The sequence below is a fragment of the Streptomyces sp. NPDC027189 genome, assembly GCF_055566975.1.
Genome location: NZ_JBVHRI010000017.1, coordinates 56,918 through 110,370 on the forward strand (window position 1 = coordinate 56,918; position 53,453 = coordinate 110,370).

65 protein-coding genes (2 of these 65 running past the window's edge) are annotated in these 53,453 nt (G+C 71.6%); 39 read left to right on the forward strand and 26 right to left on the reverse strand.

From position 1 onward, the window contains the following. Positions 1–274, reverse strand: partial view of a SigE family RNA polymerase sigma factor gene (locus ACZ4RZ_RS32980; protein WP_467750205.1) — the 5' portion only. The gene continues 233 nt to the left of window position 1, outside the view; only the first 274 of its 507 coding nucleotides appear in the window; its start codon is at positions 272–274; the stop codon falls past the left edge of the window. Positions 275–770: 496 nt separating this feature from the next. Between ACZ4RZ_RS32980 and ACZ4RZ_RS32985 the strand changes: the two genes are divergently transcribed. Next, the gene (locus tag ACZ4RZ_RS32985) at positions 771–1,766 is read left to right on the forward strand and encodes an NAD-dependent epimerase/dehydratase family protein (protein ID WP_467750207.1); all 996 of its coding nucleotides are present in this window, start codon (positions 771–773) and stop codon (positions 1,764–1,766) included. 177 nt (positions 1,767–1,943) lie between these two features. On the opposite strand, the gene ACZ4RZ_RS32990 is transcribed toward ACZ4RZ_RS32985, so the two are convergent. Beyond that, the gene (locus ACZ4RZ_RS32990) at positions 1,944–3,056 is read right to left on the reverse strand and encodes a sensor histidine kinase (protein ID WP_467750209.1); all 1,113 of its coding nucleotides are present in this window, start codon (positions 3,054–3,056) and stop codon (positions 1,944–1,946) included. Between the two features lie 40 nt (positions 3,057–3,096). Further along, entirely contained in the window at positions 3,097–3,846 is a 750-nt protein-coding gene (locus tag ACZ4RZ_RS32995; RefSeq protein WP_467750211.1) for a response regulator transcription factor, read from the reverse strand. Between the two features lie 153 nt (positions 3,847–3,999). Between ACZ4RZ_RS32995 and ACZ4RZ_RS33000 the strand changes: the two genes are divergently transcribed. From ACZ4RZ_RS33000 to ACZ4RZ_RS33010, 3 genes are all read left to right on the forward strand, one after another. After that, entirely contained in the window at positions 4,000–4,743 is a 744-nt protein-coding gene (locus ACZ4RZ_RS33000; protein WP_467750212.1) for a glycosyltransferase family 2 protein, read from the forward strand. Next, positions 4,740–5,357: a TIGR04282 family arsenosugar biosynthesis glycosyltransferase gene (locus ACZ4RZ_RS33005; protein ID WP_467750214.1), complete on the forward strand. Its 618-nt coding sequence runs from the start codon at positions 4,740–4,742 to the stop codon at positions 5,355–5,357. Before ACZ4RZ_RS33000 ends, ACZ4RZ_RS33005 begins: the two co-directional genes overlap by 4 nt. Positions 5,358–5,512: 155 nt before the next feature. Continuing rightward, complete coding sequence (locus ACZ4RZ_RS33010) at positions 5,513–6,277, forward strand: class I SAM-dependent methyltransferase (RefSeq protein WP_467750216.1); 765 nt, start codon at positions 5,513–5,515, stop codon at positions 6,275–6,277. 322 nt (positions 6,278–6,599) lie between these two features. Here ACZ4RZ_RS33010 and ACZ4RZ_RS33015 read toward each other — a convergent pair whose 3' ends face one another. Beyond that, positions 6,600–7,868 (reverse strand): molybdopterin-dependent oxidoreductase, encoded by a 1,269-nt coding sequence (locus tag ACZ4RZ_RS33015; RefSeq protein WP_467750217.1) that lies wholly within the window; start codon positions 7,866–7,868, stop codon positions 6,600–6,602. Positions 7,869–7,981: 113 nt separating this feature from the next. Between ACZ4RZ_RS33015 and ACZ4RZ_RS33020 the strand changes: the two genes are divergently transcribed. From ACZ4RZ_RS33020 to ACZ4RZ_RS33035, 4 genes are all read left to right on the forward strand, one after another. After that, positions 7,982–9,448, forward strand: coding sequence for a hypothetical protein (locus ACZ4RZ_RS33020; RefSeq protein ID WP_467750219.1), 1,467 nt, complete (start codon positions 7,982–7,984; stop codon positions 9,446–9,448). 628 nt (positions 9,449–10,076) lie between these two features. Then, positions 10,077–10,694: a hypothetical protein gene (locus tag ACZ4RZ_RS33025; RefSeq protein WP_467750221.1), complete on the forward strand. Its 618-nt coding sequence runs from the start codon at positions 10,077–10,079 to the stop codon at positions 10,692–10,694. After that, on the forward strand, positions 10,691–11,452 hold the full coding sequence (locus tag ACZ4RZ_RS33030; RefSeq protein WP_467750223.1) for an ANTAR domain-containing protein: 762 nt from the start codon (positions 10,691–10,693) through the stop codon (positions 11,450–11,452). Before ACZ4RZ_RS33025 ends, ACZ4RZ_RS33030 begins: the two co-directional genes overlap by 4 nt. A gap of 134 nt (positions 11,453–11,586) precedes the next feature. Beyond that, entirely contained in the window at positions 11,587–12,303 is a 717-nt protein-coding gene (locus ACZ4RZ_RS33035; RefSeq protein ID WP_467750225.1) for an ANTAR domain-containing protein, read from the forward strand. Between the two features lie 351 nt (positions 12,304–12,654). On the opposite strand, the gene ACZ4RZ_RS33040 is transcribed toward ACZ4RZ_RS33035, so the two are convergent. Continuing rightward, positions 12,655–12,930, reverse strand: coding sequence for a hypothetical protein (locus ACZ4RZ_RS33040; protein WP_467750226.1), 276 nt, complete (start codon positions 12,928–12,930; stop codon positions 12,655–12,657). A gap of 418 nt (positions 12,931–13,348) precedes the next feature. On the opposite strand from ACZ4RZ_RS33040, the gene ACZ4RZ_RS33045 reads away from it, so the two are divergent. The 7 genes from ACZ4RZ_RS33045 to ACZ4RZ_RS33075 all read left to right on the forward strand — a co-directional run bounded on the left by ACZ4RZ_RS33045 (position 13,349) and on the right by ACZ4RZ_RS33075 (position 16,279). Beyond that, positions 13,349–13,516, forward strand: a complete 168-nt coding sequence (locus ACZ4RZ_RS33045; RefSeq protein ID WP_467750227.1) for a hydrophobic protein — start codon at positions 13,349–13,351, stop codon at positions 13,514–13,516. A gap of 25 nt (positions 13,517–13,541) precedes the next feature. After that, a complete protein-coding gene (locus ACZ4RZ_RS33050; RefSeq protein WP_369247934.1) occupies positions 13,542–13,715 on the forward strand; it encodes a CsbD family protein in 174 nt (57 codons plus the stop codon). 174 nt (positions 13,716–13,889) lie between these two features. After that, entirely contained in the window at positions 13,890–14,237 is a 348-nt protein-coding gene (locus ACZ4RZ_RS33055; RefSeq protein WP_467750229.1) for a hypothetical protein, read from the forward strand. A gap of 429 nt (positions 14,238–14,666) precedes the next feature. Further along, positions 14,667–15,023, forward strand: coding sequence for a PRC-barrel domain-containing protein (locus ACZ4RZ_RS33060; protein ID WP_467750231.1), 357 nt, complete (start codon positions 14,667–14,669; stop codon positions 15,021–15,023). Positions 15,024–15,067: 44 nt separating this feature from the next. After that, positions 15,068–15,238: a hypothetical protein gene (locus tag ACZ4RZ_RS33065; protein ID WP_467750233.1), complete on the forward strand. Its 171-nt coding sequence runs from the start codon at positions 15,068–15,070 to the stop codon at positions 15,236–15,238. Between the two features lie 217 nt (positions 15,239–15,455). After that, positions 15,456–16,058, forward strand: coding sequence for a DUF5994 family protein (locus ACZ4RZ_RS33070; protein WP_467750235.1), 603 nt, complete (start codon positions 15,456–15,458; stop codon positions 16,056–16,058). Between the two features lie 5 nt (positions 16,059–16,063). Next, a complete protein-coding gene (locus ACZ4RZ_RS33075; protein ID WP_467750237.1) occupies positions 16,064–16,279 on the forward strand; it encodes a hypothetical protein in 216 nt (71 codons plus the stop codon). A gap of 48 nt (positions 16,280–16,327) precedes the next feature. Here the strand turns inward: ACZ4RZ_RS33075 and ACZ4RZ_RS33080 are convergent, their stop codons facing one another. Then, positions 16,328–16,855, reverse strand: coding sequence for a DUF5994 family protein (locus tag ACZ4RZ_RS33080; RefSeq protein ID WP_467750239.1), 528 nt, complete (start codon positions 16,853–16,855; stop codon positions 16,328–16,330). A 586-nt stretch (positions 16,856–17,441) separates the two neighbouring features. Between ACZ4RZ_RS33080 and ACZ4RZ_RS33085 the strand changes: the two genes are divergently transcribed. From ACZ4RZ_RS33085 to ACZ4RZ_RS33100, 4 genes are all read left to right on the forward strand, one after another. Next, a complete protein-coding gene (locus ACZ4RZ_RS33085; protein ID WP_467750241.1) occupies positions 17,442–18,017 on the forward strand; it encodes a DUF5994 family protein in 576 nt (191 codons plus the stop codon). Between the two features lie 472 nt (positions 18,018–18,489). Beyond that, complete coding sequence (locus ACZ4RZ_RS33090; protein WP_467750243.1) at positions 18,490–18,654, forward strand: hypothetical protein; 165 nt, start codon at positions 18,490–18,492, stop codon at positions 18,652–18,654. A 27-nt stretch (positions 18,655–18,681) separates the two neighbouring features. Further along, positions 18,682–18,927 carry a hypothetical protein gene (locus ACZ4RZ_RS33095; protein WP_467750244.1) on the forward strand — a complete coding sequence of 82 codons (246 nt, stop codon included), beginning with the start codon at positions 18,682–18,684 and terminating at the stop codon, positions 18,925–18,927. 167 nt (positions 18,928–19,094) lie between these two features. After that, positions 19,095–20,072: an NADPH:quinone reductase gene (locus ACZ4RZ_RS33100; RefSeq protein WP_467750246.1), complete on the forward strand. Its 978-nt coding sequence runs from the start codon at positions 19,095–19,097 to the stop codon at positions 20,070–20,072. Positions 20,073–20,108: 36 nt separating this feature from the next. Here ACZ4RZ_RS33100 and ACZ4RZ_RS33105 read toward each other — a convergent pair whose 3' ends face one another. Further along, on the reverse strand, positions 20,109–20,888 hold the full coding sequence (locus tag ACZ4RZ_RS33105) for a L,D-transpeptidase family protein (protein WP_467750248.1): 780 nt from the start codon (positions 20,886–20,888) through the stop codon (positions 20,109–20,111). Positions 20,889–21,196: 308 nt separating this feature from the next. Here ACZ4RZ_RS33105 and ACZ4RZ_RS33110 point away from each other — a divergent pair, with 308 nt between their 5' ends. Beyond that, positions 21,197–21,565, forward strand: coding sequence for an STAS domain-containing protein (locus tag ACZ4RZ_RS33110; protein ID WP_467750249.1), 369 nt, complete (start codon positions 21,197–21,199; stop codon positions 21,563–21,565). A gap of 249 nt (positions 21,566–21,814) precedes the next feature. On the opposite strand, the gene ACZ4RZ_RS33115 is transcribed toward ACZ4RZ_RS33110, so the two are convergent. Then, positions 21,815–22,270 (reverse strand): (2Fe-2S)-binding protein, encoded by a 456-nt coding sequence (locus ACZ4RZ_RS33115; protein ID WP_467750251.1) that lies wholly within the window; start codon positions 22,268–22,270, stop codon positions 21,815–21,817. Between the two features lie 10 nt (positions 22,271–22,280). Beyond that, complete coding sequence (locus ACZ4RZ_RS33120; RefSeq protein ID WP_467750455.1) at positions 22,281–24,383, reverse strand: xanthine dehydrogenase family protein molybdopterin-binding subunit; 2,103 nt, start codon at positions 24,381–24,383, stop codon at positions 22,281–22,283. A 512-nt stretch (positions 24,384–24,895) separates the two neighbouring features. Here ACZ4RZ_RS33120 and ACZ4RZ_RS33125 point away from each other — a divergent pair. From ACZ4RZ_RS33125 to ACZ4RZ_RS33135, 3 genes are all read left to right on the forward strand, one after another. Then, positions 24,896–25,510 carry a DUF5994 family protein gene (locus ACZ4RZ_RS33125; protein WP_467750253.1) on the forward strand — a complete coding sequence of 205 codons (615 nt, stop codon included), beginning with the start codon at positions 24,896–24,898 and terminating at the stop codon, positions 25,508–25,510. Then, entirely contained in the window at positions 25,507–25,794 is a 288-nt protein-coding gene (locus ACZ4RZ_RS33130; RefSeq protein WP_467750255.1) for a hypothetical protein, read from the forward strand. The genes ACZ4RZ_RS33125 and ACZ4RZ_RS33130 overlap by 4 nt, the downstream gene beginning before the upstream one ends. A gap of 126 nt (positions 25,795–25,920) precedes the next feature. After that, on the forward strand, positions 25,921–26,514 hold the full coding sequence (locus ACZ4RZ_RS33135; protein ID WP_467750257.1) for a GNAT family N-acetyltransferase: 594 nt from the start codon (positions 25,921–25,923) through the stop codon (positions 26,512–26,514). 42 nt (positions 26,515–26,556) lie between these two features. On the opposite strand, the gene ACZ4RZ_RS33140 is transcribed toward ACZ4RZ_RS33135, so the two are convergent. Further along, a complete protein-coding gene (locus ACZ4RZ_RS33140; RefSeq protein ID WP_467750258.1) occupies positions 26,557–26,952 on the reverse strand; it encodes a DUF5994 family protein in 396 nt (131 codons plus the stop codon). 290 nt (positions 26,953–27,242) lie between these two features. Between ACZ4RZ_RS33140 and ACZ4RZ_RS33145 the strand changes: the two genes are divergently transcribed. Next, on the forward strand, positions 27,243–27,635 hold the full coding sequence (locus tag ACZ4RZ_RS33145; RefSeq protein ID WP_467750259.1) for a TOBE domain-containing protein: 393 nt from the start codon (positions 27,243–27,245) through the stop codon (positions 27,633–27,635). A gap of 13 nt (positions 27,636–27,648) precedes the next feature. Here ACZ4RZ_RS33145 and ACZ4RZ_RS33150 read toward each other — a convergent pair whose 3' ends face one another. The 3 genes from ACZ4RZ_RS33150 to ACZ4RZ_RS33160 all read right to left on the reverse strand — a co-directional run bounded on the left by ACZ4RZ_RS33150 (position 27,649) and on the right by ACZ4RZ_RS33160 (position 29,971). Beyond that, positions 27,649–28,362 (reverse strand): NAD(P)-dependent oxidoreductase, encoded by a 714-nt coding sequence (locus tag ACZ4RZ_RS33150; RefSeq protein WP_467750260.1) that lies wholly within the window; start codon positions 28,360–28,362, stop codon positions 27,649–27,651. A 75-nt stretch (positions 28,363–28,437) separates the two neighbouring features. After that, positions 28,438–29,370: a LysR family transcriptional regulator gene (locus tag ACZ4RZ_RS33155; protein ID WP_467750262.1), complete on the reverse strand. Its 933-nt coding sequence runs from the start codon at positions 29,368–29,370 to the stop codon at positions 28,438–28,440. Between the two features lie 100 nt (positions 29,371–29,470). Then, positions 29,471–29,971: a molybdopterin-dependent oxidoreductase gene (locus ACZ4RZ_RS33160; protein ID WP_467750264.1), complete on the reverse strand. Its 501-nt coding sequence runs from the start codon at positions 29,969–29,971 to the stop codon at positions 29,471–29,473. 175 nt (positions 29,972–30,146) lie between these two features. On the opposite strand from ACZ4RZ_RS33160, the gene modA reads away from it, so the two are divergent. From modA to ACZ4RZ_RS33175, 3 genes are all read left to right on the forward strand, one after another. Further along, positions 30,147–30,977 carry a molybdate ABC transporter substrate-binding protein gene (modA, locus tag ACZ4RZ_RS33165; RefSeq protein ID WP_467750266.1) on the forward strand — a complete coding sequence of 277 codons (831 nt, stop codon included), beginning with the start codon at positions 30,147–30,149 and terminating at the stop codon, positions 30,975–30,977. Between the two features lie 46 nt (positions 30,978–31,023). Then, positions 31,024–31,917 (forward strand): ABC transporter permease, encoded by an 894-nt coding sequence (locus ACZ4RZ_RS33170; protein WP_467750268.1) that lies wholly within the window; start codon positions 31,024–31,026, stop codon positions 31,915–31,917. Between the two features lie 97 nt (positions 31,918–32,014). After that, positions 32,015–33,124, forward strand: coding sequence for an ABC transporter ATP-binding protein (locus ACZ4RZ_RS33175; RefSeq protein ID WP_467750270.1), 1,110 nt, complete (start codon positions 32,015–32,017; stop codon positions 33,122–33,124). A gap of 2 nt (positions 33,125–33,126) precedes the next feature. On the opposite strand, the gene ACZ4RZ_RS33180 is transcribed toward ACZ4RZ_RS33175, so the two are convergent. Further along, the gene (locus tag ACZ4RZ_RS33180) at positions 33,127–33,921 is read right to left on the reverse strand and encodes an FkbM family methyltransferase (protein ID WP_467750271.1); all 795 of its coding nucleotides are present in this window, start codon (positions 33,919–33,921) and stop codon (positions 33,127–33,129) included. 217 nt (positions 33,922–34,138) lie between these two features. Here ACZ4RZ_RS33180 and ACZ4RZ_RS33185 point away from each other — a divergent pair, with 217 nt between their 5' ends. Then, the gene (locus ACZ4RZ_RS33185; RefSeq protein WP_467750273.1) at positions 34,139–34,603 is read left to right on the forward strand and encodes a cupin domain-containing protein; all 465 of its coding nucleotides are present in this window, start codon (positions 34,139–34,141) and stop codon (positions 34,601–34,603) included. Positions 34,604–34,793: 190 nt separating this feature from the next. Further along, positions 34,794–35,213, forward strand: a complete 420-nt coding sequence (locus tag ACZ4RZ_RS33190; protein WP_467750275.1) for an ATP-binding protein — start codon at positions 34,794–34,796, stop codon at positions 35,211–35,213. A gap of 309 nt (positions 35,214–35,522) precedes the next feature. Here the strand turns inward: ACZ4RZ_RS33190 and ACZ4RZ_RS33195 are convergent, their stop codons facing one another. Together ACZ4RZ_RS33195 and ACZ4RZ_RS33200 are read right to left on the reverse strand one after the other, a co-directional pair. Next, positions 35,523–35,726 (reverse strand): cold-shock protein, encoded by a 204-nt coding sequence (locus ACZ4RZ_RS33195; RefSeq protein WP_010986199.1) that lies wholly within the window; start codon positions 35,724–35,726, stop codon positions 35,523–35,525. 279 nt (positions 35,727–36,005) lie between these two features. Beyond that, complete coding sequence (locus ACZ4RZ_RS33200; protein ID WP_467750276.1) at positions 36,006–36,344, reverse strand: helix-turn-helix domain-containing protein; 339 nt, start codon at positions 36,342–36,344, stop codon at positions 36,006–36,008. 152 nt (positions 36,345–36,496) lie between these two features. Between ACZ4RZ_RS33200 and ACZ4RZ_RS33205 the strand changes: the two genes are divergently transcribed. After that, a complete protein-coding gene (locus ACZ4RZ_RS33205) occupies positions 36,497–37,303 on the forward strand; it encodes a hypothetical protein (RefSeq protein WP_467750278.1) in 807 nt (268 codons plus the stop codon). Between the two features lie 152 nt (positions 37,304–37,455). Here the strand turns inward: ACZ4RZ_RS33205 and ACZ4RZ_RS33210 are convergent, their stop codons facing one another. The 3 genes from ACZ4RZ_RS33210 to ACZ4RZ_RS33220 form a co-directional block, all read right to left on the reverse strand. Further along, positions 37,456–37,734: a ribosomal protein L7/L12 gene (locus ACZ4RZ_RS33210; RefSeq protein WP_189187014.1), complete on the reverse strand. Its 279-nt coding sequence runs from the start codon at positions 37,732–37,734 to the stop codon at positions 37,456–37,458. 91 nt (positions 37,735–37,825) lie between these two features. Further along, on the reverse strand, positions 37,826–38,542 hold the full coding sequence (locus ACZ4RZ_RS33215) for a L,D-transpeptidase (RefSeq protein WP_467750280.1): 717 nt from the start codon (positions 38,540–38,542) through the stop codon (positions 37,826–37,828). Then, positions 38,532–39,053, reverse strand: coding sequence for a SigE family RNA polymerase sigma factor (locus ACZ4RZ_RS33220; RefSeq protein ID WP_467750281.1), 522 nt, complete (start codon positions 39,051–39,053; stop codon positions 38,532–38,534). Before ACZ4RZ_RS33220 ends, ACZ4RZ_RS33215 begins: the two co-directional genes overlap by 11 nt. Positions 39,054–39,164: 111 nt before the next feature. Here ACZ4RZ_RS33220 and ACZ4RZ_RS33225 point away from each other — a divergent pair, with 111 nt between their 5' ends. From ACZ4RZ_RS33225 to ACZ4RZ_RS33255, 7 genes are all read left to right on the forward strand, one after another. Further along, positions 39,165–40,145 (forward strand): L,D-transpeptidase, encoded by a 981-nt coding sequence (locus ACZ4RZ_RS33225; protein ID WP_467750282.1) that lies wholly within the window; start codon positions 39,165–39,167, stop codon positions 40,143–40,145. A 130-nt stretch (positions 40,146–40,275) separates the two neighbouring features. Then, entirely contained in the window at positions 40,276–40,872 is a 597-nt protein-coding gene (locus ACZ4RZ_RS33230; protein WP_467750284.1) for a hypothetical protein, read from the forward strand. 143 nt (positions 40,873–41,015) lie between these two features. Further along, the gene (locus tag ACZ4RZ_RS33235; RefSeq protein WP_467750457.1) at positions 41,016–41,558 is read left to right on the forward strand and encodes a SigE family RNA polymerase sigma factor; all 543 of its coding nucleotides are present in this window, start codon (positions 41,016–41,018) and stop codon (positions 41,556–41,558) included. Further along, the gene (locus tag ACZ4RZ_RS33240) at positions 41,555–42,292 is read left to right on the forward strand and encodes a hypothetical protein (RefSeq protein ID WP_467750286.1); all 738 of its coding nucleotides are present in this window, start codon (positions 41,555–41,557) and stop codon (positions 42,290–42,292) included. Before ACZ4RZ_RS33235 ends, ACZ4RZ_RS33240 begins: the two co-directional genes overlap by 4 nt. Next, entirely contained in the window at positions 42,289–44,007 is a 1,719-nt protein-coding gene (locus ACZ4RZ_RS33245; protein WP_467750288.1) for a transglycosylase domain-containing protein, read from the forward strand. Before ACZ4RZ_RS33240 ends, ACZ4RZ_RS33245 begins: the two co-directional genes overlap by 4 nt. 84 nt (positions 44,008–44,091) lie before the next feature. After that, the gene (locus ACZ4RZ_RS33250) at positions 44,092–44,313 is read left to right on the forward strand and encodes a hypothetical protein (protein ID WP_467750290.1); all 222 of its coding nucleotides are present in this window, start codon (positions 44,092–44,094) and stop codon (positions 44,311–44,313) included. A 61-nt stretch (positions 44,314–44,374) separates the two neighbouring features. Then, positions 44,375–46,213: an alkyl/aryl-sulfatase gene (locus ACZ4RZ_RS33255; protein WP_467750291.1), complete on the forward strand. Its 1,839-nt coding sequence runs from the start codon at positions 44,375–44,377 to the stop codon at positions 46,211–46,213. On the opposite strand, the gene ACZ4RZ_RS33260 is transcribed toward ACZ4RZ_RS33255, so the two are convergent. The 3 genes from ACZ4RZ_RS33260 to ACZ4RZ_RS33270 all read right to left on the reverse strand — a co-directional run bounded on the left by ACZ4RZ_RS33260 (position 46,203) and on the right by ACZ4RZ_RS33270 (position 47,462). Continuing rightward, complete coding sequence (locus ACZ4RZ_RS33260) at positions 46,203–46,364, reverse strand: hypothetical protein (protein WP_467750292.1); 162 nt, start codon at positions 46,362–46,364, stop codon at positions 46,203–46,205. The two genes, ACZ4RZ_RS33255 and ACZ4RZ_RS33260, sit on opposite strands and share 11 nt — an antisense overlap. Next, the gene (locus ACZ4RZ_RS33265; RefSeq protein WP_467750293.1) at positions 46,361–46,561 is read right to left on the reverse strand and encodes a TIGR03943 family putative permease subunit; all 201 of its coding nucleotides are present in this window, start codon (positions 46,559–46,561) and stop codon (positions 46,361–46,363) included. The genes ACZ4RZ_RS33260 and ACZ4RZ_RS33265 overlap by 4 nt, the downstream gene beginning before the upstream one ends. Positions 46,562–46,649: 88 nt before the next feature. Next, positions 46,650–47,462 (reverse strand): DUF6597 domain-containing transcriptional factor, encoded by an 813-nt coding sequence (locus tag ACZ4RZ_RS33270; RefSeq protein ID WP_467750294.1) that lies wholly within the window; start codon positions 47,460–47,462, stop codon positions 46,650–46,652. A 91-nt stretch (positions 47,463–47,553) separates the two neighbouring features. On the opposite strand from ACZ4RZ_RS33270, the gene ACZ4RZ_RS33275 reads away from it, so the two are divergent. Beyond that, positions 47,554–48,168 (forward strand): TIGR03086 family metal-binding protein, encoded by a 615-nt coding sequence (locus ACZ4RZ_RS33275; RefSeq protein ID WP_467750295.1) that lies wholly within the window; start codon positions 47,554–47,556, stop codon positions 48,166–48,168. On the opposite strand, the gene ACZ4RZ_RS33280 is transcribed toward ACZ4RZ_RS33275, so the two are convergent. Together ACZ4RZ_RS33280 and ACZ4RZ_RS33285 are read right to left on the reverse strand one after the other, a co-directional pair. Next, entirely contained in the window at positions 48,149–48,283 is a 135-nt protein-coding gene (locus ACZ4RZ_RS33280; protein WP_467750296.1) for a hypothetical protein, read from the reverse strand. The genes ACZ4RZ_RS33275 and ACZ4RZ_RS33280 overlap by 20 nt on opposite strands. Positions 48,284–48,330: 47 nt before the next feature. Further along, entirely contained in the window at positions 48,331–49,674 is a 1,344-nt protein-coding gene (locus ACZ4RZ_RS33285) for a helix-turn-helix domain-containing protein (protein ID WP_467750298.1), read from the reverse strand. Between the two features lie 396 nt (positions 49,675–50,070). On the opposite strand from ACZ4RZ_RS33285, the gene ACZ4RZ_RS33290 reads away from it, so the two are divergent. Beyond that, positions 50,071–51,315: an amidohydrolase gene (locus ACZ4RZ_RS33290; RefSeq protein ID WP_467750300.1), complete on the forward strand. Its 1,245-nt coding sequence runs from the start codon at positions 50,071–50,073 to the stop codon at positions 51,313–51,315. Positions 51,316–51,318: 3 nt separating this feature from the next. Here ACZ4RZ_RS33290 and ACZ4RZ_RS33295 read toward each other — a convergent pair whose 3' ends face one another. Then, on the reverse strand, positions 51,319–52,473 hold the full coding sequence (locus tag ACZ4RZ_RS33295; RefSeq protein WP_467750302.1) for a hypothetical protein: 1,155 nt from the start codon (positions 52,471–52,473) through the stop codon (positions 51,319–51,321). A 154-nt stretch (positions 52,474–52,627) separates the two neighbouring features. After that, a protein-coding gene (locus ACZ4RZ_RS33300) for a PP2C family protein-serine/threonine phosphatase (RefSeq protein WP_467750304.1) crosses the window boundary here: on the reverse strand, positions 52,628–53,453 show its 3' portion. Its footprint extends 341 nt past the window's final position; the window shows 826 of its 1,167 coding nt (coding positions 342–1,167); its start codon lies off the right edge, out of view — the gene reads right to left on this strand; the stop codon is at positions 52,628–52,630.

Below are 53,453 nucleotides of genomic sequence, written 5' to 3' on the forward strand. Positions count from 1 at the left end.
CCGGCAGGTCGGGGAGTTGTTCGACCGGGCGCTCACCCCACCAGCGCCGCCGGGCCGAGCGAGCCGCCGCTCGGGCCAGGACCTTGCGTACGTAAGCCTCCGGTGCCTCCTCGGCGATCTTGGGCCAGACGAACCAGAGTTTGACCAGGGCCTCCTGGAGCAGGTCCTCGGCCCGGTGCCGGTCGCCGCCGGCGAGCAGCCGCGCGAGGTGGAACAAGGCGGACCAACGGGCCGCCACGAACCCGTCGAACCCATTGGCCCGTTCCTGCTCCATCCGCACCGTCCCCGTTCTCGCCGGCTCCCTGCACCGGCTCCCTACACAAGGGGAAAGACACTGGAGGCCCCTTCACGATGCACTCCGCTCCTGTGATCCGGGTCACGCACGGGCCCGGCCAAGGGCTGTCACCGGCTCATCGTTCCGACCGGTCGAGTTCCTCGCCGAGTTCCTCGTCGAGGACGAGAGCCGCGGTGATCAGCGCCGGCCGTCAGCGGGTCGGCGAGGACGTACGGCGATGCCACGGCCCCTCCGCGGGCCGGCTCAGCGGTAGTCGGGGTTCGGTGCGTCGAGGCGGCAGCCCGCATCCCCCTGGGAGCGCGGTACGGGTCGTCGGTGGCGGCACCCGCGGAATCTGCGGACGGGGATGCGGACGGCGACGCCGCCTCGGCGGGCCCCCTCGAAGCGGCGGACAGTACGGGACAATTCTTACGGCCCCATGACGTGACGGGCGCGCTCTGCCGTGCGTCGCGCCCGGGGCCCTAGCGTTCGGCTCATGCGAGTACTGGTCACCGGCGGTGCCGGGTTCATCGGGTCCCATGTCGTCGAGGCGCTGGCCGCGCGGGGGCACGAGCCGGTCGTGTTCGACCTGCGCGACGGCCTGGACGTGCGCGATGCCGGGGCGGTCGCGGCCACGCTGCCGGGGGTGGACGCCGTGTGTCATCAGGCGGCGATGGTGGGGCTGGGGACGGGATTCGGCGACGCGGTCGAGTATGTCTCGCGCAACGACCTCGGTACGGCGGTGCTGCTCACCGCCATGGCCGACGCGGGCGTACGGCGGCTCGTGCTCGCCGGGTCGATGGTGGTGTACGGGGAAGGGCGGTACGAGTGCGCATGGCACGGGGTGGTGCGGCCGGGGCCCCGGGCGGTCGAGGATCTGGACGCGGGGCGTTTCGAGCCCCGGTGCCCCCGGTGCGGTGAGGAACTGACACCGGGTCTGGTGGGCGAGGACACCCCGGTCGACCCCCGGAACGTGTACGCGACGACCAAGCTGGCCCAGGAGCATCTGGCGGCGGCCTGGGCCCGGTCGACGGGCGGCGGCGCCATGTCGCTGCGCTACCACAACGTGTACGGGCCCGGGATGCCCCGCGACACCCCGTACGCCGGCGTCGCCTCCTTCTTCCGGTCCGCTCTCGCCCGGGGCGAGGCCCCGCGCGTCTTCGAGGACGGCGGGCAGCGGCGGGACTTCGTGCACGTGCGGGATGTGGCGGCGGCCAACGTGGCGGCGCTGGAGGCGAGTTCGCGCGACGGCGCGCTCACCGCCTACAACACCGGCAGCGGCGAACCGCACACCGTCGGCGAGATGGCACGCGCCCTGGCCGCCGCGTACGGCGGGCCCGAGCCCGTGGTGACCGGGGAGTACCGGCTGGGCGACGTACGGCACATCACCGCGGACTCGTCGCGGCTGCGGGCGGAGCTGGGCTGGAAGGCCGAGGTCGGATTCGCGGAGGGAATGCGGGAGTTCGCGGCGGCGCGGTTGAGCGGGGAGTAGCGGTTTTCGCCCCTCCGCCCCTACCCTCCCCCACTCTCGGCTTCGCTCGAGCGGGGGGACCCCCATCGTCCCTGGGGGCTGCCGCCCCCAGACCCTCGCCAAAAGACTGCGCAACCCCCACGCACCCGCAGCCGAAAGGCTGGTACGGGACGGGTGAGGGCGGAGGGGGCGGAGAACTCAGGCCCTGGCCATGGGAAGCGTCACCTCGAAGCGGCAGCCGCCGGGGACGTTGTGGACGGCGGCCTGACCCTGGTGGGCTTCCACGATGCCGCGGACGATCGCGAGGCCCAGGCCCGCGCCGGCGGGAGGCGTGCGCGCGTGCGTACCCCGCCAGCCGGTGTCGAAGACGCGCGGAAGATCCTCTTCGGGGATACCCCCGCAGCCGTCGGTGACGGAGAGGACGACCCCCTCGGACGAGCGTTCCGCCGCCACCGCGACCGTGCCATCGGCAGGCGTACGCCGGATCGCGTTGACGAGCAGATTGCCCAGCACGCGGCTCATTTCCTTGCCGTCGACCTCGACGGGAACCGGCTCGATCCGGTCGCCGACCAGCCGTACGCCGTGCTCGCGGGCCAACGGATCCACGCCCGCGAGGGCATCGCCCACCAGGTCGTACACGGAGATCCGGGAGGGGGAGAGAGCGAGGGTTCCGGCGTGTATGCGGGAGAGCTCGAACAGGTCGCCGACCATGTCGTTGAGGCGCTCGACCTCGGTGCGGATCTGGCGGAGATAGCGGTCGGGGTCGGCGGCGACGCCGTCTTCGAGGGCCTCGGACATGGCCCGGAGCCCCGCGAGGGGAGTGCGCAGGTCGTGCGATATCCACGCGACGAGTTCACGGCGCGAGGTCTCCAGGGCACGTTCGCGGTCGCGGGACTCGGCGAGCTTCGCACTGGTGGCCTCCAACTCACGGCTCAGCGCGGTGAGTTCGGCCGTCGCCGGGCCGTCGGGCGCCGCGAAGTCGCCGCCGTCGCCGAAGGAGCGGGCGGCGAGGGTGAGCGCCCGGCTGCGGGCGACGACCCAGCGGCCCAGCAGCAGCGCGGTGGCCAGCGAGACGACCGCCGCCATCGCGACGACCGTGGTGACGACGGTCAGGTCGTGCGAGGACAGGAACATCGCCCACGCCACGGCCAGCGTCCCCGCGAGCATCGCGGTGACGGCCACGGCGGCGACGACCGCGAGCGACGCGGTCAGCGAGCGACGCCGGATCAGCCAGAGCGCGCCCGCGCCGAGCAGCCCGGCCGCGGCGGCGCCGAGGAAGGCGAACAGGGCGATGAGCAGCATGTCGTGCATGGTCAGACCGCCTCCCGGCAGGGCATGGCATCGAACATCCTCAGACCGCCTCCTCGCCGGGCGTGGCGTCGAAGCGGTAGCCGACGCCCCACACCGTCTGGATCAGGCGGGGTCTGGCCGGGTCGTCCTCGACCTTCCCCCGTAGCCGGCGCACGTGGACCGTGACCGTGGACAGGTCCCCGAAGTCCCAGCCCCAGACATCGCGCATCAGGTCCTCGCGGCTGAAGGCGCGGCCGGGATGCCGGAGGAAGAAGGCGAGGAGGTCGAACTCCCGGATGGTGAGGGCGAGTTCGACGCCCCTCTTGGTGGCGCGGCGCGCGGCCGGGTCGACGGTGAGACCGGCCGTGTACAAGGGGTGCGCGGAGGCGGAGGGACGGGTCCGGCGCAGGACGGACTCCACGCGCAGGACCAGTTCCCTGGGGCTGAACGGCTTGGTGACATAGTCGTCCGCGCCCACCTCCAGGCCCAGGATCCGGTCGTCCTCGTCACCGCGGGCGGTGAGCATGATGACCGGCACGGGCCCTCGCCCGCGCATCCGCCGGCACACCTCCAGGCCGTCCATCCCGGGCAGCATCAGGTCCAGGACCACCAGGTCCGGCCAGTGCGCGGCGGCACGGGCGAGCGCGGCGGGTCCGTCCGCGGCGCGGTCCACGACGTAGCCCGCGCGGTCGAGATAGCCGGAGACGATCTCGGCGACGGTCGGGTCGTCGTCCACGACGAGGACGCGCGTCGTGTCCCCGTACCCGCTTGGGGCGGCTCCGGCATCCGGGGCTTCGTACGGCTGATGCATGCGTCCAGCCTCCCACCGGCCGCAGGTCCGTGCCGACCTCCGACCTGGACGTCCGTGATTCGTAATGAGTCCCGGCGTGCGTGTTCGCGACGAGCCCGACGTCCGTGTTTCGTAAGGACCCGAAGTCCGATATTTACCTTTCGCGTTCGTAGGGTGAAGGCCGTGACTGCCAATCCCGCCTGTCCCCCATCGGACCCGGAAGTCGACGTGGTCCTCCCCTGTCTCAACGAGGCCGAGGCCCTGCCCTGGGTGCTCGCCCGCATCCCGCCGGGCTGGCGCGCGCTGGTCGTGGACAACGGCTCCACGGACGGCTCGGCGGAGCTGGCCCGCGGGCTCGGCGCGACCGTTGTGCGCGAGGCGCGGCGCGGGTTCGGTGCCGCCTGCCATGCCGGGCTGACCGCCGCCACCGCGGACATCGTGTGCTTCTGCGACTGCGACGCCTCGCTCGACCCGGCCCTCCTCGTCCCGTTCGTCCACGAAGTGCGCGACGGTGCGGCCGACCTCGTGCTCGGGCGGCGCCGCCCGCGGGGCCGGAGCGCGTGGCCCGCGCACGCCCGGGCGGGCAATCTCGCGCTGGCGCGGATGCTCCGGCGCCGCACCGGGCTGCGCCTGCACGACCTCGGCCCGCTGCGGGCTGCCCGCCGCGAGCCGCTGCTGGACCTCGGCCTCACCGACCGCCGCAGCGGCTACCCGCTGCAGATGGTCGTCCGGGCCGCCGACGCCGGCTGGCACATCACCGAGCACGACGTTCCGTATCTGCCGCGCACCGGCGCCTCCAAGGTCACCGGCACCTGGCGGGGCACCTGGCAGGCGGTACGGGACATGCGCCGCGTCCTCGCGGAACCGCCGGCGCGCCTCGAGACGCCCGCCCCCTCTCAGGGAGGAACCACCCAGTGACGACTCTCCTCGTCATCGCCAAGGAGCCGCGGCCAGGACGGGTCAAGACCCGGCTCACGCCGCCGTTCACGCCCCGGGAAGCCGCGCTGCTCGCCGAGGCGGCCCTCGTGGACACCCTGCGTACGGTGGCGGCGACGCCCGCGCGGCGTCGCGTGCTGGTGCTCGACGGAGAGCCGGGGGCCTGGCTGCCGCCCGGATTCGACGTCGTACCGCAGTGCGCGGGAGGTCTGGACGAGCGGCTGGCCGCGGCCTTCGCCCACTGCGACGGGCCCGCGCTGCTCATCGGCATGGACACGCCGCAGGTGACGCCCGCGCTGCTCACCGTGGACTTCGCCGACTGCGACGCGTACTTCGGGCCGGCCGAGGACGGGGGGTTCTGGGCGCTGGGGCTCGCGGAGCCCGATCCCGGGCTGCTGCGGGGCGTGCCGATGTCCACGCCGACAACGGGGGCGGTGCAGCGGGAGCGGCTCGTCGCCGCGGGGCTGCTTGTGCGGGATCTGCCGAGGCTGCGGGACGTCGACACCTCCGCCGACGCGGAGGCGGTCGCCGCGGTCGCGCCCGGTGGGCGGTTCGCCGCGGAGCTGGCCCGCGTGCGGGCGGTGAGCCACCGATGAACACGGCACCCGGCGCTCCCGCTGCCGCACAGCGGGTTCTCGCCCCCGCCGCCCCTACCCTTCCCCTCCCCAGGGGCGCCGCCCCTTCGACCCCGCCCGGGGGCTACGCCCCCTGGACCCCCGATCGGCCTCGTCCTCAAACACCGGACGGGCTCGTGGGCACCCCTTGGTCCGCCGACCCCTACTCCGACGCGCTTCGTACCGGCCAGGGTCCCCTCTACCTGCGTCGGCCCGACGGCTGGCTGTTGCCGCTGGAGGTCGAGCGGTGGTGTGCGCGGGCCGACGCGGCCGACTTGGAGGCGCTGCGGCGCTGCGAGGGCACCGTGCTCGACGTGGGATGCGGGCCGGGGCGGCTTGTCGCCGAGCTTGCGGCGCGGGGGTGGGCCGCGCTCGGGATCGATGTCAGTGAGGCCGCCGTCGCGCACACCGTGCGGCTCGGTGGGCAGGCGCTGCAGCGGTCCGTCTTCGAGCCGCTCCCCGGTGAGGGCCGCTGGGACACCGCGCTCCTCATCGACGGCAACGTCGGCATCGGCGGCGACCCGGCCGCCCTGTTGAGGCGCATGTCCCAAGTCCTGGCCCCGGGCGGACTGTTGATCGTCGAGACCGTCCCGGACGTGGACGTCGACGAACGTGTCGACGTCCACGTCGTCCGCGTCACCGGCGCCCACGACGGCGCCGGTGACGTCGGCCCGGCCTTCCCCTGGGCCCGCCTCGGCACCCCGGCCCTGCTGCGGCACGCGACGCGCGCGGGCTGGCGCCCGGACGGTCAGTGGGCGACCGGCGGCCGCTCCTTCGTCGCCCTGCGCAACCGCCGCAACCTCCGTACGAGGAGCAGCGCCGAGCCGCCGAACAGCACCGCCGTGATCAGCAGCCAGCGGGACAGGAAGTCGTCGCCCGAGAGGCCGGTCGCGGACCTGTAGTGGTCCGCCACCTGCCCGCTGATCAGCGGAAACCACACCAGCAGCAGGAGAGCGGAGAGCGCCGCCGGGACCCGGACGTAGACCGTCCGGTCCCGGCGGCCGACCTCGTTCAGCGTCCCCGTGACAGCCCGGTCCGCTCCCGAGTACAGCGGCACCAGCACCAGGTCGTGCAGCACCGCCAGGCCCACGAACCACAGCGCGACCTCGAACCAGTTGTCGCCGAGCAGCCGCACCCCCGCATACCCGGCGAGCGCGAACGAGCAGGCGAACAGCAGGATGTGGAACGGACTGCCCAGCGCGGGCTTTCCGAACGGCCGTCGCATCACAGGTCTCCGAACGTCATCCGGGCCACCCACTTGGTGTTGAGCACACCGGGCGCCGCGGGAACGATGATCCGCGCCGGGTAGCCGTGGTCGGGGGTCAGGTCCTCGCCGTTGACGAACAGGGCGAGCAGGGAGCGCGGGTCGCGCACCTGGTTGTAGCGCAGGGCGGCCCGGCGGAAGGCCCCGTGCCGCTGGAGCGACTCCACCAGCACGTCGGGCGCCGCGCCCTCGTCGTACCCGACGAGCGCCGCCAGGTCCCGCAGCCGCACCCCCCGCCACCACTGGTCGGAGGTCGACCAGCCCTCCACGCAGGCGATGGGCAACGCGGAGCTGTGCAGCGGGAGTCGCAGCAGCTCGGCCCGGCTCAGCCGGACCGTCCGGCCGGGCCCCTCGACGACCAGCCGCCAGGCTTCCTCGCTCGTCTCGCTCGCGCTGATCCCGCGCGAGGCGGCCGTCTTGTTGATCTGGAACCCGGCGGGACCGGAGCCCGGTTCGGGGCCGCCGTGCGGGGCGAGCACGGCCGTCTCCCGCAGCGGCCCGTCGAAGCTGTGCCCCGCCGTCGTGGCGAACAGGAGCAGCGAGCCGCCGCCGACGAACCCGAGGGCTCCGCGACGCGAGACGGTGGGCGGGGCGGGGTCCGGCGCCACCAACTCCCCTCCCTCCTCTTCCCGTTCCCGATGACGCTCGTCTCCCGGACGACGCTCGTCCCTCATATGGCGCAGATTGCGTACCGCCATCGGCACCCGCAGCACCGCGTGCGCCACGAACGCGGCGAAGAACACCCACGCGCCGTAGAAGTGCAGCGGATAGAAGGAGCCGGGGAAGATGTAGTCGAGCTGGACGTTGAGCACGCCCGTCGTGAACTCGAAGAGGGCGCCACCGACCAGCAGGAGCAGCGAGATCCGCTCCAGGGCGTGCGCGAAGGACCGGGCCGGCGGCAGCGTGAACAGCTTCGGCACGACCGACCACAGCTTGGCCAGGAGTACGGGGATCAGCACGACGCCGAGCGTGACGTGGACGCCCTGGGTGAGCCGGTACAGCCAGGACGGGTCGGTCGGCCAGGAGAAGAGGTAGAAGCCGAGCAGGCCCTTGCCCGGGGTCATGTCGTTGACCGGCGACAGGTTCGGATTGTAGGCGGCGTACGACAGGAGACCCGTCACGAACAGCACCGTGATCCCGCCGAGCAGCACGAGGCCCAGCACGGAGGTGAACCAAGGGCCGCGCAGCGGACTGCGCCAGAACGCGGGGGAGGAGGGAGACCGTGGCATGCCCCGACCGTAGGCCGGGAACACCCCCCGAACGGGTCCGCAAACCATGACGAAACTCTGACGTCCACCCCTGCGGAGGCCCTACCGGGCCGCTCCCGGCCTAGCGTGCCGGTGTGAACCGCGATCTTCCCCGCGACCCCCGCGACCTCCGCGACCGTCCCCGCGAACCCAGCGATCTCCCCCGCCACCCCCGGGGCGTTCCCCGCGATCTTCTCCTCGACCTGTCCGCCGCCCTCGCCGCGGCCCTGCTCGTCACGGCTGCCGTCCTGATCGGCAACTCCATCGAGCACCGCGACGGCACACTGCACGTCAACTGGCCGCCGCTGTACGCCCACTGGGAACCGCACGTCGGCCCCGGCACCCCGGCCGCGATCGTGGTGGCCGTCGCCGTCGTCGCGTATGGGCCGCTGCTCGCCGCCCGGCTGCCCTGGCGCGCACTGCTGTTCGCCGCCTGGGGCACCGCCATGGCGTGGACGTACTCCCTCGCGCTGATCGACGGCTGGCAGCGCGGAATCGCCCGGCGGCTGACGACCGAGTACGAGTACCTGCAGGTCATCAGCCCCGTCAACCGCTTCAACGACATCCCGGCCGCTCTGCGGGACTTCACCCACCACATCCTGATCCACTCCCCCGACCACTGGCCCGCGCACGTCGCAGGACATCCCCCCGCGGCCACCCTCACCTTCGTCCTGCTCGACCGGATCGGGCTGGGCGGCGGGGCCTGGGCGGGCGTCTGGTGCATCACCGTCGGGGCGACGGCGGCCGCCGCGGTACTCGTCACCGTACGGACGCTGGCCGGGGAGGCCCTCGCCCGCCGTGCGGCCCCGTTCCTCGTGCTCGCCCCGGCCGCCGTATGGATGGGCACCTCCGCGGACGGGTACTTCGCGGCGGTCGCCGCCTGGGCCGTCGCGTTCCTCGCCCTCGCGGTCACCGGACACCGGCCGCGCGCTACCGGCCTGGCCTCCGGGCTGCTCTTCGGTCTCACCGCGTATCTCTCGTACGGGCTGACGCTGTTCGCGGTGATCGCCTGCGCCGTCCTGCTGCTCGGCCGCCGACGGCTGCGCCCCCTCCCGTACGTCGTCGCCGGACTCGCCGTCGTGCCACTGGTGTTCACGCTGTTCGGCTTCAACTGGTGGGAGGCGTACCGCCTGCTGGTCACCCGCTACTACGAAGGGGCGGGCGGCATCCGGCCGTACGGCTACTGGGTGTGGGCGAACCTCGCGTGCACGGCGCTCATCGTGGGCCCGGCGACGGCGGCGGGCCTGCGCCGGGCGGGCGCGGCCCCCGTACGCAAGGAGGTCCGCGGCTGCCTCCGTACCCCAACGGACAAGGGCCTGCCCGGCCGCGTCCGTACCCCCGCGGCCGAACCCCGGCTGTCGGTACTGGTGTTCGCCGCGCTGCTCGCCCTCCTCGTCGCCGACCTGTCCGGCATGAGCAAGGCGGAGACCGAACGCATCTGGCTTCCGTTCGCGATGTGGCTGCTCCCGGCGTGCGCGTTCCTCCCCCGGCCGCGCGCCTGGCTCACCGCACAGGTCATCCTGGCCCTGCTCCTCAATCACCTGCTGCTGACGGGCTGGTGACCACTCTTCTGGGCCTCGGCCGGGTGGAAGGGGCGGTGAAGGGGCAGCGAGCCCAAGTAGTGCGCAGTACACAGGACATGTGCGCCCCACCACGCCTCGGCACCGTCCACATGCTGGGAATGGGCCGCTCCCGGCGGTCCGTCGCACCAGGCGAGGACTACGCTGCTGTGCAGACGTCCCAGACCCCGGCGGCATGTCGTTGCTGAGCACAGATCGCTGCGGAGAGCGGGCCCCTTCGCCCGTCACCCGGCGCATCCCTGGAGGAAACCGGGTGAGTCCTCGGTCCTGCTGCGCAGGCTGTCGAGTCGGCCGGCACCCGCCTCCGCCGAATGTACGCCGCTGCCGGGAGTGGGCCGAGAGAGACCGGGAATCCGGCGCCATCGGGTCCGCTCCCGGATGGTCTTCCGAACCGAGGCGTCATGCCCTTTCCGCCGCTCAACGTCTACCGTCACGACCGAAGGAAACGGGCACTCATCACGCCGGCCGGTGAGATCGACCTGGCAACCGCCGCTCCAGTCCAGCCGCCCCGGACCGTTCCGCCTGTATCTGTCCTCTCGGGCGGTGTGGTGTGAAGGCCCGGCCGAATAAGGGACAGCCACGGCCGCCTCGTGGCGACGGGCCGTGCGGCGTGGACTCCGCCGCGGACGCGGTGCGGTTGCGTCGGGTGAACCGATGGCTGGTGGAGGACATCCGCGAGGACCTGGGGGATCTGTACGAGGAGTCCTGCGCAACGGGACCCGGTGAGGAATACCGCAGTCCCAGCCGCCAGGACTTCCTGAACCGTCTCGCCGGCGACATCCGCCGGCCGGGGTTCGCCATGGTGATCGCGGAGACGGACAGCCTGGTGGGCTGTGCCTTCGGGTTCCCGGTACACAGCGACGGCTACTGGTGGCTCGGTTTCAAGGGCGTGCTACCACGCAGTATCGAGCGGATCACCGAGTCCGGCAGCGTCTTCGCGATCACCGACATCCTGCTCCGCCCGCACCCGCACGACCAGAAACTGGCCCACCGTCTGCGGGAGCGGCTGCTGACCGACCATCAGGCGTCCCTCGGCGCCACCTTGGTGGATCAGGCCGACCACCCGAACCTCTCCTCGCTCCTCTCCTGGGGATGGCTGGACGTCGGAGAGGTTCGTTCCCCGACGGGTCCCACCACGTTCCGTGCGCTGGTGTTCCCCCTCGGGGAACGAACCGCAGCAAGGCTGGAGGGTCTTACGCACGAAGCCCGGACCGGGTGGCCCGGGTGAAGTCCGACAGCCGCTCGGCCCGGATCCAGGTGCTGATCGCCGAGCAGGCGGCCAGGCGGGGTGCCCGGGTCGGCGTGGTGGATGTGTGCACCGCGGCCGTGGCCACGCTGCCGGTCGGTGGGGCCGGGCTGTCCGTGATGTCGAGGGCCGCGGCGAGCCATCCGCTGTGCAGCACCGACGACGTCAGCGAGCAGTTGGAGGAGCTCCAGCTCACCTTGGGTGAGGGGCCCTGTGTGGATGCCTTCACGCACGGCTCGGCCGTCCTGACGCCAGATCTGCTCACCGGTGAAGTACAGAACCGATGGGCCGTGTTCGCCGATGCGGCCCTGGAGGCCGGGGCACGCGCCGTCTTCGCCTTCCCCCTGCAGATGGGGGCGATCAGCCCGGGAGTTCTGGACCTGTACTCCCACGTCCCGCTCCGGTTGGACGCGGAGGAGCCGGCCGACGCGTTGGCCTTCGCCGATACGGCCACCCGGGTCCTGCTCGACTCCCGGATCGACGAGGAAGAGGTCCTGGCAGGGGGAGTCTCGCTGGACGGGCGTTTCGAGGACCTGGGCGCGTACCGAGCGGAGATCGACCAGGCCGCCGGCATGCTCACGATCCAGCTAGGAGTCGGTATCGAGGAAGCCTTCGTCCGGTTGCGCGCCTACGCCTACGCGCGGGGGCGCCGTCTCTCCGCGGTGGCCGCCGACGTGGTCGCCCGTCGGCTCACGTTCCCCCTGGGCGCGGACACGGATCGAACCGACGATGGAGCCTGACATCTTCGCCGGACCAAGAACCTGGGCCAAGAACCCCAAGAACCCCAAGAACCCGGACAAAGAACCGGGCCGAGAAGTGAGCTGCGTTTCCCGCCCCTTCAGGCCGGGATCAGTCTCGACAGAGGGTGTGCACGATGAATCAGCGACTCCTGGCCAAGACCTTCGTCGAGCTGGCGGACAACCTGGTCGCCGACTTCGACCTGATCGACTTCCTGCGCCTGCTGACCGACCGCTGTGTGGGCATGCTCGGCGCGAGCGCCGCAGGGGTGCTGCTCGCGGACCGTGACGGCGAACTCCGCGTCATGGCCGCCTCCGACGAACAGGTGCGCCTCCTGGAGCTCTTCCAGCTGCAGAGCGACGAAGGGCCCTGCCTGGACTGCTTCCGCACCGGCGCACCGGTGATCGTCGCCGACCTCAGTTTGGAGGCCGACCGCTGGCCGCGCTTCGTCGCGGCGGCCCACCGCGGCGGGTTCGGAGCGGTCCAGGCTCTGCCCATGCGCCTGCGAGACGAGATCGTCGGCGCCCTGAACCTCTTCCGCGCCACCCCGGGCCCCTTCGACCCGGCCGCCACTCCCCTTGCCCAGGCTCTTGCCGACGTCGCCACGATCAGCCTGCTGCAACAACGCTCGATGCACCGCAGCACCGTCCTCAACGAACAACTGCAGACCGCGCTGAACAGCCGCGTCCTGATCGAACAGGCCAAGGGAAAACTCGCCGAACGCCGGGGCATCGACATGGAACAAGCCTTCACCACACTGCGCGGCTACGCCCGGGCGCACAACCGGCGTCTGTCCGATCTGGCCCGCGCCTTCATCGACGACTCAGAACCACTCCCCGGCCTGAGGTCCTGACCGGCGCCCCGGCCTGAGGTCCTGACCGGCGCCCCGGCCTGACAGCAGCGGTTCCCGGGCTGTGGTCGGCGGGCCGGACGGCCGCCGCTGCTGCTCATCGGCGACGGCCGTGGCCGTGGGCGTGGGCGCGAGGATGCGAGACCCCCGCCCGTTTCCTCGCGCACTGCCCTCCGCGGCGGCGGACGGCGCAGCTGGCTTACGGGGTGCCCCCAACAGGCCCGGGAGAGCCGTCAGCGGCGGGCGAGTTACCGTTCGCCCGCCGCGCCGGGCTGGTAGGCCAGGCGGACCTGGCTGTCGGCTGCTCGGCGTGAGCCTCACGACCGGTCGGTGGACGCCCGGCCGATTCATCGGTCACCCGCGGCGCTCGCGGTCCCGCCGGTCCTCGCGGTTCCAGCGCGCTCGGTGCTGACGGCTGTAGCGACGATCCCAGCGGTCCTGACGCTCCCGGCGGTCCCGGTAGTCCTGATACTCACCGAAGTCGGACCCGTCGCTACGGCCCCGGCCTCCGCCACCGCGGCCGTATCGGGTGGCTCCGAAGACCAACACGGCCGCGACCACCCACCACACGGGACTCAGGAAGCCGAAGCCGAACAGGACCACGATCAGGATGAGAAGCAGAACGAACACGGCGGGCCTCCCCGGAGCGGAACACGGCATCGGTAGCCGGGGACTGGGGCCTCTCCCCACAGCGTAGTCCTGCCCGAAGGTTCCAGATACCGTGCGACGCAACCGCGTACTGTCCGGCAGGAACGGCTACTTGACGCCTGCTCAGGACATGCGGCGAAGGAAGGCCGGCGTGGGCCATGCCGCCCCGGCCCCCGGCGACGTCGCACCGCCGTCGCGCTCCATTCGCCCCAGCAGCCCCTTCCCAACCCCCAGACCTCCCCTATGTCGACATCACGTTGACACGGGAAGCGGCCAGGCGTTGACTGCCAGCACGGCGTAGGGCCATGCCACTCCGGATCATTGGGGCGAGGCATTCCACCTTCCCGCTTCGCCAGGACCCCGCGGAATCAGGAAATCCCCGCGATCTGGAGGTTCGGCGATGTTATGGATTCTTCTCCTTCTGCTGATCCTGGTGGTGTTCGGGTTCGGCTTCACGACGCAGATTCTGTGGTGGGCCGCGGCCGTCCTGCTGATCTGCTGGATCGTCGGCTTCACCAAGCGGGGGCACGGCGGCGGCAGTCGCCGCTCCGGCCGCAGCCACAGGTAGTCCACCTTCAACGACGAGGCCGACCATGAGCGTGGGACGAACGGTCAAGAACAAGACGCAGGAAATCAAGGGAAGGATCACTGAAGCCTTCGGCCGGGCCACCCGCAACAGGAAACTGGAGCGGCAGGGCAGGGTCGAACGGGTCTCCGGCAACCTGAAGCAGGCCGGGGAGAAAGCCAGACACGCTTTCAAGCGGTGACCATGACAGCCCCGGGTGGTGCCCACGTCGTGTGGGCACCACCCGGCAGGCGTCAGCGCGGAATGCTCCACGGCTCAATCGGTCGGCTTCCAGGAACAGTTCGTCGTTGATCGCCGCGGAAGACGATCAACGAAACGCGCCCGGCCTACACGACGCACAAGGAAGCGGCACACGATGATGTACGACCAGACACGCGCCCAGCAGCCCCCGGGCCGCCTCCCCGGCCCTGCCGAACGCCGCACCCCGGGCCCGGAGCCGCTGCTCCCGTCGGACGAACGGGACAAGCTCACCCAGCGCCTCCAACACGCCCTCAACACCTTCGCCGACAGCCCGCGTCAGGCGCTGGAAGAGGCCGAGGGCGCATTCGACGAAGCCACCGCCCATCTCGTGAGTACCCTCGCGGACCGGCGGCGTGTCCTCCACGCGGGCTGGCAGGACCAGGACACCGAAACACCGTCGGACGAACTCCGGCACGCACTGAGGCAGTACCGCGAGATCACACAGCGGCTGCTGCGCATGTAAGTTCTTGCCGCTTCACCCAGGTCAGAAAATGGTGCGCCGTGGAGGCGCGTCAGGGATATTCAGCGTCATCGAGGAGCGTGATCCATTCGGGTGACTACGCCGAGCTGACGAATGGATCGCGAAATGCATAGAAGTACTTAATGGGCCGAATGGCGCTGATCACCTGTACCGGACCGGCAGAATGGCCATGAAATTCAAAGCGCGACTCCCTCGGCGGCAACAGCGCCGAGGGCACGTCGGAGCGTGATTCATACGGAAAGAAAATCACCCATGCTCTACATGCGGACACCGAAAGTAAACGTCTGGGGCATGCGCGAGCCTCACGGGCCGCAGTATTATTGATTCCGGGTTGGTTCACTCTCACGTGCAACCGCCCGGAAGGGCGGCTCCGGCGTGTTCACGCCGGAGCCGTTGGCCAAGGGAGCGGGCATGGTCCAGGCAGCCGATATCCGTGAGTGGCGCGGCCGGCAGGTCGTCGACGCGAAGGGGCGCAAGATCGGTGTGCTCGAGGCGATCTATGTGGACACCACCACCGACGAACCGGCCGTGGCCACCGTTCGAACCGGGCTGCCCACCCGCCAGCGCCTGGTCTTCGTCCCCCTCGACAAGGCAATCCTCGGGCCGGACTACCTCAAGGTCTCCTACGCCAAGAGCCTGGTGAAAAGATCCCCTTCGATCGGCACGGACGGCGTCCTGGCCGCCGAGCAGGAGGAAGCGATTTTCCAGCATTACGGCATGGCCTACCAGCCGGGCGCGAACGGCGAACGCCAACTCGCGCGCCGCTGAGCACAGCACCCAGTCCAGCTCAGTCCAACGGAGGCGTTCGGGTGATGGTGATCTTCCTTCTGCTCGTCCTCGTGGCCGTTGTCCTGGGAATCATCGGCGTGGCAGCCGAGGGCCTGCGCTATCTGCTCATCATCGGCATCGTGCTCCTCGCGGCCGATGTGGCCATCGCCTCCGTCCGATGGTCCCGGCGTGCCGGCCGTCGTCCCCTCCGCTGACTGCGGGCAACGGGCGGCCGGGGTGCGGCATGCCTTTGAACTCGCGCCACGGTAACGGTCCGTTGAACTCGCGCCACGGTAACGGTCCGTCGGGCCCTGGCCAGGAGTAGCCTGGGCTTACCGAGACCATTTCGCACACCGGCCTTCACGCTCGTGTCGCTCTCGGCGAGTCACAACACCGGGCCGGTCATGACCGGCCCGGGGCGAGGTCCGCGTCATGACCGCAACCACGTTCCACGAACCCGCGGTCGAAGACCGGACCTTCTCTTCTTCGCCGCTTCTCCGGCTCCAGCTGGCGCCGACCGGCACTGTCCCGGCCTTGATCGACGGTGCATGGTGGCCACGCTCTCGCGATCTGATGGCTGAGCTTCCCGCGCTCACCGCAGTTTTGGACCGGCTGTGGGGGCGGATCACTCACGTCACCGTGAACCCCACGTTCTGGCCGGTCATCCCACGCAAGGTTCCCGTCCAGGGCCATGTGGTGAAGGTCGGCTGGTTCAAGGCCGAGCAGGACCCGCACAAGCTGCTCCTGTTCTCCTACACCGCGGACCGCTGGGACCTGCTGGTGATCCCACCCGAGACCAGCGCCGTCACAGCCGCCCGGCTGATGTCCACGGCGACGGATCCGTCACGCAGTCTCACCGCGAGCGGCCTGATCCAGGAGGCAGAGTTCTTCCGGGTCGCGGCCGAGGCCGACTGGGACTCGACCCGGGAGACGGTCTGGGACTCCGAAGGCGGGCATGACGCCCGTCGCACGCCCTCTCGGGGCCCTGCCGGGGCCGTCATCGAGCACGGGCCGATTTCGGCGCAAGGAGTGTGACAGGCATGGAGACCTTCACGACCGTCATCGTGCTCCTGGCGATGATCGCCCTGGGCGCATTCGCGATTCAGCTGTTCACCACGAGCCACGACGATCGCATCGCGACCCTGCCCTCCGTCCGGTCCCGCCCGCCGGACAAGGGTCCGCGGCGAACCACCGCGGCACGCACCGCGATGAGTGGACTGCGGCGGCTCCGGCCGTGGCGTCGCACCGAGAAATGAGCTCTGCGGACGTGCCGTCTCGCCGTCGGATCCCTGCAACTACAGCTGTCAGGGCGTGTTCCGACCTTCCCGGCTCGTCTGAGAGTCTTCCGTGGTGATCGGTCGGGCTCGATCGGTACCGGTGTCGATGAGGATCTGTTCGGCCTGCGTGAGGTTGTCGGCATGGACGGCTTGGGCCATCGCGGCGCGCGCCGCGTCGCGTGTGGCGTGCGGCGGGACCACAAGCAGGGAGAAGTGGTCCTGATCGCCCCGGGTGATGAGGACGGTGTCGTCGCCGACCGGGTAGGAGTCGATGTGCACGACGCGGCCGTCGATGATCAATCTCGTCGGCATCTCTTCCCAGGAACTGGAGTCCAGACCGACGCGCGTGACCGGCCCAAGGTGCTCGGTCAGCGCGGCGATCAGGCCGGGAAGCTCGGCACCGATGTCGCGGGAACGCGGCCACCACGCACCGTCGAGAATCCCCTGACGGTCGTGTGTCGTCTCCAGACGCAGAAAGGCCGTCCCGGGTTTGACGGCTTCGTGGACGGCGTCCGGCAGAAGCTTCGTCACGCGTGGAGAGTCGGAGTGGGACATCGCGCTGGCCTGTCTGCGGGGATTTCGGTAGCTCACAGCTCGCGTGCGGCGACGGCGGTGTGGCTGCCGGGGAAACCACAGGGGCTTCCTTATGTCACGGTACTCCTCACTTCTCCCACGGCCGGGACTCGCCCGCTCGCCGCAGGCCCACCCTGATCGCCGATGCCGTAAGGCCTTCTCCTCGCCGGGCCGGTCGGTCCGGAGCGACGGGCTCACCCCCACCACCACGTCGGCCTGACGAACGAGGTCACCATGGAGCCACTGGAAACTTCCTCGGCCGGGCGACGAGCAAAGCCTGACCGCTGCGGCGATGGCGTCACGCACGGAGGTGAGCCACCACCGCTCGCACGACCGCTCCTGCACAGCGTGGCAGGGCACTCGTCGCAGGCGTGATGGGGAGCGTTCGCAGGCGTGCTGGGCAGCGTTCGGAACCGGTGCCTCGCCCCGGTTCGTTCGACGTCCCGGGGGAGTAGCTTGGAGGCATCGAGAGTATTTCGCACACCGGCCTCCAAGTCGGTGTCGTTCTCGGCGAGTGACGACACCGGGCCGCTGCCCACGGGCGGCCGCCGGGAGACAGGTTCGCGCGATGTCCGCGACCACCGACCATGCCCCGCTGCGGATCGTGCCCTTCAGGGTTCCGACCGCCCGCCTCGCACTGAAGCCCGTGAGCACGCCCCGAGGGCTTCTGGACGGCGCCTGGTGGCCCCGATCCCGAGACCTGACACACGAACTCTCCGCTCTGGCCGACGTGCTCGATCCCCTGTGGGGACGGATCACCCGGATCGCCGTCAACCCGACGTACTGGCCGGTCATTCCGAGCAGAGTGTCCGTCAACGGTCATGCGGTGAAGGTCGGTTGGTTCACGACCGAGCTGGACCCGCACAAGATCCTCCTGCTGTCGTACACCGCGGGCCGCTGGGACCTGCTGGTGATACCGCCGGAAACCAGCGCCCCGGCAGCCGCACGCCTGATGGCAGCCGCGAGCGAGAGCACCGGCCCCCCGAGGACCGCGAGCGCGCTCATGGCGGCGGAACCGGCCCTCCACGGCCGCTCCGTGGCCGGCCGGGACCAGGATTCCGCGGAGACCTGGGAGGACGAGGGTGCCGCCCCGTCCTACCCGGCCGCTGCCTCCCGGCAGAGCCGCCTGCTCATAGGGATGTGAGCGTCATGGTCACCGCCGTGGCCTTCAGTGCCCTGCTGATCCTGACTGTTGCGGCAACGCGTGCGATCCATCGGCTCGACGCACAGCACGCGGAGCGCATCGCTCTCCACTCGTACGGCGGCCCGTCGACCGAGCAGAGGCATCCTGGGCAAGCCGCCGGACAGCCACGTCCCGGGCTCGTCGCGCAACCCACCACGGTCCGTCCCCGGCGCGACAACCGGGACGGCGGCCGCGGCCGACCGCACCCCCGACGCCGGCACAGTCGCCGCTAGGGCCTGTCGTCGAACCGGCGTGGTCGGCCCGGAGGCCGGGCCCCGCGGCCGCCGACGTCTCCTTCACCGCGCACCTCGGCTCGACGTACAAGAACCGCACGGTCGAGATCTGGGCGAACCCCTACGGCGCCGACAAGCCCAACACGCTGCTGAAGACCGGCACGGTCGACTCCAGCGGCAACATCTCCGTGACGGTGATCATGACGCGGGACACCGACGTCACCGCGGTCTTCAAGGGAGACGCCCGTTACGCGCCAAAGACGGTGAAGTCCACGGCGTACGCCAGGGTGAAGATCTCCACCGCCGTCTCCAAGTACTACAAGACGGCCTACATCGGCTCGACGTCGTACTACTGGTTCCACTAGAGCACCGCCCCGCTGCTCACCACGACCATGACGTACTACAAGGGCCGTAAGCAGCGCTTCGACCTGCAGGTCTACTCGGGCGGCACGTGGCACTACGACGACCCGCAGTACTTCCCGATCGGCACGGACAGGAAGTCGGCCGTGTCCCTGGACGCGCCGGGGCAGTCCGGCATCAAGGCCCGCGTCCGGTCGGTGTACGTCAACGGGTCGTCCGGCGACACCGTGAACACGACGACGTACGGTCCCTGGAAGTACCTGTACTTCTCCAACTAGCCGTCCCCGCAGGCCGCCCGCCCGCGCCTCACCCGACCCGGTGACGCGCGGGCGGCTCGCTTCGGCCGGTCGACACGCTCACGAGCCGACCCGGACTCCGGGCGCGGGGGCCATGATCCGCATACGCTCGACGGGCACACGCGCCGAGGGGCTACGGAGGTCCGCAGATGCTCGCGTCCTGGTACGACCGGCAGGGCCCGGCGGCCGACGTGCTCCAGGTCGGCGAGCTGCCCGACCCCGAGCCCGGCCCCGGCGAGGTCCGCGTCCGTGTCACCGTGTCGGGAGTCAACCCCGGCGACACCAAGAAGCGGCGCGGCTGGCTCGGTTCGTCGATGCCCTTCCCCCGGGTGATCCCGCACAGCGATGCGGCCGGTGTCGTCGACGCCGTCGGCGAGGGAGTCGACGCACACCGCATCGGGCAGCGGGTGTGGGTGTACGGAGCCCAGTCCTACCGGCCGTTCGGTACCGCGGCCCAGTACACCGTGGTTCCCGCCCCGCAAGCCGTGCCCCTGCCCGAGCACCTGAGCGACGAACTCGGCGCGAGTCTGGGCATCCCCGGGATCACCGCGCACCGGACGGTGTTCAGTGACGGCCCGGTCGACGGCAGGACCGTGCTGGTGCACGGCGTACTCGGCGGCGTCGGCTCACTGGCCGCGCAGCTCGCCCGCTGGGGCGGTGCGACGGTGATCGCCACCGTGCGGCGCGGCGAGGACCTGGAACGCGTCGACCCCGCCGTGGTGTCCCACGCCGTCGCCCTCGACCGGGACGACCCGGCCGAGGCCATCCGCGCGTACGCGCCCGACGGGGTGCACCGCGTCGTCGAGGTGGCCCTGTCCGACAACGCCGACCTGGACACCGCGGTCGTCGCGAACGACGCGGTCGTCGCGGCCTACGCCACCCGCGACGACCGGCCCCGACTTCCCTTCTGGCCGCTGCTGTTCCGCAACGTGACCCTGCGTCTGCTGGGCAGCGACGACTTCCCCGCCGAGGCGAAACGACAGGCCGCCCGCGACCTCACCGCCGCGGCCGCCGCCGGCGCCCTCACCGTCGACGTCGGCGACCGCTACCCGCTGGACGAGATCGCCCGCGGCCACGACCGCGTCGACGCCGGCGGCCGCGGCCGCGTCCTGGTCACCGTCCCCTAGGCGACCGGCATCTCTCGTACGTCCTCGACCGGGGCGTCAGCGGGCGAGGGACCCGGCGTCCCCCATGACGATCACCGGGTGCCGGGCGGGATCGAGGGTGCGCAGCAGTTCCTTCATGTGCTCCTGCGCCAGGCTCACGCAGCCGTGCGTGGGGCCGCCGTGGTCGACGTGCAGCCAGATGCCGCCGCCCTTGCCCGCGCCGAGTGGGCGGGTCCAGTCGAGGGGGGAGGTGCCGGGCTCGTGGTTGTAGTTGATCGCGACGACGTAGTCGAAGGAGCCCGCGAGCGGCTCGCCCTCGAAACCCGTGCCGCCGATGGCGAAGCCCCCCGACCGGTCGTACGGCAGCTTGGTGCCGGGATCGGCCCGCAGCCCACCGGCGTCGGTGAGGCCGAACACGCCGATGGGCGAGCGGAGATCACCGGCGTGGTGGTCGTCCGTCCATCCCTTGAGGGCGTTGTGGGCCGGCCAGGCGGCTCCCGGCTGCCAACCATCGCTGGTACGCCGGTACAGCACCACCTGCGCTATCGGGGAGTCCTTGCCCCGGCCGGTGACCAGGACGACTTGCCGTGCGTTCTCGGGTATCCCGCCCAGCGTCGCGGGGCCCAGCCCCGGGAGAGGGGCGGGGACGGACGCGGCGGACGCCTGGGTGTCCACGGAGGATTGCCGGGGCATGGCTTGCGTCGTGGCGGGGGCGCCGAGGACTCCAGGGGCCGATTCGGCGGCCCCGGCGCCCGCGCACCCGACGAGCGCCACGGACAGGACCAGGGCTGCGGCCGACATCCCCACGGGGACCGGGCGACTGGTTGATGAAGCCATGATCGGCAGCCTGGACGAGACCTGTGAGGAACTGGTCAGCTCCGTCGCACGAGGTCGGACGAGGGCCAACAAGTCCGCTCACGCTCCCGATCGGCTTCCGCCCCCGAACCGCCAGGAACCGGTCGGGTACAGCCCCGCCGGTCATCACCTCGACGCATACCCGAAGCGGCACGACCGGCTGCCTCGCACGGCAGTACGCTGGCCGCACGGCAGCCCGTGACCCCGGCCCTCTCCGTGCAGTCCCGCTCCGCGCAACAGAGGCCCTGCGCAAGGCGAAAGCCACCCCACAGACCTAGGAGATGGGTCGTATGGGCCCGCATCCCGACCTGTTCGACGAGTGCCGCGTGGTCCGCGCCGACGGCGAGCTGGACCTGACGACCGCCCCGGCGTTCACCCACGCGCTGGAGGACGCCCGCCAAGGCACCGGCCGCCTGTACCTCATCGTCGATCTGAGCGGCGTGACGTTCATGGACGGCAGCGTCCTGGCGCCGCTGTGCGCGGCGTGGGAGGACTGCCACGAGCGGCTCGGATGGGTGCGCGTCGTGCACACCCGGCCGGGCACAGGTCTCGTGTTCCAGGCCGGCGGCGTGCTGGAGCGCTTCCCCCGGTACGCGAGTGCCCAGGACGCCTGGCACGACGTACCCGCGGACGGCGCGGCGGCCGACCGACCCGCGTGATGTGTGACGTCTGTCCGGGATCTTGCCCTCTCCGGTGCGCAGATCGGTGCGGCATATGGCGCCGTTGGCGCGCGAGCCCATATAGGCGTACAGCCTTCAGCCGATGGTGATTCCCAGAGCCCCAAGGCGGGGTCTGGGGCGGAGCCCCACGACAGAGTCCCAGAACGCGCTGAACACGAAGGCCCGTACGGGCGGCCGATACGGCGGCCGAGCCCACGACCGCCGCGGCCGTCATGAAACGTCGAGCCCTCAGCCCTGGGCGGAGGCCTTCTTGATCGCCTCGCGGATCCGGGAGTAGGTACCGCAGCGGCAGACGTTCTCGATGCGGTCGATGTCGGCGTCCGTCGGGCTGGACGTCTTCTTGAGGAGGGCCGCCGCGGCCATGATCTGCCCGGGCTGGCAGAAGCCGCACTGGGCGACATCGCAGTCGATCCAGGCCTGTTGGACCGGGTGCAGCGTGTCGCCGTCGGCCAGGCCCTCGATGGTGGTGACCTTGCGTCCCGCGCAGTCCTCGACCGGGACGACGCAGGGCTGGATCTCTGCCCCGTCGAGATGGCTGGTGCAGGCACGGCAGACGCCGACCCCGCAGCCGTACTTGGGACCCGTGACGTCCAGCATGTCGCGCAGGACCCACAGCAGCGGCATGTCGGCCGGCGCCTGGACGGTGACCGGCTTCCCGTTGAGCAGGAACGAGTAGGAGGGCATCGGCACCGTCTCAGAAGTTGATCGGGAATCGGCGGGGGCGGGTACCCGTCGCGCGGGCGTAGGCGTTGGCGACGGCGCCCGCAGCCGCGGGGACGCCGAGTTCGCCCGCCCCGCCGGGGTTCCGCCGGGAGGGCATGATGTGCGCCTCGAAGTGCAGCGGAGCGTGCCGCTGGCGGGCGTAGTGGAAGTCGGCGAAGCTGCCCTCGCGGACGGCGCCCCGGTCGATGTGCAGGCCCGCTTGCAGCACGGTGGAGATGCCGTCGGCGGCGGTGCCCATGAGCTGGGCCTCAAGGCCGCGCGGATTGACGGCCGTTCCGACGTCGGCCGCCATCACCACCTTGGTCACCCGGGGCCTCTTCGGGTCGGTGGCGTCGATCTCGACCAGGCAGGCCACGCAGGAGCCGTACTCCTCGTGGACGGCCACGCCCTGGGCCTGACCGGCCGGCAGGGTCCGGCCCCAGTTCCCGGCGCTCGCGACCTTGTCGAGCACGGCCCTGACCGTCTTGCTCCTGAGCGTCGTACGCCGGAACGCCACCGGATCCTGGCCCAGGCTCCCCGCGACCTCGTCGACGACGATCTCCTCCGCGGTGCGCATCGTCCCGGAGTCCACCGAACGCCAGGCGCCGAGGGGCATCGCCAGCTCCACCCCGCCCGAGTCCCCGGAGACCCGTCCGAAGTTGTACAGGCCGCTGTCGCTGGGCAGCGGGCCCGCCGCCCGGGAGCCGGAAACCACGCCGCTGACCCCGCCCTGGGCGGCTGGGCCCTCCTGCCCATAGGCCTCGTTCACCGAGGCCATCATGTGGGTGAAGGCCACCACCCTGCCGCCCGCGTGGCTGGCGCGGATCCGGTGGTGACTGGCCGGGCGCATCCTGCCGTGCCGGATATCGTCGTTGCGGCTCCACATCAGCTTCACCGGCCGGTGCGCCGCCTTGGAGATCAGGGCCGCCTCGATCGCCGCGTCGAAGTTCAGCCGCCGTCCGAACGAGCCACCGCCCCGCGTGACATGGACCCGTACCTTCGACGCCGGCAGCCCCACCGCCGAGGCGATGCTGTCGCGCGCGTCCATCGGCGTCTGGGAGGAGAACCAGAGCTCGGCACGGTCGGCGCGCACGTCCGCGACCGCGGTCAGCACCTCCATCGGGGCATGGCTGACGAACGCGAACTCGAACTCGCCCGTCACCTGCCTCGTTCCGAGCAGTGGCGTCCCGAGCGGCGGAACCGCGGCCCGCAGCCGGGACCGGATGGCCGCGTCGGACAGGGCCGCGAGCGGACCCGGGGCCCAGGTGATCCGCAGGGCATCCCTCGCCTTGAAGGCGTGGTGGAAGGATTCCGCCACCACGGCGACACCACCGGCGATCCTGACGACCGCGTGGACGCCCGGCAGGGCGCGGGCCGCCCGGTCGTCGACCGAGACCACCTTCCCGCCGAGCATCGGCGGCCGCGCCACCACGGTCGGCTTCGCTCCGGCCACCGCCAGGTCCCCGGCGTACTTCGCCCTACCGGTGACGATGTCCCGCGCGTCGATCCGCGTCGTCGGCCGCCCGATCACCCGGTGCTCGGACGTCGGCTTGGGCCTGGTCGACACGGCGGGCCGCTGGATCCGGGCGGCGCTCTCGGTGAGTGACCCGAAGGTGGCCGTACGCCCGTCGGGGGCGATCACCATCGTGTCCCGGGTACGCAGCAGCCGCGGCGACAGATGCCAGCGCCGCGCGGCCGCCGTCACCAGCTTGGCGCGCGCGGTCGCGGCCAGCTCGCGGGCGGGGCCGTACAGCGAACCGACCGAGTTCGAACCGCCGGTGTACTGGTTCCCCTTGGTCCGGGCCTCGGCGAGCGGGATGTCGACGTCGGCGAGCCGGGCGTCCAGCTCCTCGGCGATCATCATGGCGACCGCGGTCGTGATGCCCTGGCCGACCTCGACGCGCGGCAGCCGTACGACCACCCTGTTGGCCGCGGTGACCTCCAGGACCAGCATCTCCTCGTCGGTGCCGGTCACCAGGACGTCGGACGGGGTGCGGACGCCCGCCGCGGTGGGCTCGACACCCTCCGCCGAGGATCCGTCGCAGCCGAGCGGCGCCGCGACGGTCAGGGTGGACGCCGCCAGCGTGTAGACCATGAACCTGCGGCGGGACAACTGACGGTCCACCAGACAGTCCTCTCCGTGCACCGGGTTGGTTCGACTGTTATCTAGGAGGGGCCAGTCCTCTTCCGGGTTGCGTACCCGGAGAGTTGATTTGAACGCGCGCGCCGCCTTCGGCTCACCCGAAGGTGTGCTTCGGTCCCCGGCCGGTGCACGCTTCAGTCGGTGCGGAAGCCGGCCTTCACCTTGTCGAAGACAGGGCGGTACTTGTCCCAACGGGCCTCGGGTGCCGAGACGTAGATGTCGTACTCCTTGCCGCCCTCTGCGCGCGTCCGGCGGACACGTGGGCTCCATCGTGGTCGACCCCGGCGCGGTCGTGCTCGCCGCGGGCGGGAAACTCGACGTCCCGGGCGGTCCGTTCGGGTTCGTCGCGGAGTAGTTTTGACTCACCGAGGGCATTTCGCATACCGGCTGCCATGCCGGGGTCGTTCTCGGTGAGAGATTCACACCGGGCCGTCCACAGGTCGTCCCGGGGACGGGTCGGCATCATGTCCTCGACCTTCGACCACCGCGATCCGCCGCCGCGGCAAGAGCGGCCCGACATCCCGACCGCCCGCCTCGCGCTGAAGGCCACGGGTTCCTCCCGCGGGCTGCTGGACGGCGCCTGGTGGCCCCGCTCACGGGACCTGGCGCGGGAGCTTCCCGACCTGATCGACGTACTCGACCCCCTGTGGGGCCGCATCACCCGCGTCGCCGTCAACCCCACGCACTGGCCGGTCGTTCCGCGCCAGATCCCCGCCCGCGGGCACGTGGTGAAGGTCGGCTGGTTCACGACGGAGCTGGACCCGCACAAGATCCGGCTGCTGTCCTACACCGCCGGCCGCTGGGACCTGCTGGTGATCCCGCCGGGTACCGGGGCCGCCTCGGCCGCTCGCCTCATGAAGGCCGCGGTCGCATACGACGGCCCGCCGCTGACCGCGAGCGCGCTCATGGCGGCGGAGGCGGAGTCGCCGCACGACGTCTCCGCGGCCGACCGGACGCCGGACCCCGAGGAAGCGGAGGAATCCGGGGAGTACGAGGGCGGCGCCTCGTCGATCCACACGATCGATACCCCCCTCACGGCCGATCCCGGGCAGCCCAGCCGCCTGATCGTGGGGATGTGACGACCGTGGACGCGAGCCTGACCGTCGCCGCGTTCCTCGTTCTGATCGCCATTGCGACGTACGTCCTGCACCGGCTCAACACCCAGCGGGCCGACCGCATCGCTCTGCGCTCGTACGGCCGCCCCCCGTCCGGTGGACGGACCGACACCCCCGGCAACGGGGACAGCGCGAAACCCTCTCCCCCACCGCCCGCACCACCCGCCGTGCACACCCACCGCGACCACCGCGACGGAGGCCGCGGCCGCTTCCGCCCACGCCGCCGCACCCGCGGGGCACGTGCGTAGGAGCGCTTCGCACCGGCTGTACGACGGGGTAACCGCGCCGGGGCCCCACGGCCCGTTTACCCCGTCGGTTCCCGCTGTCACCATGCCGAGTCGGGGATATCCGTCCCGCGACCGGTGGAGGCCCGTATGGCAGAGGTGTACTTGCGCAGGCTGTCCCGGTGGCAGGCCGAGCAGCAGCGGCACGCCGTCGCGGACGTCCACGTCACGGCCTATCGAGGTGCCGCGGGTGCCGAATACCGCGACCGTCAGGGCTTTCTGAGCCGGTTCGAGCAGCATGTGCAGCGCACCGGCTTCGACATGGTGGTCGCCGACGCGACCGGCCTGGTCGGCTGTGCGTACGGCTTCCGGGCGGACCGCACGGGCGAGTGGTGGGCCGGTTTCCGGGGCGACCTGCCGACGGAGATCGAGGAACTCACCGCCTCGGGAAGGACATTCCTGCTGGCCGAGCTGATGGTGCTGCCGGCCCACCGACGGGAGGGCATCGCGACCCGCCTGGGCGAACGGCTGCTGGCACGGCTCGCCACCGACCTGGTCGTCGCCGCTGTGGAGCGGCCCGTCGACGACGGTCGTGAGAACGCGGCGGCACAGACCCTGCACGCCTGGGGCTGGTCGAAACTCGGCGAACTAGCTCCCCGCGCCTTTTCGGACGCCGGCTCCGGCGCCGGTCCCGGTCGGGAAACGGCTGCTCAGGAGGTATGGATCCGAAGGCCGTTGCGCTGATCCCACGCCGCGGCCGTCCGACCGGACCCGCCCCGCCTGCCGTCAGCCGGCGTCCGTCGCCGCGGCCGCCATCAGCGGCTCGGCGTCCGCCGCGGCCACCTCCGGAGGTACGACCAGCAGGTCCCGGCGTCCCCGGCCCTGGCTGAGCAGGCAGACAGTGTGCCGGCCGTGCGCGCCGGTCGCCCTGCGCAGCCGTACGACATGGTTGGCGACGAGCATCCGTCCGGGCGAGGCCGGCCACATCGCCGTGTTCACGGTGACGGCGGTGATCTGACCCCACGTCCGGGGCAACGCGCCGATCAGCAGCGGAAGTTCGGTGAGGAGATCGCGCGAGCGGGGCCACCAGGCCCCGTCAATGCGCCGCGGCATGACGCTGTGCGGCGCCAGGCGCAGCCGGGCGAGGGGCGGGGAGGGCAGGGGTTCGACGACGGTGGCCATGAAGGCGCTCCTGTCTGGGGCACGACGTGTGAGACGTGCCGGTGGCTCATTCGGGTGCGCGGGCTGCGGGCTCCGGTGACGTCCCGGGGCAGAACCGCCCCGGGCGAAGATCTCCCCGGTGTCGTCGTGAACCGGGGACGAGACCGGCCTGATCGCCGGCGTACGAGGTGCCCTCGGTCCGCTCAGCCTACTCCGCCTTGCGGGAATGGGGACTTGCGGCGAGTGGGCGCGCGGGCCCCGAGAGGGGATTTGCTTGCAGCTGCAATGATCACCTGCCTATCTTGGCGCGTATGCAGTCCTACACCATCGGCCAGGCCGCCCGGCTCCTCGGCGTGAGCCCCGACACCGCCCGGCGGTGGGCGGACGCCGGGCGGGTGGCCACACATCGGGACGAGGGCGGGCGGCGGCTCATCGACGGGCGGGATCTCGCCGCGTTCTCGGTCGAGCTGGCCGGGACCGGCGGTGAGGAGGGTGCCTCCTACACCTCCGTCCGCAACGCGTTCCCGGGCATCGTCACCGCCGTCAAACTCGGCGATGTCGCGGCCCAGGTGGAGATCCAGGCGGGACCGCACCGGCTGGTCTCGCTGCTGACCCGGGAGGCCGTCGAGGAGCTGGGCCTGGAGGTCGGCATGGAGGCCACCGCCCGGGTGAAGTCGACCAACGTGCACATCGACCGCACGTGAGGGGACGTACGGTTTACGACGCTGCCGTCGGCGGCTGCGTCGCCGCCGCTGTCGCAGTCCCCGTCGAGTACGAGTGCGCCCCCGTCCCCGCCGGCGCGCCGCCGTCGACGATCAGGTACTCGTCGCGGACCGGGGCGCCGTCCAGCCAGGACTCCAGGATCTCCCGGGTGCCCGCCGCGTAACGGGCCTGCGCGGAGAGCGAGGAACCCGAGATGTGCGGGGTCATGCCGTGGTGCGGCATCGTGCGCCAGGGGTGGTCGGCCGGCGCGGGCTGCGGATACCAGACGTCACCCGCGTATCCCGCCAACTTCCCGCTGCGCAGAGCTCGTTCGACCGCGTCCCGGTCCACGATCGGCGCCCGGGCGGTGTTGATCAGATACGCCCCGCGCCTCATCGCGCCGAGCAGCTCGTCGCCGAACAGGCCCTCCGTCTGCGGATGCAGCGGCGCGTTGATGGTGACGACGTCGCAGTGCGGGGCCATCTCGGCGGCGGACGGGTGGAAAGTGAGACCGAGCTCCCGCTCGACGGCCTCCGGCAGCCGGTGCCGGTCCGTGTAGTGCAGCTTCACGTCGAAGGGCGCGAGGCGACGCAGCACCGCGAGGCCGATGCGCCCCGCGGCGACCGTGCCCACGTGCATGCCCTCCAGGCGAGACGACGACGTCGGCGTCGGCGTCGGCGTCGGCGTCGGCGTCGGCGTCGGCGTCGGCGTCGGGCAAGGTGCTTTCACGATCCCCAGGGTCAATCGCGCTGGTCAAAGCGAACGTTGCTGTGCCCGGACAGCCGGCGGCTGTCAGCCCCGCCGTCAGCCCCGCTCGCCCAGATGCTCCTTCAGCAGCGCGTCGAGGGTGTCCCGTACGCCCACCTCCCGCGCCACCTTCAACAGCGCCTCCGCCAGGACCGACTGAGGGTCCTCCCGGGCCACCACGATCCCGACCCTCGGCCCGTGCGCGGGCCCTTCCAGCGGCACCACTCGCATCCCGTCCGGCACCCCGAACGTGTGCAGCCAGGCATGCGAGATCACGCTGGACCAGCGGCCGCCCGGCAGATGCGCGTACAGCCCGGCGACCGTGTCCGACTCGATCGCCGGGGCGGCCGTCGCGCCGTCGGCGGCGAAGCACTCGTCGATGATCCGGCGGTTGCGCATCCGGGGGCTCAGCAGACACAGCGGCAGCGCCGCCGCGTGCGCCCAGCGGGCCGTCGGCGCCGTGGCCAGCGGGCCGTCCACCGGAGTGAGAAGCACGTACCGCTCCTCGTACAGCGGGAAGCGGCGTACGTGACGCAGCTCGTCGTCGTCGAGATACGTCATCGCCGCGTCCAGCTCGAACTCGGCGAGACCGTGGCTGATCTCGGCGGACGACAGCGACTCCAGGCTGACCCGAGCCCGCGGATGCCGCTCGCAGAACGGGGTGGTGAGGAGGGAGGCGGCGGGCAGCGCGGTGGGGACGATGCCCAGGCGCAGGGTGCCGGTCAGGCCCCCGCGCAGCGCCGACAGCTCCTGGCGCAGGGCGTCGCGCTCGGCCAGGATGCGGTGCGCCCAGGCCAGTACGACCTCGCCCTCGGGGGTGAGCCCCTCGTACTTCCTGCCCCGCCGCACGATCGGCACGTCCAGCTCGTGTTCCAGCCGGCGGATCGCCGCCGACAGCGACGGCTGCGTGACGAAACAGGCCGCCGCCGCCCGCGCGAAGTGCCGCTCCCGGGCGAGCGCGACCAGGTACTCCAGCTGACGCAGCAGCATGCGACACCTCCGTTGGCGGGTCAGCGTCGCAGACGCCGGGCGATCATGTCACGGGAGGGGCCGCTTTCCCGGCAGAGCAGGGCGGCGCACAGGTCCACCGCTACCGGCGGCCCGAGCCGCCGTCGGCCGTCCACGACATGTAGCGGCCGTCCACGCGAATCGCGTTGATGCCGCTGATGTGCCGGGCGCCGCAGCGGTCCTGGGGCAGCACCAGCTGGGGACCCGCCGTGTCGAGCGGGGTGTCGTCGATGCCGACCGCCAGCAGCACCGGGGAGTGCGCGAAGTCCGGATCGAACTCGGCCCAGGTGAGCAGGGCGTGGTGGCCGTCCGAGCCCGTCACCGCGATGAGGAAGCGCAGGCGGTCCTTGCGGCGGGCCGGGTCGAAGACGGGTCCGGCCGCGCGCAGGACGTCGTGCAGCAGCGGTCCCTCGAAGCGGTGGTGCTGTACGCCACTGGTGGCGCACTCGAAGCTGACCCGGACCCGGTGCTGGGGCCAGGCCAGCAGGTCGGGCACGGTCAGCCGGGCGGGACGGGCCAGGTCACCGGTCAGGGTCAGCTCCGCCGCCGGGCGAACGGGCGGTTCCGTAAGGGACTGGGTCACTGGGTACCACCTCCCGGAAGACGGTACCCGCGGCACCGTCCCGTACAAACGCACATGCGTACATCCATGCGTCGATCACCCAGCTCATGCGATGTGACAGGAGACTTACGGGTGGCATCTGCGGAAGTATGATCGGCGTATGCACGACTGAGGCTTCAGAGGGAGTGGAACCGTAATGACCCGTACCGCACGCCGGACCCGCCGGACCCTGCAGGTGGCAGGCGCCGGCGCCGCCGCGATGCTGGCCCTGAGCGCCTGCTCCTCCTCGTCCGACTCCTCGGCGAAGCCGGACTCCTCGGCCTCCGCCAAGGACACCTCGAAGCTCTCCGGCACGGTGACCGTCTTCGCCGCCGCCTCTCTCAAGGAGAGCTTCACGACGCTGGGCAAGGAGTTCGAGAAGGAGCACCCCGGTACGAAGGTGACCTTCAGCTTCGGCGGCAGTGACACGCTCGCCGCGAGCATCACCGGGGGCGCCCCGGCCGACGTGTTCGCCGCCGCCAGCCCCAAGACGATGGCGATCGTGACGGACAAGAGCGACGCGGTCGGCACGCCGACCACCTTCGTCCGCAACCAGCTGGAGATCGCCACCCTGCCCGGCAACCCCGACAAGGTCGCCTCCCTGAAGGACCTCACCAAGTCCGGCCTGAAGGTCGTGCTGTGCGACAAGACGGTGCCGTGCGGCGCCGCCGCCCAGAAGGCGCTGGACGCCAGCAGCCTCAAGCTCACCCCGGTCTCGTACGAGCAGGACGTCAAGAGCGCCCTGACGAAGGTGGAGCTGAAGGAGGCCGACGCCGCCGTCGTCTACAAGACCGATGTGAAGGCGGCCGGTGACAAGGTGGGGGGCGTGGAGTTCCCCGAGTCGGCCAAGGCCATCAATGACTACCCGATCGCCCTGCTCAAGGACGCGCCCAACGCGGCCGCGGCGAAGGCGTTCATCGAGCTGGTGCAGTCCGCCGAGGGCCAGAAGGTCCTGACGGCGGCCGGGTTCCTGCCGCCCACCTCCTGACGCGCGCCTCTTGAAGCCGACGCCCTGAAGCCCGTCTCCTGAAGTCATGAGTGATCCCGTGACCGCGCTCGACAAGTCCGACGACCCGGCCGACACCCTGACGGGTGGGCCGCGGCGCGGACGCGTCCGGGCGCGGCGCGGGGCGGGCGACCGAGCGCGGCGCGGGGCGCCGCTTCCCCTCCTGCTGCCCGCTCTGGTCGGGCTCGCCTTCCTGCTCCTCCCCCTGGTCGCCCTCCTCGCACGGGCTCCCTGGCGGGGCCTGCCGGACCAGCTGACCAGTACGGAGGTCTGGCAGGCGCTCCAGCTGTCCCTGGTCACCGCCACCGCGGCGACCGCGGTGAGCCTGGTGCTGGGCGTGCCCCTCGCGTGGCTGCTCGCGCGCACGGACTTCCCGGGGCGCGGCTTCGTACGCGCCCTGGTGACGCTGCCGCTCGTGCTGCCCCCGGTGGTGGGCGGCGTGGCCCTGCTGCTGGCCCTCGGCCGCAACGGGGTCGTCGGGCAGTGGCTGGACTCGGCCTTCGGGATCACGCTGCCGTTCACGACGGCCGGGGTGATCGTGGCCGAGGCGTTCGTGGCGATGCCGTTCCTCGTGATCAGCGTGGAGGGCACGCTGCGGGCCGCCGATCCGCGCTACGAGGAGGCCGCCATGACCCTGGGCGCCTCCCGCTTCACCGCGTTCCGCCGGGTCACACTGCCGCTGATCGCGCCCGGGGTCGCGGCGGGCTCCGTGCTGGCCTGGGCCCGCGCGCTCGGCGAGTTCGGCGCGACGATCACTTTCGCGGGCAACTTCCCCGGCCGTACGCAGACCATGCCGCTGGCCGTGTACCTGGCCCTGCAGAACGACCCGGCCGCCGCGATCGCGCTGAGCCTGGTGCTCCTTGCCGTGTCGATCGCGGTCCTCGCGGGACTGCGCGACCGCTGGATGACGGCGGCGTCATGACGGGCGCACGAGACCGTGGTCACGCCAGGACGGACGGACGTATGCGAGACGCTGATGGCGCCATGACGGACGTAGTGGCATGGATGAGGGTGACGTGATGACGGACGCACCTCTCGATGACCTGCCCCCCGCCGGCGACCAGGCCTTCGCCGACGAGGGACTCGGCAAAGGCCTCGACGCCCGCCTCGTCGTCCACCGCGGCGCCTTCCACCTCGATGTCGCGCTGACCGCCGCCCCCGGCGACGTCGTCGCGCTGCTCGGGCCGAACGGCGCGGGCAAGACCACCGCGCTGCGCACGCTGGCCGGACTCACCCCGCTGTCCGACGGCGGGCATCTGCGGCTGGACGGCGCCGCGCTGGACCCTACGCCGCCCGAATCCCGTCCCGTCGGCGTCGTCTTCCAGGACTACCTGCTCTTCCCGCACCTGACCGCCCTCGACAACGTGGCCTTCGGACCGCGCTGCCAGGGCGCAGGGAAGGCGGAGGCACGGGCGCAGGCCGCCGAATGGCTGGACCGCATGGGCCTGGCCGACCACGCCGGGGCCAAGCCGCGCCGCCTCTCCGGCGGACAGGCGCAACGCGTCGCACTCGCCCGCGCGCTGGCCACCCACCCCCGGCTGCTCCTGCTGGACGAACCGCTCGCCGCGCTCGACGCCCGTACGCGCCTCGATATTCGCGCCCAACTCCGTCATCACCTGGCCGACTTCGAGGCCGTCGCCGTACTGGTGACGCACGACCCGCTGGACGCGATGGTGCTGGCCGACCGGCTCGTCGTCATCGAGCACGGCCGCGTCGTCCAGGAGGGCACACCGTCGGACATCGCCCGACACCCGCGCACCGACTACATCGCCCAGCTGGTCGGCCTCAACCTCTACCGGGGGCAGGCCGAGGGCCACACCGTACGGCTCGACGCGGGCCCGGCGATCACCACGACCGAGGACCTCGGCGGACCGGTCTTCGTGGCCTTCCCGCCCAGCGCAGTCACCCTGCACCGCGACCGCCCCACCGGCTCCAGCGCCCGCAATCTGTGGCGGTGCCGGGTCGGCGGACTGGAGACCCACGGCGACCAGATCCGCGCGGACCTCACCGGCGAACTCCCGCTCGCCGCCGACCTGACGACGGTCGCCGCGGCGGAACTGGAGCTGCAACCGGGTGCCCCGGTCTGGGCGACGGTGAAGGCCACGCAGACGCACGCGTATCCGGCGTAGGGCTAGTCGGACGGGGGTACGGCGGCCGCGCGCACCATCACGCAGTCGAACTCCACCACCCGGCCCGTCGCCGCTTCCCGCGACACCGGGTACATGCCCGTGATCTCGAAGCCGCTCTCCTCGTACACGGCGATCGCCTCGCCCATCCGGGGACTGCCCTCGTAGAGCCGCAGCGTCGCGACCTCCGACTGCATCCCGACGAACTCGGGGACGCGGCCCCCGGCGCCCGCGAACACCTCCAGGTCGTACCCCTGGGTGTCCATCTTCAGATAGGGCCGGGGATCGGTGATCCCGGCCAGCGCCTTGTCCATCACCTCGTCGAGCCGGCGGATCTCGATGTCCTCGGTGCGCGTCTTCGCGAACCGCTTGTAGCGGTCCTTGCCGTAATCGCTGGGCGGGAGGAGGGAGTTCATGGTGTTCCAGCCCACGTGGATGGACTGGGTGGCGTCCTCGCGGCCCAGCCCGACCTGGTAAACCCACCAGTCGGGGTCCTCCTCGGCGGCCTTCTGGAGCTTGGCGAAGGCCTCCGCCGTGGGTTCGAAGGAGACGATCCGGCCGCTGTAGCCGAGGCGTCGCAACTGCCGTCCGTACTGGCCGGCGTTGGCGCCCACGTCGAAGACGCAGTTCACCTCGTACCGGTCGAGGAGTGCGGCGACGTGCTGCCCGCAGAGGTAGGCCGCGGCCGCCACCTGGAACCGGCGTTCGTCGGCCGCCGTCGCCTTCTCGTCGAGGAGCAGGCGGGCGCCGGTGTCCCCCAGCGGCACGCTCTTCCAGGCCGCGGTCCTGCCGCTCAGCACCAGATCAGCACCCCGACCCAGCGGAACGCGTCTGCGCTCACCACGCCGGTAGACCACCGCTGTACCCGAACCGAGATCCAGAACCCGCACCCCTATCCGGGGAAGCAGCCCTAGCAGTTTTCTGTGAAGGGTCGGCATCCTCACACCCTTTCAGACATGTCGGGGCGCGCACCGGGAGTTGGTTGAACCGCCTTCATCTGCGTGGTACAGCCATGTGGTGACCTCTCCAGAGACACCTTCCGCCGTCCCGCCGCTGGCCGCCGAGCTGGGCATGCAACAGCACCCCGAGGGTGGCTGGTTCGCCGAGACATGGACGGCGCCACAGGCCTTCCGACCCGACGGCTACCCCGGCCCCCGCGCCGCCGCGACCGCGATCTACTTCCTGCTCACCCCGCACGACACGTCCGCCTGGCACAAGGTGCGCTCCGACGAACTGTGGCTGTGGCACCGCGGCGGCCCCCTGGACCTGCTCCTCGGCGGCGAAGGCCACACCCCCGACTCCACGCCCACGGTCGTCCGCCTCGGCCCCGCCATCGAGGCCGGCGAACGCCCCCAGGTCCTCGTCCCCGGCGGTGTCTGGCAGTCCGCCCACCCGGCAACTGATCAGGAGGTCCTGGTCAGTTGCGTGGTGGCCCCGGGCTTCGACTACGAGGACTTCCACATGCTCGACTCGGGGCTCTGATCGGGGCTCCGACACCTGCCCGGACGGCTCCTTGGCGGCTTTGTGACGTAAGGCGCTGGTTGCGGATCACCAGGGGTGGGCATCACCCGGAGGCAGGACCGGCCGCGCACCGTTTCGCGCGAGTCCCGGACGGCGGGGATGGAGCCGCCGGGTGCCGGTTGTCCTGGTAGGGGGAAGAGAGGTGTCAGTCATGCGTGCGCACCAGCGCGCCGTCCGGCCGACCGCCCGCGTGGAGTACACACTGCCCCGTACGGCCGTCTCGGCGGGCAGGGCCCGCAGGTTGACGTCGGCGTTCCTCACCCGGCCGCGGCCGCGGATGGCGGCGCCGACGGCCGACCAGGTCGACGACGCCACGCTGATCGCCTCGGAACTCGTCGCCAACGCCATACGGCACGGCCGCACCGGCTGCCGGCTGCGCCTGCAGCTGGGGCACGGACAGGTGACCGTGGAGGTCCACGACGACAGCCCCGGGCGGCCCCGCGTCGGCCCGCTGGACGCCGACGCGGAGAGCGGCCGCGGCCTCGCGATGGTCCAGCATCTGGCCCACAGCCTGGAGATCGTCAGCACCGGCTTCGGCGGCAAGACGGTCCGCGCGGTCCTGGCGGTGTAGTACCGCGACCGGCGTACCGTCCATCGACTGCTCGACCTCGCTCCTGATGAGGTCGAAGCGGAAACGGGCGACCACGCAACGCATGGTGCCTCAGCAGAGTGAGTTTCGCAGTGCTGAAAATGGGTAACGCGGCCGGGAAATTCGCCGGAAATTCATCGAGGGAAGACGTCCGGAAGACGGCCCGAGGAAGCTGGGAAGAAGCCCGAGGGAAACAAAAAGCAGGTGGCCGGGACCCGCACCTCAGGGTGCGGGTCCCGGCCACCTGTAAGCGTCGGCCGACTCGGAAGTCAGGCGTCAGCGGGTCCCGGACTAGGCGGGGACGATGTTCTCCGCCTGGGGGCCCTTCTGGCCCTGGGTGACGTCGAAGGTCACCTTCTGGCCTTCCTGGAGCTCACGGAAGCCCTGGGTGGCGATGTTCGAGTAGTGGGCGAAGACGTCGGCGCCGCCGCCGTCCTGCTCGATGAAGCCGAAGCCCTTTTCCGCGTTGAACCACTTCACGGTGCCAGTAGCCATGTCATATCTCCTTCGGGGCAAAGCTCGAAGGCCCACACTGTGTGGACCTGCGTCGCCGCGATGATTGCCCCGTCCGGAAAACGCACCGGAAAAACTTTGGGAACCACAACTGCAACTGATATCGACACTAGCACGGTACTGGTCCCGGGGGAGGCCGCACTATCTCACCCCACTCCGGGGAATAAAAAATCTGGCGTCGCCCCGAGCCAATTTCTACCTCGGCCGAAACAGATATTCATACCGTTCGGAGACAGCACCGCAGACCGTGAGCGCCCATCATCAGGCGTCCTGCGTCGCCGACCGGAGCAGTTCCGCGTTGAGCCGCAGGGCCTCGTCGAGGCGGTCCTCCAGGGTGACGATGCGGCAGGCAGCCTCCACCGGCGTGCCCTGGTCCACCAGGTCGCGGGCGCGGGCGGCGACGCGCAGCTGGCTGCGGGAGTAGCGGCGGTGGCCGCCCCCGGACCGCAGCGGCGTGATCAGGCCCGCCTCGCCGACGGCGCGCAGGAACGCGGAGGTGGCGCCGATCATCTCGGCGGCGCGGCCCATCGTGTACGCGGGGTAGTCGTCGTCTTCGAAGAGGTCGGTGGGGCTCGCTGAGGTTCCCTGGGGCAGCTGCATCACCTCCACTCTGACAGATCCACGGAAGGCACCCCAAGGGCGTCCGCCGAAGGGGCGGGGCCGGGCTCACCCGGACGGCCCCGTGCGCTGGTGGGCGGCCGTGCCCGGTGGTGGCGTGGGAGGACACACCGCGTCCTCGGGAGGCCCTCGCCATGAACCGTCCGTCCTGTCTCCTCGCGTCCGCCCTGACCGCGGGCATGCTGCTGTCGACGGCCGCGTGTTCCCACAGCGGCGACAGTGCTGGTTCCGGTCGTACGGATGTCCCGGCATCCCCCGTGGCCAAGGACTCCCCCACCGCGTCCGCCACCCCCCCGCTCACCGCGGCGCAGGCCAACGCCGCGCTGATCACCAACTCCGACCTGGGGTCCCAGTGGACCGAGACGCAGGGCACGGCGACCTGGCACGACACGCTGCTCAAGAGCAAGGTCGACGCGGAGTCCTTCGTCACGGACAAGCAGAACGCCGTCGACTGCCAGAAGCTGCTCGACGGTCTGTACGCCGAGGACCTCCTCGGCGACCCGAAGGGGGCGCGGGCCGCCACCGGGTTCGACGACAGCGACAACGACGGGCAGATGCACTACCAGGTCGCCGGATACACGCAGTCCGAGGTGGACGCGAAGCTGGCGTGGCTGAAGACGCTGCCTGACAAGTGCGACCAGTTCACCGCCGTCGACAACAAGGGCGGGAAGCAGACCGTCCAGGTCATCTCGACGTCGCTGCCCGACGCGGGCGACGCCCGCCAGGGGCTGGCGATCACCATGAACGGTGAAGTGGACGGCGATCCTTCCACCTTGACCCTGGACTTCGTGGCCGTACGGGTCGGCGACAGCGCCCTCTCCCTCACCAACGGCGGACTCGACGGCGCCGAAGAGGACTCCACCCAACAGGCCGCCCAAGCGGGCGCCACCCGCCTGAAGGACGTCCTGGCGGGCAAAACCCCGCCGCCCACACAGGGCTGAGTTTCTCGCCCCCGCCGCCCCTGCCCATTCCCGTACCTGGGGGCCGCACCCCTGAAGAGGCGCGGGGAACTGCGCGACAAGCCCCCACCCACCCGCAGCCGAAAGGCCGGTACGGGACGGGCAGGGGCGGCGGGGCGAAGAACCACCCCCGCTCACCCCATCCGCTCGACCGCCTCCTTGGCCTCCCTGAGGTCGGCCCCCGTGGCCTCGCGGTACGCCTTGATGGCCTGGATCTTCTTGCCGTCGCGAAGCAGGGCGGCGACCTGGGGAAGATGCGGGTCGTCCTGGTGCAGGCCGAGGTGGTCGAGGATCAGGTCGAGTTTGTGCTCGACACGCGCGATTCTGCGGTCGGTGCGGCCCAGCTTGCTTTCCAGTCCCGCGAAGCTCGCGATCATGAGCGCGGCGAGGACGAAGAGACCCGTTATTTCCATGGTCAGTGATCCTAGGACCCGCCGCCGCGGGAACCGATGCGGCGCAACAGGCCCGGCAGCGCGCTTCGTTCACGCTCGTCGCCACGACGTCCTAGCCGCCCGACGTCCCCGTTCCCGCACCCGCACCCGCACCCGGCGCAGCGGTGGGTGGTGTGGAGGTCGGCCTCGATGTCGGGGTGGCCGTGGGGGCCGTCCCCTCGACGTCGATCACCGAGCCCAGGCTCAACTGCTCGTACAGCCACTTCGCGTCGCTCTGGCGCAGGCCGATCCAGCCGGTCGTGCGGTCGTAGCTGCCGGGGGCCTTCTCGTCGTAGGTGAGGGCGGCGATGTAGCTCGCCGTCCCGTCGGAGGCGCTGAATTCGATCACCCAAGGGACCTTGAGGCTGTAGTCGTCCTTGATGCCGGCCACACTGCCCGGCATCAGCTTGACGGACTCCTTGGCGGTGACCGTCATCCGGCCCGTCCTCGTGGGCGTCCACGCGGAGCCGGAGGAGAGCGGCAGTTCGCGGCCCCCCACCGAGATCACCCGCCGGGACAGGTCGACCGTGGCGTCCGGCACCACCGGGAGGCTGGGCGTCCCGGTGGGGCTCGCGGCCGGGGCCGGGCGCTGATCCGTGCCGCCGCCGAGGTTCAGGACGAGCGCGAGGGCCAGCCCCGCCACGGCGGAGACGCCGGCCACGGCCAGCGTCGTACGGCGGCGGCGTCGGCGGCGTACCGCCCGGTCGCGGATCTCCGCACCCGACAGCGCCGGGAGCGTCTCGCCTTCGGCCGCCAACTCCCGCAGTTCCGAGGTGAGTTCATCGGACACGGTCGTCCTCCCTCTCCCCCTTGCCGGCCGGGTCCGCCGAGTCCGCGGACAGCACCCGTGCCAGCGCCGCCCGGCCGCGGGACAGGCGGGCCTTGACCGTGCCCACGGGGGCACCGGTTTCGGAGGCTACCTGCTCGACACTCAGGTCGCACAGATGGTGCAGGACCAGCGCCATCCGCTGCGGCTCGGGCAGCGTGCGCAGCGCGGCGACCAGGGCGGTGCGCTCGGGGTCGGGACCCGGGGTGTGCTCGGGCGGCGGAGTGCGCCGTACGAGCTCGAGCCAGCGGCGCGCACGGCGCCAGCGGCTCACCGCGAGCCGCATCGCCACGGTCCGTATCCACGCCTCGGGCGCCCCGTCGGCGAGGAACTCCCGCCGCCGGTCCCAGGCGCGCACGAACGCCTCCTGGACGACGTCCTGCGCCTCGCCGTGGTCCCCGGTGAAGGCGTAGAGCTGGCCGGTCAGCCGGGGGAACGCGGCAGCGTAGAACGCGTCGAACTCTTCCTCGGTCATGCCCCCCGCCGGAGTTTCCGGAATTTCCGCGGCCCGATGCAACCCGGCCGTCCCTGCCATGCGTACAGGTCCCGTACGTCGCACATCGAAACACACCACAGGGGGAGCGCGATGACCACAGGCGGCACGGGGAGTACGGGCAGTTGGGGGACCAGGGGAGGCGGGCGGCGCCGGCTCGGGCGGGCCTGGGGCGCGGCGGTGGTGTGCGCGTTCGCGCTGGCGGGCTGCTCCGCGCGGGCCGTGGCGGACGGGAGCGGCGGTACGGGCGCCGGGGTGGACGCGGGCGCGAAGCCGGCCGTCACGACCACCGTCAATCCGACGCCGAAGCCCACGTCCACGCCGCTCAAGTCCCTGAAGGGCGCCCGCGTCAACATCGCCGAGGGGCAGACCGTGGGGGTCGGCATGCCCATATCCGTGACCTTCGACCACGTGATACCTGCCGCCGAACGGGCGGATGTGGAACGGCAGTTGAAGGTCACCGCGGACGTCGAGGGCTCCTGGAGCTGGGTCAAGGACCGCAATCTGCTGGACGGGCAGCGCGTCGACTTCCGGCCGCGCACGTACTGGAAGCCCGGCACGGCGGTCACCGTCCGGGCCGGTGCCGGGATCACTCGCCATTTCACGGTGGGCCGCTCCCTCGTCGCCGAAGTCGATGTGCGTACACACTCCATGACGGTTGAGAAGGCCGGTTCGACGCACCGGGTTCCGATCACCGCGGGCGCCCCGGGCATGGACACCTGGAACGGCACGATGGTCGTCTCCGACAAGGCGACGAAGGTCTTCATGAACTCGCGGACGGTCGGCTACGGCGACGCGTACGCGGGCTATTACTACTACGCCGTGCACCTCACCGCTTCGGGCACCTACCTCCACCAGAACCCGAAGGCCGACACCTACGCGGGACACCAGAACGTCACCCACGGGTGCATCGGGCTCGCCACCGACGGCACGGCGAAGAGCTTCTACGACGAGGTCATCCCCGGCGACGTCGTCACGGTCGTCGGCTCCAAGGACACGGTGGCCGTGGGCAATGGATACGGCGACTGGAACCTGAGCTGGGAGCAGTGGCGGGCGGGGAGTGCCCTCTCGTGAGGCCCGCTCGGGAAATTTCGGCCTCGGTGTCATCCGGGGCGCGGGGGACCGGAGTTTGGAGGAGTGGAGAGGCGCCCTCCAGTCCGTTTCGTACATCGCACATCGCTGCATCGCGAGGAGTTGTCCGTTCATGACACGGATACAGAAGTACGTGGCTGCCACAGCGGTCGCCGTCGCACTGGTCGGGACGCCTGCGGTGTCGTACGCCGCCTCACAGGGGAAGGCGGCGTCCGGCACGCAACAGCGGGTCACCGAGGCGAAGGCCGCGGTCGCCGAAGCCGCTGCCAAGAAGGCCCCTACGGCCCGGATCGTCGCCCCGGGCGAACACGTGAAGGTCCCCGGCGGCGCGGAGATCTGGCTCACCGAGGAGGGCAAGTACTGGACGACGCCCGGCAATCCCGAGCCGCAGTTCCGCAGTGTCGTCGACGGCAACATCGACCTGACGCGGCCGGGTGTGTCGATGCAGACGGAGGGCGTGGACGGCCACTACTTCCTCTCCGGCCTCTACTACGGCGGCAAGGGCACCGCGTCCCGCGTCACCGTCGAGACCAAGTCCGGAGCCGTGCACGGCAAGCTGCTGGAGCTGGCCGGCAAGCCCGGCTGGGGCGTCTGGTACGCCACCACCGAGGTGCCGGCGACCGATGACAAGGGCGGCCTCGACTACTTCGAGAACGTCACCGTCCGCACCACCAAGGGCAAGGTCTACGCCCAGCTGAAGCTGAACTGAGCGTGCGGGCGGGGGAGTCGGGTTGTTCAGGTCTCGGCTCCCCCGCACCGCCCCACCCCCCACGTACCCGACCCGAGGGACCGCCGGCCGTGCCGCACAACCCCACCGACGCCGCCTCCCCAATCGCCGCGGAAACGCGCGAAATTCCCGCTGACGCCTCCCCGGTCGCCGACGAGAGCGGCGACTTCGCGGCGTACGCCACCGCGGCCTGGCCGCGCCTCGTCCGCACCGCGCACATGCTCACCGGCGACTTCCACGAGGCCGAGGATCTCGTCCAGACCACGCTGGCCAAGGTCTACGCACGCTGGCGGCGCATCCCGCGCGACGACGTCGACTTCTACGTACGACGCTCGCTGGTCAACAACAACCTCAGCCGGGTGCGCAAGAGACGGGTCGCGCATCTGCTGATGCCGTTCCTGCCGGAGCGGGTGCACCAGCGCGAGCCCGGGCACGCGGAGACCGTCGAGCAGCGGGCGGCCCTCGGCCAGGCGCTGGCCTCGCTGTCGGCGCGGCAGCGTGCCGTGATGGTGCTGCGCTACTGGGAGGACCTGGGCGAGCCCGAGATAGCCCAGCTGCTCGGCTGCTCGGTCGGCACGGTCAAGACCCATGCCCGGCGCGGCCTGGAGGCCCTGCGCACCCACCCCTTGTTCGACGGCCGACACCCCGTTTCCGGAGACCGCCCATGAACCACCCGTTCCGTTCCCCGCGCCCCCCGGCCGAGGCCGAGCGGCTGCGCGAGGTGTTCGCCGAGGCCGCGTACGACGTCACGCCCTCCGCGGTGCCGCTGGCCGCCATCGAGCGCGAGGGCCGCCGGCGCAGGCGGCGCCGCAGGTCCACCGTGCTGGGGGCGGCCTGCGGGGTACTGCTGGTGCCGCTGGCCGTGGTCGCGCTCCGCGACGGCGCGGCCGCCGGGCCCGGCGAGCGGGTGAAGTCGCCCGCCGCGAGCGCCGGCACCACGAGCCCCTCGCCCTCGGTGCCCGCGGGCAAGGTGCGGGTGGTGACGCCCGGCGAGCGGGTACAGGTCGCGCCCGGCATCAAGATCTGGCTGACCGAGGACGGCAAGCACTGGCTGGAGCCGGGGGCACCCGGCGCCCAGTTCCGCAGCGTCTCCGACGGCAACCTCGACATGAGCAGGCCCGGCGTCAGCCTCCAGGAGTCGGGGCAGCAGGGCAGCTACTTCCTCTCCGGCATCTTCCATGGCAGGGGCGAACCGGCACGCGTCGAGGTCGAGACCACCGCGGGCGACCGCAACGGCACCGCGCTCACGCTCGCGGGCAAGCCCGGCTGGGGCGTCTGGTACCTGCAAACGAAGGTGCCGGACTCCGTGACGTCCGCGAGCGGCGTGATCGGCGTCACCAAGAGAGTCACCGTGTACGACTCGGCGGGCGGGGTGATCGCGAGCCAGGAGTTCGCGCCGTGAGGGCCCGAAGGAGCGCCGACACGCAAGGCGCCACCCGCCCGCCCCTGCGGCGCCGCGCCCGGGCCCGCCTCGGCCGCTACCTCCGTGCCCGCCGTGTCGGGGCCCGCCGCACCCGTGGCCGCCGCCTCCGCCGCGTGCTGATCGCCCTGCTCGTCGTGCTGCTCTCCCTCGTCGGCGCGGCCGTGGTGGCGTACAAGCTGACGGTGATCCCCGAGCCGCACCCGGAGACGGCGATGCAGAGCACGGTCTTCGTGGACACCCACGGGGACTACCTGGGGCGGCGCGGCCCGGTCGACCGTCAGGAGATCCCGCTCTCGCAGGTGCCGCGGCATGTGCAGGAGGCGGTGATCGCCGCGGAGAACCGCTCCTTCCGTACGGACACGGGGATCTCGCCGAGCGCGATCGCCCGGGCGGCGTGGTCGACGGTGAGCGGCGGCGGCCGGCAGGGCGGTTCCACGATCACTCAGCAGTACGTGAAGAACGCGCTGCTCAGTCCGCAGCAGTCCTTGTCCCGCAAGGCGCGGGAGGCCCTGATCGCGATCAAGCTGGACCGCACCCGGTCGAAGGACGAGATCCTGCGGGGCTACCTGAACACGGTGTACTTCGGCCGCGGGGCGGCGGGCATCCAGGCGGCAGCCCGCAACTACTTCGGCGTGGACGCAAAGGACCTCACGGTCAGCCAGGGAGCTGCCCTGGCCGCCATCGTCAACATCCCCTCGTACTACGAGAAGGCGGGCTCGGACGCGAAGGTGACGGCGAAGCTGACGGACCGGTGGGAGTGGGTGCTGGACGCGATGGCCGACAGCAGGGCCATCACACCCGCCCAGCGCGCCGCGGCCCGCTTCCCGGCCTTCCGCTTCTACCCGCCGGGGGACACGGACGGCCAGCGCCAGTACCTGATCGACGCGGCCGCGGCGGAGGCCGCCGACCGGCTGGGCATCACCCAGGACGAGTTGGCCCGCGGCGGCTACACGGTCCGCACCACCTTCGACCTCACGGCCCAGGACGCGACCGCGGAACTGGTGACCGACGAGCCGGCCAATCCGCCCAAGCCGACGGAGAAGGGCGCTCAGCTCCACACGGCGGTGGTCGCGTTGGTGCCGGGCGACGGCGCAGTCCGCGTCCTGTACGGCGGCGCGGACTACGCCCGGCAGCCCTTCAACGACGCGCTGCACGGAGCGGTGGAGGCGGGCACGGCGCTCGAGCCGTTCACGGCGGCGAAACTGGGTGCCCCCCTGGCGACCCTGCCCCGCCGCACGGCCCCCACGCCGCTGGACATGGCCGCCGCGTACGCCACGGCGGCGGCCGGCGGCATCTACGCCCAGCCCTACACAGTCCAGAAGATCACCCGCGCGGGCCGCACCCTGTTCACGGCCCACCCCCGCACCCGGACGGCGATGGACCGGTTCGGCGCCGAAACGATCACCAAACTCCTGCACGCCACCGATCCCGCCCCCCTGACCACATACACGGCGGGCGCTGGAACCCGGACCCTGTGGCAGACCACGTACGACCCGCGACTCGCCGTGACCGTCGCCCTCTTCGCCCAGCACCCCGCACACGGCGAACACCCGCCCCGCACGGCCCAGCTCCCCGCCGCCACCTCGCATCTCGCCGCCCGCATCACCGCGGACGTACGCGACCGGCTGGCTCCGTCGGCCTGGGGAACTGTCCCCGTCCCCGCACGGCCGTCCAGGGTCCAGGGGACCGGCTGAGGGCCGGGAAGCCCGAGTCGGAGCGGGATCGAGACCATAAGGCCCTACCCCCCGCAAAAAAATAGGGCCCATACTGGCTACACGATGACGAAACCCTCCGCGCCCCGGCGCCACCTGCCCACCAGCCCCTTCGCCGCCCCGGTCATCCCCGTGGCCAAGGAGTTCAGCCTCGGAGACCGCGTCTCCCACGACCAATACGGCCTGGGCACGATCGTCGGCGTCGAAGAGGGCATCGCGATGCTCGTCGACTTCGGCGCCCGCCAGGTCCGCGTCCTCAGCCCTTACACCCGGATGGACCGACTCTGACCCAGTCCCCGAACGGCCCACACCGCTAGCCACCCCCCGGCCCGCGACACAGGCTGGACGCATGACTGCCCCGGCGCGTGATGACCTTCCCTTCGACGATCTCGCGGACCTCGAGAACGCCGATCGGGGGTTCATCGCGGCGTTGGTGCCTGGTGTGGTCAGGGACGGGGAGGGACAGGTCGTCTATGACGGGGACGCGTACGCGTTCTTGGGTGACGACTGTCCGGACAGCGCGCATCCCAGTCTGTGGCGGCAGGCGCGGTTGTGTGCGCGGCAGGGGTTGTACGAGGTCACCGAGGGTGTGTATCAGGTTCGGGGGCTCGATCTCTCGAACATGACCGTCGTCGAGGGCAAGCGGGGCGTGATTGTCGTCGACCCGTTGATCTCCGCCGAGTGTGCCTCGGCCGCCCTCTCGCTGTACCGGGAGCACCGGGGGCAGCGGCCCGTGACCGGGCTGATCTACACGCACTCGCACGTCGATCATTTCGGCGGTGCGCGCGGGGTGCTGCCGCACGGGAGCGAGGGCGGGGTGCCGGTGCTCGCGCCCGACGGATTCCTGGAGCACGCGGTCAGCGAGAACGTCTACGCCGGGAACGCGATGCTGCGGCGCGCCGACTTCATGCACGGGACCCGGCTGCCCAAGGGGCCGCGCGGTCAGATCGGTACCGGGCTCGGCACCGTCATCTCCACCGGCAGCACCGGGCTCGTCGCGCCGACCGTGGACATCACCCGTACCGGGCAGGAGGAGACCGTCGACGGGGTGCGGTTCGTCTTCCAGCTGACGCCCGGCACCGAGGCGCCCGCCGAGATGAACTTCCTGCTGCGCGAGCAGCGCGCCCTGTGCGTGGCCGAGAACGCCAGCCACACCCTGCACAACCTGCTCACCCTGCGCGGCGCCCTCGTCCGCGACGCCCGTGTCTGGGCCCGGTACCTCGACGAGACGATGGACATCTTCGGCGATGCGTACGACGTCGCCTTCGGGTCGCATCACTGGCCGACCTGGGGCCGGGAGAACGTCGTCCGATTCCTGGGCGAGCAGCGGGACTTGTACGCCTACCTGCACGACCAGACCCTCCGCCTGATCAACAACGGCCTCACCGGCCCCGAGATCGCCGAGGAGCTGCGCCTGCCGCCCGCCCTGGAGAACTCCTGGCACGCGCGGGGGTACTACGGGTCGTTGAGTCATAACGTCAAGGCCGTCTACCAGCGGTACCTGGGCTGGTACGACGGCAATCCCGCCCACCTCTGGGAGCATCCGCCCGTCGAACTCGCCCGGCGGTACGTGGAGGTGGGCGGCGGTGCGGAGCAGGTGCTCGACAAGGCCCGCGCGTACGCCGACGGCGGCGACCTTCGCTTCGCCGCGACCCTGCTCAATCACCTGGTCTTCGCCGATCCGGACAACACGGCGGCCAAGGAAGCCCTCGCCGCCGTCTACGACCGGCTCGGGCACGGCTCCGAGAACGGGACCTGGCGCAACTTCTACCTCACCGCCGCCCTGGAGCTGCGCGAGGGCACGGCCGCCGTCGAGATCGACACCGCAGGCTCCGAGACGACGTCCGCGCTGACCGTGAGCATGCTCCTCGACTCGGTCGCTGTCCGCATCGACGGCCCGCGCGCCTGGAACGAGCACCTGACCCTCGACTTCATCGTCATCGACGAGCAGCGCCGCCACCGCGTCAACCTCCACAACGGGGCGCTCACCCATCGCAGCATGCCCGTCCACCACACACCCAAGCCGCACGCGGGTCTGACGCTGATCCTCACCCGGCCCGAGCTGCTCGGGCTGCTCTCGGGCCAGGGCCTCGCCGGCATCGAGACGGACGGCGACCCGGAGCTCCTGGCCCGCCTGCTCTCGTACGTCACCGAGCCTGACAAGGCCTTCCCGATCGTCACGCCGTAACCCCTCCCTGCCAACGCCTCTCGTACGGGTCCTCCGGCTGCTTCACCCGCTTCACCGACGTGGCGACCAGTACCGGCGGCCACGCATCCTCCGAGCCGAGCCCGCCCTTGGGGTGCCAGGTGCCGGTGACGGTGACGCAGGTGTCGTTCACGGGGCGTCGGCGCCCTTGACCTCGATCTTGTAGGTGCTCGCGTCGGCCGCGCAGCACGTGATGAGGAGCCGGGCCAGGTACCAGGTCCCGTTGTCGCCCCGGGTGACGAAGCCGGTCATCCGGACGGTACGGCCCTTCAGCGACTTGCCGCTGTCGTAGATCGCCCGGGACGTGAACTGGCCGAGGCTCAGATGCACCGGCCCGCGGGTGGGTGGGTGCTTGTCGCGCAGTTCCGCGCGCCCCTTCAGGGGCGGAGGGGGCGAAGGACGCCTGGCCCGAGCCGCATCAGGCCCCCGGAGTCGAGCTCTTGCTGTAACGGCCCGGCGGCATGCCCACCGTCGCGGTGAAATCGCGGACCAGGTGGGACTGGTCGCTGTAGCCGAGTTCGACGGCGAGGGCCGCCCAGTCGATGGACTCCTGCCGGGTGGCGAGGTCCGCGACCTCGTGGATACGGGACCGGTTGATGACCCATTTGGGGCTGAGCCCGACATGGTCGGCGAAGAGCCGCTGCAGCGTGCGCGTGTTCATGCCGAGCCGCTCGGCGAGATCACCGACGCGGGTGAGCGACTTGTCGGCGACGATGAGCTCGACCATGGCGTTCAGGGCGGCGGTCCTGGACAGCGGCCGGGCGTCGAGGGTGCGGAGGAAGTCCTCCACGACGGCCGCGCATCCGTTCACGTCGTCCGCCTCGCCCAGCACACGGGCGACACCGTCCGCCTCGGCACCGAACACGTCCGACGCCACCAGCCGCTGCCCGGCGATGTCCGCCATCGCGCCCCGCAGAAACGGCCGGAAGCCGGCCGGCCGGAACTTGACGCCGAGGACCTGGCCACGGCCCTCCAGGCGACGTACGAATTCATGCGGCGAGATCGCCTCGACGGTCGCGGCGCCCGCCTCGAACACCAGGTGCGTGGCGGGGTGCGGGATCACGCGCTGCTCGTACGTGTCCCCGGCGCGCAGGTCCCAGCGGACCACCCAGTAACGGTCCACGGCCCAGGCCAGGTCGGCCGAGGGCTCGTGCCGGGTCAGCGTGAAGCGCTCGAACCCGGCTCGGGGGGCGACGATGCCCCGGGTGTCCTGTTCGGCCGGCCGAGTCACGCAACCAAGATAGCGAGGGCACCGAGACAGCGAGGTCGAAGTGTCGGGTTTCTTCAAGACCACCGCCAGCGCCCGTTCCTACACTTCAGCCATGAAGAGAGTCGATTCCCCCGTCGATCCACCCGTGGAGAGAGTCCGTCTTCTCGCGGGCGTCCTGGCCAAGACCGGCGACCTCGTCCAGGGCGTCGGCACGGACCAGTTGAGCCTCCCGACGCCCTGCCACGACTACGACGTCGAGACCCTGGTCGACCACCTCGTCGGCTGGCTCCTGCTGTTCGAGTCCGGCTGCCACGGGCGGTCGTACGACGGTGATCCCGGCCGGCACAAGCGCGGCGCCGACGCCGCCGCCGAGTTCCGCGCCGCGGCGGCCGGTCTCGTCGCCGGCTGGAAGCGGTACGGCTTCGACCGCGAGGTCGCCGTGACTGGCAGTCGCAAGCTGCCCGCCGAGACGGTGTTCGACATGACGCTCATGGAGTACGTGACCCACGGCTGGGACCTGGCGGTCGCCACCGGCCGGCCGGTCCCCTTCACCGAGGAGGAGGTGACCGAGACCCTGGCCCGGGCGAAGGCCACCCTTCCCCCGCAGTACCGGGGCGAGAACATGCCGTTCGGCGAGATCGTCCCCGTCGACGAGAACACCCCCGCCATGGACCGCCTCGTGGCCTTCCTCGGCCGCGAGCCGGAGTTCAGCCCTTCGAGCCGTTGAGGTAGTGGCTCTCTTCGAGGCCCGCGATGAGCCCGGGCCGCACGGGGTGCCGGCCCAGCCACTTCCGGGTCAGGGTGCTCGACGCCGGGCCGTCGAGCCCCGCAAGTGCGCCCACGCCCGCCTCACGGGTCCCGGCGCCGACAGCCCGGCGCCGGACAGACCCTAGAGCGGCGGCTGCGCCGGAGCCGGGCCGAGGGTCGTGGTGCCGGGTACGGTGCGGTGTCCGAGTCCGGTGCGGTAGGCGTCGAGCGCCGCCTCGACCCGGCCGGTGCGCCGCAGCAGATCCCCGAGCAGCCGGCACAGGTCGGCCAGGTCCCCGGCCGCCCCGGCCCGCTCCAGCAGGCTCATGGCGCGCACGTAGTGCTCCTCGGCCGCCTCCGTGTCCCGGGCGTCCTCCGCGATGATCCCGAGGAGGCGGTGCGCCCCGGCCGAGTGCACGGCCCCGCGCTCGGGGCTGAGGTCCCCGAGAACCGCGTGCAGCAACGAGGCGGCTTCGTCGGACTTCCCGCGCCGGTGCAGCACATCCGCCAGCTCCACGGCGACCTGGCTGGTGTAGAGGGCGGCGCGCTTGGCGGAGAGCATGGCCTGCGCCTCGCGCAATTCGTCCTCGGCACGCTCCAGTTCACCGTTCTGGGCGTACAAGTACCCCCGCATCCAGTGACAGTTGGCGAGTTCCGTACGGATCTGGAGCTGGCGGTAGAGTTCGGCGGCCTTGGCGAGGGACACGTCGGCCTCGGCGATCCGCCCCTCGGCGATCATCGTCCGGGCCACCGAGCGGTGCATCCGGGCCACCAGCGCGGGGTCGCCGACCTGTGGCGCGAGGGCCAGCGCGAACTCGGCCGCCTGGGCGGCCCGGGCGTGCGCACCCATGTCCATGTAGGGCGCGATGACCCCGGTGTAGAGCAGCAGCAGCGCGTCCGGGTCGTGCAGTCCCGTCCGGTTGAGCTCGTCGAGCGTGGACTCGAACAGGTAGCAGGCGTAACGGAGTTCACCGGCGAGATAGTGGGAGACGGCGCGTCCGCGCACGGCGGGCACGCGTTGCGGCAGCGGCGCGTCCCCCATCCTGCGCTCGGACTCCTCGAAGCGCTCACGTGCCGTGGCCAGGTCGCCGGTCTCCAGGGCGCATTCACCGAGCCCCAGCAGCGCGGCGGCCTGCTCGGCGAGCAGCCCGTGCGCGTCCGCCTCCGCGAGCAGCACGGCGTACTGCTCCGCCGCGACCTCGGCCTCCCCGGTGGCGAGCGTGCGCTGCGCGTCGGTCAGCCGCAGCCGCAGGTCGGTGGCGAGGTGGGCGGGCCGCCCGGTGGCGAGCTCGTCGTACGCGACCCCGAGCCGCTCGGCGATGTGCCGCAGGGCGGGTTCGGAGGCCCGCACCCGCCCCGCCTCCAGCGTGGAGATGTACGCGGGCGTATACGCGGGCTCCGCCAACTGCTTCTGCGTCAGCCCACGTTCCGTACGCAGCTGTTGCACCCTGCGCCCGATGACCTCCGGGCCGTCACGCTCCGCCATGGATTAAGCATGCCATTAAGTCGACTTACATTCAGTCGACTCCTGACTAATGTCCAACTCCCCTAGTGCCTCTTGCCCTTTGATGCCGGAAGCCCCTACGTTAAGCGACAGGTTAAGCATGCTTAATACGCCGCTGTTGTTGCGAGGTCGCTGTGCTCCGACGTATTCACGCGCGCTACTTCAGAGGGTTCAGTGCGGCCGTGATCGCCGTGGCCGCACTGGTCACGGCGGCGAACGCGGGCCCGGCGAGGGCGGCGGAGCAGCACCCCGCCCCGCAGACCCAGTACGTCGGCGGATCCGCGGCCACTCACTGATCATCTCCCGGCCGGCGGCCGTCAGCAGAATCCCCCCTCCGCCGGCGGCCGCTTCCGGCTCTCCCCCGCATACCCTGACCCCGTGACCTCTCCCGCCGCCCGCACCGCGCTGGACCTCACCGCAGACCTCCCGGTCCCCGCCCTGGAGGACTTCTACCGGGATCTGCACCGGCATCCCGAGCTGTCGCTGCGGGAACACCGCACGGCGGCCGCGTTCGCGGAGCGGCTGCGGAAGGCCGGGTACGACACCGTCGACGGCGTGGGCGGTACGGGAGTCGTGGGGGTCCTGCGGAACGGGGACGGGCCGACTGTGCTCCTGCGCGCCGACATGGACGCGCTGCCCGTCACCGAGGAGACCGGACTGTCCTACGCCTCCGAGACCGCCGGAGTCATGCACGCCTGCGGTCACGACCTGCACGTCACCTGGCTGACCGGCGCCGCCGACGCGCTCGCGGCGGGGCGCGACACCTGGTCCGGCTCGCTGGTCGTGGTCGGGCAGCCAGCCGAGGAGACGGGGGAAGGCGCGGCACGGATGCTCGCGGACGGGCTGTACGAGCGCTTCCCACGCCCCGACGTGCTGCTCGCCCAGCACGCGACGCCCGGCCCGGCGGGACTCTACGCCCATTCGCCCGGACTGATCATGTCCGCCTCCACCGACATCGACATCGTCGTGCACGGGCGGGGCGGGCACGGTTCGCGGCCCGAGGCGACCGTCGACCCCGTGGTGACGGCCGCCTACCTCGTGACCCGGCTGCAGACGGTCGTCAGCCGGGAGGTCGCGGCGCGCGAGTCGGCGGTACTGACCGTGGGCAGGATCGAGGCGGGCACCCGGCACAACATCATTCCGTCCGAGGCCCATCTCGCCCTCAACCTCCGTACGCAGTCGGAGGAGGTGCGGCAGCGGATGATCGCGGCGATTCGGCGCATCGCGGCCGGCGAGTGTCTGGCGGCCGGTTGCCCGCGCGAGCCCGACATCACCGTCGGCAGCAGCTTCCCGATGACCGTCAACGACCCCGACACCGACCGCCGGGTCGCCGCCGTGCACGGCGAGGTCTTCGGCGCCGGGACGATTATGGACCCCGGTCCGGCGATGGGCAGCGAGGACTTCCCCCGGCTCGCGGAGGGTGGACTGCCGTACTCCTACTGGTTCGTGACGAGCACGCCGGCCGACGTGTGGAACGCGGCTCCCGGTGGCGGCGGGATCATGGAGAAACTCGCGGCCGTGCCCAGCAACCACAGCCCGCACTTCGCCCCTGACCTGTCGACGGTCGCGCCGGGTGTGCGGACCCTGGTGTCGGGAGCGCTCGCCTCGCTGTCGCTGGGGTGACCCTCAGGCCTGCGTCTGGAGCTCCAGCCGGCGCAGCTGCTGCTGGACGTGGTCCAGCGCGCCCTGCCTGCGCCCGGGCACGCGCAGCCTCAAGTCGGCCAGCATCGGCCCCAGTTCACGGGCCCGCGGCGCGTCGTCGATATGGCCCCACTGGTGGTGGGCCCGGTCCACGGCCGACTCCACGGCCGGGGAGTCGGGGGCCTGCCCCGCGTTCAGGCGAGCGCCCGCGATCGCCAGCCAGGTACGGCAACTGCGCTCGGCGTCCCCCGCGAACATCGCCAGGTCCGCCCGGACCTCCATCCAGTGCAGCACGGTCTCGGAGGCGGGACCGTCCATCCGCAGCGCCTCCTGCTCCCGCTGCCCTGCCAGCGCGTCGGCCTCACCGTGCCGGCCGGCCTGGACGGCGGCGGAGATGGTCTCGTGCGGGTCCGCGGGGGCCGCGGACGGCTGCGCCGGGGGTGGCGGCGATACCACCACCGGGGGTGCCACCACCAGCGGGGCGGCCACCGGCGGGGCCGCCCCCAGGGGGGCCCGCGGCGCCAGCACCATGTCCGTGCGCGCCCCCTCGCCCAACACCCGCGTCAACGCCTGCTGGTGCAGTTGCGGCAGCGGCGGACGGTAACCGCTGCGGAGAATCGTGGCGACGGCTCGCATGTACGTCGGTGACGCCACCGTGCGGCGCGGCGGAGGCGGCGCGACCCGGCCGTAGAGCGCGGCGAACGGGCCTGCGGTGAGCGGGCGGGCGACGAGGTGGTCCCAGGTCTCCGCGTCGGCGTGCAGGTCGGCGAAGAGCGTGGTCGTGCCCGGTGGGCGCAGGCGGAGCTCCTCGGTGATCCAGTGCCAGGGGAAGGCGGTGTAGCGGACCGTCGCCGGAGTGGTGCGGGCGAGGGCCAGGTGCGGCAGGTGCTGGCGGCGGTCCAGTTGGAGCTGGCCGGTGACGAACACCGTCAGCGGGCCGGGGGCCGTCGCCGCCGCGCGCAGCCGGGTGAGGACCGCCTGCGGCTCCAGCGGGTCGGCCAGTTCCACGACGTTCGCGGTGTCGGTGCCCGACAGCACCGCGGGCGACACCGCCGCCAGCACGGGGAGCACGGACGCCGCGTCCACCAGACACCCCTTGCCCACCGGCGAGGCCGCGAGGAGCAGCACGGTTCCGGGCATAGGTTCCCTCCCCCATCGATCACGTACGGCAGCACGGTAACCGCTGCGCCTGCAAAGGGGGGACGGCAGGAGTGCAAACGTCCGCCGGGGCAGGAGTGCGAACGCCCGCAGGGGCAGGAGTGCGAACGCCCGCCGACGACCCGCTCGCCGGGCGCTACAGGCGTCGTACGGCGAAAATCGTCGTGTCGTCCGCCAAGTGGCCCCCGCTGTGCCGCAGCGTGCCGTCGCGGACGAGGCTCACGAGCAGGTGCGGGTCGGCGGTGCGCGGGGCCTTCGCCAGGGCCTCGGCGACGGCGTCGCGGAGCGGGAAGAAGACGCCGCCCGCGTCACGGGCCTCCGTCACGCCGTCGGTGACCAGCAGCAAGGTCTCGTGGGACGCCAGCGCGACACGGAGCACGGGCGGCGGGTCGAACGCCAACTCGCTGAGCCCGAGCGGCAGTCCGCCGCCGGGCGGCAGCGACCGTACGCCGTCGGAAGCGACCACGAGCGGCGGTTCGTGGCCGAAGTTGACGAACTCGATGGTGTCCGGGGCCTCCGGGGCGGCTGCCGGAAAGCCGATCAGGACTCCGGTGGCGAACCGGTCGCCGTCGTCCCGGCCGAGCGCGGTGGAGTAGCCGACGTGCCGCAGCATCCGGGTCTCCAGGCGGTCGGCGACCGTGTGGAGGAGGGGTTCGTGGTATGCCGCCTCGCGGAACGTGCCGAGCAGCGCGGCCGCCGCCTCCACCGCGCCGAGCCCCTTGCCCTGGACGTCGCCGAGCAGGACGCGCGTGCCGTGCGGGCCCGGCTGGATGTCGTAGAAGTCGCCGCCGACCCGGGCCTCGCTGTCGGCGGCGAGGTACACGGCCGCGTGGTCCAGGTCGCCCCAGCCCGGCGCCAGCGGGCGCAGCACGGCGCGCCGGGTGGTCTCGGCGATGTCCCGCATGTGCAGCATGCGCCGCTCGCCGCGGATCCGGACCGCGCAGGCGAGGATCGCGAGGATG

Coding starts and splice junctions, on each gene's coding strand:
- ACZ4RZ_RS33170 (WP_467750268.1), top strand. CDS start 31,024: ATGAGTGATCCCGTGACCGCGCTCGACAAGTCCGACGACCCGGCCGAC.
- ACZ4RZ_RS33045 (WP_467750227.1), top strand. CDS start 13,349: ATGTTATGGATTCTTCTCCTTCTGCTGATCCTGGTGGTGTTCGGGTTC.
- ACZ4RZ_RS33125 (WP_467750253.1), top strand. CDS start 24,896: ATGTCCTCGACCTTCGACCACCGCGATCCGCCGCCGCGGCAAGAGCGG.
- ACZ4RZ_RS33250 (WP_467750290.1), top strand. CDS start 44,092: ATGACGAAACCCTCCGCGCCCCGGCGCCACCTGCCCACCAGCCCCTTC.
- modA (WP_467750266.1), top strand. CDS start 30,147: ATGACCCGTACCGCACGCCGGACCCGCCGGACCCTGCAGGTGGCAGGC.
- ACZ4RZ_RS33220 (WP_467750281.1), bottom strand. CDS start 39,053: ATGACCGAGGAAGAGTTCGACGCGTTCTACGCTGCCGCGTTCCCCCGG.
- ACZ4RZ_RS33275 (WP_467750295.1), top strand. CDS start 47,554: ATGAAGAGAGTCGATTCCCCCGTCGATCCACCCGTGGAGAGAGTCCGT.
- ACZ4RZ_RS33085 (WP_467750241.1), top strand. CDS start 17,442: ATGTCCGCGACCACCGACCATGCCCCGCTGCGGATCGTGCCCTTCAGG.
- ACZ4RZ_RS33295 (WP_467750302.1), bottom strand. CDS start 52,473: ATGCCCGGAACCGTGCTGCTCCTCGCGGCCTCGCCGGTGGGCAAGGGG.
- ACZ4RZ_RS33065 (WP_467750233.1), top strand. CDS start 15,068: ATGGTGATCTTCCTTCTGCTCGTCCTCGTGGCCGTTGTCCTGGGAATC.
- ACZ4RZ_RS33015 (WP_467750217.1), bottom strand. CDS start 7,868: ATGCCACGGTCTCCCTCCTCCCCCGCGTTCTGGCGCAGTCCGCTGCGC.
- ACZ4RZ_RS33225 (WP_467750282.1), top strand. CDS start 39,165: ATGACCACAGGCGGCACGGGGAGTACGGGCAGTTGGGGGACCAGGGGA.
- ACZ4RZ_RS33090 (WP_467750243.1), top strand. CDS start 18,490: ATGACGCGGGACACCGACGTCACCGCGGTCTTCAAGGGAGACGCCCGT.
- ACZ4RZ_RS32990 (WP_467750209.1), bottom strand. CDS start 3,056: ATGCACGACATGCTGCTCATCGCCCTGTTCGCCTTCCTCGGCGCCGCC.
- ACZ4RZ_RS33195 (WP_010986199.1), bottom strand. CDS start 35,726: ATGGCTACTGGCACCGTGAAGTGGTTCAACGCGGAAAAGGGCTTCGGC.
- ACZ4RZ_RS33205 (WP_467750278.1), top strand. CDS start 36,497: ATGAACCGTCCGTCCTGTCTCCTCGCGTCCGCCCTGACCGCGGGCATG.
- ACZ4RZ_RS32985 (WP_467750207.1), top strand. CDS start 771: ATGCGAGTACTGGTCACCGGCGGTGCCGGGTTCATCGGGTCCCATGTC.
- ACZ4RZ_RS33095 (WP_467750244.1), top strand. CDS start 18,682: ATGACGTACTACAAGGGCCGTAAGCAGCGCTTCGACCTGCAGGTCTAC.
- ACZ4RZ_RS33105 (WP_467750248.1), bottom strand. CDS start 20,888: ATGGCTTCATCAACCAGTCGCCCGGTCCCCGTGGGGATGTCGGCCGCA.
- ACZ4RZ_RS33055 (WP_467750229.1), top strand. CDS start 13,890: ATGATGTACGACCAGACACGCGCCCAGCAGCCCCCGGGCCGCCTCCCC.
- ACZ4RZ_RS33175 (WP_467750270.1), top strand. CDS start 32,015: ATGACGGACGCACCTCTCGATGACCTGCCCCCCGCCGGCGACCAGGCC.
- ACZ4RZ_RS33070 (WP_467750235.1), top strand. CDS start 15,456: ATGACCGCAACCACGTTCCACGAACCCGCGGTCGAAGACCGGACCTTC.
- ACZ4RZ_RS33210 (WP_189187014.1), bottom strand. CDS start 37,734: ATGGAAATAACGGGTCTCTTCGTCCTCGCCGCGCTCATGATCGCGAGC.
- ACZ4RZ_RS33140 (WP_467750258.1), bottom strand. CDS start 26,952: ATGGCCACCGTCGTCGAACCCCTGCCCTCCCCGCCCCTCGCCCGGCTG.
- ACZ4RZ_RS33075 (WP_467750237.1), top strand. CDS start 16,064: ATGGAGACCTTCACGACCGTCATCGTGCTCCTGGCGATGATCGCCCTG.
- ACZ4RZ_RS33285 (WP_467750298.1), bottom strand. CDS start 49,674: ATGGCGGAGCGTGACGGCCCGGAGGTCATCGGGCGCAGGGTGCAACAG.
- ACZ4RZ_RS33240 (WP_467750286.1), top strand. CDS start 41,555: ATGAACCACCCGTTCCGTTCCCCGCGCCCCCCGGCCGAGGCCGAGCGG.
- ACZ4RZ_RS33115 (WP_467750251.1), bottom strand. CDS start 22,270: ATGCCCTCCTACTCGTTCCTGCTCAACGGGAAGCCGGTCACCGTCCAG.
- ACZ4RZ_RS33060 (WP_467750231.1), top strand. CDS start 14,667: ATGGTCCAGGCAGCCGATATCCGTGAGTGGCGCGGCCGGCAGGTCGTC.
- ACZ4RZ_RS33155 (WP_467750262.1), bottom strand. CDS start 29,370: ATGCTGCTGCGTCAGCTGGAGTACCTGGTCGCGCTCGCCCGGGAGCGG.
- ACZ4RZ_RS33145 (WP_467750259.1), top strand. CDS start 27,243: ATGCAGTCCTACACCATCGGCCAGGCCGCCCGGCTCCTCGGCGTGAGC.
- ACZ4RZ_RS32995 (WP_467750211.1), bottom strand. CDS start 3,846: ATGCATCAGCCGTACGAAGCCCCGGATGCCGGAGCCGCCCCAAGCGGG.
- ACZ4RZ_RS33035 (WP_467750225.1), top strand. CDS start 11,587: ATGAATCAGCGACTCCTGGCCAAGACCTTCGTCGAGCTGGCGGACAAC.
- ACZ4RZ_RS33230 (WP_467750284.1), top strand. CDS start 40,276: ATGACACGGATACAGAAGTACGTGGCTGCCACAGCGGTCGCCGTCGCA.
- ACZ4RZ_RS33100 (WP_467750246.1), top strand. CDS start 19,095: ATGCTCGCGTCCTGGTACGACCGGCAGGGCCCGGCGGCCGACGTGCTC.
- ACZ4RZ_RS33200 (WP_467750276.1), bottom strand. CDS start 36,344: ATGCAGCTGCCCCAGGGAACCTCAGCGAGCCCCACCGACCTCTTCGAA.
- ACZ4RZ_RS33190 (WP_467750275.1), top strand. CDS start 34,794: ATGCGTGCGCACCAGCGCGCCGTCCGGCCGACCGCCCGCGTGGAGTAC.
- ACZ4RZ_RS33080 (WP_467750239.1), bottom strand. CDS start 16,855: ATGTCCCACTCCGACTCTCCACGCGTGACGAAGCTTCTGCCGGACGCC.
- ACZ4RZ_RS33050 (WP_369247934.1), top strand. CDS start 13,542: ATGAGCGTGGGACGAACGGTCAAGAACAAGACGCAGGAAATCAAGGGA.
- ACZ4RZ_RS33110 (WP_467750249.1), top strand. CDS start 21,197: ATGGGCCCGCATCCCGACCTGTTCGACGAGTGCCGCGTGGTCCGCGCC.
- ACZ4RZ_RS33135 (WP_467750257.1), top strand. CDS start 25,921: ATGGCAGAGGTGTACTTGCGCAGGCTGTCCCGGTGGCAGGCCGAGCAG.
- ACZ4RZ_RS33255 (WP_467750291.1), top strand. CDS start 44,375: ATGACTGCCCCGGCGCGTGATGACCTTCCCTTCGACGATCTCGCGGAC.
- ACZ4RZ_RS33120 (WP_467750455.1), bottom strand. CDS start 24,383: ATGGTCTACACGCTGGCGGCGTCCACCCTGACCGTCGCGGCGCCGCTC.